Annotated in this window: 39 protein-coding genes and 1 pseudogene; 18 read left to right on the top strand and 22 right to left on the bottom strand. The window is 59.6% G+C overall.

Translation table 11 applies throughout. The features are described from left to right. Nucleotides 1-184: zinc ribbon domain-containing protein (locus NW870_RS06150; protein ID WP_414374473.1), on the top strand; the 184-nt coding region annotated here is incomplete at its 5' end. A 216-nt stretch (nt 185-400) separates the two neighbouring features. On the opposite strand, the gene NW870_RS06145 is transcribed toward NW870_RS06150, so the two are convergent. Further along, on the bottom strand, nt 401-1453 hold the full coding sequence (locus NW870_RS06145; protein WP_414374471.1) for a Fe(3+) ABC transporter substrate-binding protein: 1053 nt from the start codon (nt 1451-1453) through the stop codon (nt 401-403). 451 nt (nt 1454-1904) lie between these two features. Between NW870_RS06145 and NW870_RS06140 the strand changes: the two genes are divergently transcribed. After that, nucleotides 1905-4085: an NAD-binding protein gene (locus NW870_RS06140; protein WP_414330871.1), complete on the top strand. Its 2181-nt coding sequence runs from the start codon at nt 1905-1907 to the stop codon at nt 4083-4085. Nucleotides 4086-4160: 75 nt separating this feature from the next. Here the strand turns inward: NW870_RS06140 and NW870_RS06135 are convergent, their stop codons facing one another. From NW870_RS06135 to accD, 3 genes are all read right to left on the bottom strand, one after another. Beyond that, nucleotides 4161-4865, bottom strand: a complete 705-nt coding sequence (locus NW870_RS06135; protein WP_414332510.1) for a class I SAM-dependent methyltransferase — start codon at nt 4863-4865, stop codon at nt 4161-4163. 82 nt (nt 4866-4947) lie between these two features. Next, the gene (locus tag NW870_RS06130; RefSeq protein ID WP_414374470.1) at nt 4948-5343 is read right to left on the bottom strand and encodes an STAS domain-containing protein; all 396 of its coding nucleotides are present in this window, start codon (nt 5341-5343) and stop codon (nt 4948-4950) included. Nucleotides 5344-5582: 239 nt separating this feature from the next. Next, nucleotides 5583-6527, bottom strand: coding sequence for an acetyl-CoA carboxylase, carboxyltransferase subunit beta (gene accD, locus NW870_RS06125; RefSeq protein ID WP_414374468.1), 945 nt, complete (start codon nt 6525-6527; stop codon nt 5583-5585). Nucleotides 6528-6651: 124 nt separating this feature from the next. On the opposite strand from accD, the gene NW870_RS06120 reads away from it, so the two are divergent. From NW870_RS06120 to NW870_RS06100, 5 genes are all read left to right on the top strand, one after another. Further along, the gene (locus tag NW870_RS06120) at nt 6652-7518 is read left to right on the top strand and encodes a tRNA (5-methylaminomethyl-2-thiouridine)(34)-methyltransferase MnmD (RefSeq protein WP_414374467.1); all 867 of its coding nucleotides are present in this window, start codon (nt 6652-6654) and stop codon (nt 7516-7518) included. 153 nt (nt 7519-7671) lie between these two features. Next, nucleotides 7672-8280 (top strand): hemerythrin domain-containing protein, encoded by a 609-nt coding sequence (locus NW870_RS06115; RefSeq protein WP_414374465.1) that lies wholly within the window; start codon nt 7672-7674, stop codon nt 8278-8280. 93 nt (nt 8281-8373) lie between these two features. Then, nucleotides 8374-8562 (top strand): DUF4089 domain-containing protein, encoded by a 189-nt coding sequence (locus NW870_RS06110; RefSeq protein ID WP_414328765.1) that lies wholly within the window; start codon nt 8374-8376, stop codon nt 8560-8562. After that, nucleotides 8559-9959 carry an AtzE family amidohydrolase gene (locus tag NW870_RS06105; RefSeq protein ID WP_414374464.1) on the top strand — a complete coding sequence of 467 codons (1401 nt, stop codon included), beginning with the start codon at nt 8559-8561 and terminating at the stop codon, nt 9957-9959. The genes NW870_RS06110 and NW870_RS06105 overlap by 4 nt, the downstream gene beginning before the upstream one ends. A 338-nt stretch (nt 9960-10297) precedes the next feature. After that, nucleotides 10298-11203, top strand: coding sequence for a hypothetical protein (locus NW870_RS06100; protein ID WP_414355472.1), 906 nt, complete (start codon nt 10298-10300; stop codon nt 11201-11203). A 23-nt stretch (nt 11204-11226) separates the two neighbouring features. Here the strand turns inward: NW870_RS06100 and thrC are convergent, their stop codons facing one another. Further along, entirely contained in the window at nt 11227-12306 is a 1080-nt protein-coding gene (thrC, locus tag NW870_RS06095) for a threonine synthase (protein ID WP_414355507.1), read from the bottom strand. Nucleotides 12307-12455: 149 nt separating this feature from the next. Next, a complete protein-coding gene (locus tag NW870_RS06090) occupies nt 12456-14102 on the bottom strand; it encodes an isochorismate synthase (RefSeq protein ID WP_414355473.1) in 1647 nt (548 codons plus the stop codon). Between the two features lie 271 nt (nt 14103-14373). Here NW870_RS06090 and menA point away from each other — a divergent pair, with 271 nt between their 5' ends. From menA to NW870_RS06070, 4 genes are all read left to right on the top strand, one after another. Beyond that, nucleotides 14374-15315 carry a 2-carboxy-1,4-naphthoquinone phytyltransferase gene (gene menA, locus NW870_RS06085; RefSeq protein WP_414374463.1) on the top strand — a complete coding sequence of 314 codons (942 nt, stop codon included), beginning with the start codon at nt 14374-14376 and terminating at the stop codon, nt 15313-15315. A 154-nt stretch (nt 15316-15469) separates the two neighbouring features. Beyond that, nucleotides 15470-17263, top strand: a complete 1794-nt coding sequence (locus NW870_RS06080; protein WP_414374461.1) for an LptA/OstA family protein — start codon at nt 15470-15472, stop codon at nt 17261-17263. A 77-nt stretch (nt 17264-17340) separates the two neighbouring features. After that, nucleotides 17341-18519, top strand: coding sequence for an LptF/LptG family permease (locus tag NW870_RS06075; protein ID WP_414351333.1), 1179 nt, complete (start codon nt 17341-17343; stop codon nt 18517-18519). Next, nucleotides 18501-21968, top strand: a complete 3468-nt coding sequence (locus NW870_RS06070) for a hypothetical protein (RefSeq protein ID WP_414374459.1) — start codon at nt 18501-18503, stop codon at nt 21966-21968. Before NW870_RS06075 ends, NW870_RS06070 begins: the two co-directional genes overlap by 19 nt. Before the next feature lie 44 nt (nt 21969-22012). Here NW870_RS06070 and NW870_RS06065 read toward each other — a convergent pair whose 3' ends face one another. The 3 genes from NW870_RS06065 to NW870_RS06055 form a co-directional block, all read right to left on the bottom strand. Then, complete coding sequence (locus NW870_RS06065; protein ID WP_414374458.1) at nt 22013-23644, bottom strand: alpha-D-glucose phosphate-specific phosphoglucomutase; 1632 nt, start codon at nt 23642-23644, stop codon at nt 22013-22015. A 139-nt stretch (nt 23645-23783) separates the two neighbouring features. Then, the gene (arsJ, locus tag NW870_RS06060) at nt 23784-25070 is read right to left on the bottom strand and encodes an organoarsenical effux MFS transporter ArsJ (protein WP_414374456.1); all 1287 of its coding nucleotides are present in this window, start codon (nt 25068-25070) and stop codon (nt 23784-23786) included. A gap of 19 nt (nt 25071-25089) precedes the next feature. Continuing rightward, a complete protein-coding gene (locus NW870_RS06055; protein WP_414374455.1) occupies nt 25090-26100 on the bottom strand; it encodes an ArsJ-associated glyceraldehyde-3-phosphate dehydrogenase in 1011 nt (336 codons plus the stop codon). Between the two features lie 225 nt (nt 26101-26325). Here NW870_RS06055 and NW870_RS06050 point away from each other — a divergent pair, with 225 nt between their 5' ends. Beyond that, a complete protein-coding gene (locus tag NW870_RS06050) occupies nt 26326-27009 on the top strand; it encodes a DUF2232 domain-containing protein (protein ID WP_011433876.1) in 684 nt (227 codons plus the stop codon). A gap of 242 nt (nt 27010-27251) precedes the next feature. Then, nucleotides 27252-27491 carry a DNA-directed RNA polymerase subunit omega gene (locus NW870_RS06045; protein WP_011433877.1) on the top strand — a complete coding sequence of 80 codons (240 nt, stop codon included), beginning with the start codon at nt 27252-27254 and terminating at the stop codon, nt 27489-27491. A 96-nt stretch (nt 27492-27587) separates the two neighbouring features. On the opposite strand, the gene NW870_RS06040 is transcribed toward NW870_RS06045, so the two are convergent. From NW870_RS06040 to coaBC, 4 genes are all read right to left on the bottom strand, one after another. Continuing rightward, nucleotides 27588-29462, bottom strand: a complete 1875-nt coding sequence (locus tag NW870_RS06040; RefSeq protein ID WP_414374454.1) for a mechanosensitive ion channel family protein — start codon at nt 29460-29462, stop codon at nt 27588-27590. A gap of 38 nt (nt 29463-29500) precedes the next feature. After that, nucleotides 29501-30619 carry a calcium/proton exchanger gene (gene cax / locus NW870_RS06035; protein ID WP_414374452.1) on the bottom strand — a complete coding sequence of 373 codons (1119 nt, stop codon included), beginning with the start codon at nt 30617-30619 and terminating at the stop codon, nt 29501-29503. Between the two features lie 210 nt (nt 30620-30829). Continuing rightward, nucleotides 30830-31600: a hypothetical protein gene (locus NW870_RS06030; protein ID WP_414374451.1), complete on the bottom strand. Its 771-nt coding sequence runs from the start codon at nt 31598-31600 to the stop codon at nt 30830-30832. Between the two features lie 68 nt (nt 31601-31668). Further along, on the bottom strand, nt 31669-32898 hold the full coding sequence (gene coaBC / locus NW870_RS06025) for a bifunctional phosphopantothenoylcysteine decarboxylase/phosphopantothenate--cysteine ligase CoaBC (protein ID WP_414374474.1): 1230 nt from the start codon (nt 32896-32898) through the stop codon (nt 31669-31671). A gap of 328 nt (nt 32899-33226) precedes the next feature. Between coaBC and NW870_RS06020 the strand changes: the two genes are divergently transcribed. From NW870_RS06020 to NW870_RS06010, 3 genes are all read left to right on the top strand, one after another. Next, nucleotides 33227-33595: an AbrB family transcriptional regulator gene (locus NW870_RS06020; protein ID WP_011432615.1), complete on the top strand. Its 369-nt coding sequence runs from the start codon at nt 33227-33229 to the stop codon at nt 33593-33595. 256 nt (nt 33596-33851) lie between these two features. Continuing rightward, entirely contained in the window at nt 33852-34655 is an 804-nt protein-coding gene (locus tag NW870_RS06015) for an Ig-like domain-containing protein (RefSeq protein ID WP_414374449.1), read from the top strand. 30 nt (nt 34656-34685) lie between these two features. Beyond that, nucleotides 34686-36413: a helicase HerA domain-containing protein gene (locus tag NW870_RS06010; protein ID WP_414374447.1), complete on the top strand. Its 1728-nt coding sequence runs from the start codon at nt 34686-34688 to the stop codon at nt 36411-36413. Here NW870_RS06010 and NW870_RS06005 read toward each other — a convergent pair. Together NW870_RS06005 and NW870_RS06000 are read right to left on the bottom strand one after the other, a co-directional pair. Then, a complete protein-coding gene (locus NW870_RS06005; protein ID WP_414355484.1) occupies nt 36350-37354 on the bottom strand; it encodes a methyltransferase domain-containing protein in 1005 nt (334 codons plus the stop codon). The genes NW870_RS06010 and NW870_RS06005 overlap by 64 nt on opposite strands. Before the next feature lie 262 nt (nt 37355-37616). After that, on the bottom strand, nt 37617-38660 hold the full coding sequence (locus NW870_RS06000; RefSeq protein ID WP_414374446.1) for a glucokinase: 1044 nt from the start codon (nt 38658-38660) through the stop codon (nt 37617-37619). 180 nt (nt 38661-38840) lie between these two features. Here NW870_RS06000 and NW870_RS05995 point away from each other — a divergent pair, with 180 nt between their 5' ends. Beyond that, complete coding sequence (locus NW870_RS05995) at nt 38841-39581, top strand: DUF3120 domain-containing protein (RefSeq protein WP_414374444.1); 741 nt, start codon at nt 38841-38843, stop codon at nt 39579-39581. 25 nt (nt 39582-39606) lie between these two features. On the opposite strand, the gene NW870_RS05990 is transcribed toward NW870_RS05995, so the two are convergent. The 5 genes from NW870_RS05990 to NW870_RS05970 form a co-directional block, all read right to left on the bottom strand. Continuing rightward, complete coding sequence (locus NW870_RS05990) at nt 39607-40221, bottom strand: hypothetical protein (RefSeq protein WP_414374442.1); 615 nt, start codon at nt 40219-40221, stop codon at nt 39607-39609. Between the two features lie 53 nt (nt 40222-40274). Further along, entirely contained in the window at nt 40275-40799 is a 525-nt protein-coding gene (gene ilvN / locus NW870_RS05985) for an acetolactate synthase small subunit (RefSeq protein WP_414374441.1), read from the bottom strand. A gap of 164 nt (nt 40800-40963) precedes the next feature. After that, a complete protein-coding gene (locus NW870_RS05980) occupies nt 40964-43462 on the bottom strand; it encodes a peptidase U32 family protein (protein ID WP_414374440.1) in 2499 nt (832 codons plus the stop codon). 237 nt (nt 43463-43699) lie between these two features. Beyond that, complete coding sequence (locus NW870_RS05975; protein ID WP_414355488.1) at nt 43700-44833, bottom strand: histidine kinase; 1134 nt, start codon at nt 44831-44833, stop codon at nt 43700-43702. Between the two features lie 228 nt (nt 44834-45061). Beyond that, nucleotides 45062-45244, bottom strand: a complete 183-nt coding sequence (locus NW870_RS05970) for a DUF3285 domain-containing protein (RefSeq protein WP_414352125.1) — start codon at nt 45242-45244, stop codon at nt 45062-45064. 168 nt (nt 45245-45412) lie between these two features. Between NW870_RS05970 and NW870_RS05965 the strand changes: the two genes are divergently transcribed. Beyond that, on the top strand, nt 45413-46063 hold the full coding sequence (locus NW870_RS05965) for an ABC transporter ATP-binding protein (protein WP_414374439.1): 651 nt from the start codon (nt 45413-45415) through the stop codon (nt 46061-46063). Here the strand turns inward: NW870_RS05965 and NW870_RS05960 are convergent. Next, nucleotides 46054-47187, bottom strand: coding sequence for a murein hydrolase activator EnvC family protein (locus NW870_RS05960; RefSeq protein ID WP_414374438.1), 1134 nt, complete (start codon nt 47185-47187; stop codon nt 46054-46056). The two genes, NW870_RS05965 and NW870_RS05960, sit on opposite strands and share 10 nt — an antisense overlap. Before the next feature lie 260 nt (nt 47188-47447). Beyond that, a pseudogene (locus NW870_RS05955) lies at nt 47448-47549 on the bottom strand (IS5/IS1182 family transposase); the annotation flags it as partial.

Raw genomic sequence — 47549 nt, 5'->3', positions numbered from 1 at the left:
TCCGCCTGCCTATACATCCCAAACTTGCCACCGGTGTCTGCACATCCATCCCGACCCTGCGCGATCCTATCGCAGTGAGAAGAAGTTTGAGTGTGAGCATTGTGGATGGGAAGGGAATGCGGACTTGAATGGGGCAAATATGATCGCGCTTTTGGGGGCTGCTGTAAACCAGCCCAGAGGCTAAGCCTACGGCTGGCTTCGCGAACGTGGTTGGCTTGCCAACTACAGGGCTACCGAAAGCCCGCTCTCTATCTATACGTCAGCATGAGTGCGGGAGTATGTCACGTCTCAAGACCAAAATCTGAGGCTTGGCTTTGATCTATGGCCGAGCCATAAGCCATGCCGGGGAGCCAATGAAGAAGACTCTCGGCCACCCCGGCGCTCTGGGCGATCCCAACCCCTATCGCCAACCTGCCCGATCCATGACTCTTAACGCATCAGGGGTGACGCGGCCAATGCTGGCGGCGTTGATCGTATCTTCCTTAAAGGTGCCAAAGCTGGCCACCACCGAGTCGATCTCAGCCCCGGGCAGTACCGGGTACTCATTGTTGCTCTGGGCAAAAATGGCCTGCGCCTCTGGCCCGGAGAGAAACTCCAAAAATTGGATGGCCGCGTCTTTGTTGGGAGCTGTTTTCAGAATGCCGGCCCCGCTGATGTTGACGTGGGTGCCGCGATCCTGCTGGTTGGGGAAGAAGACGCCGATTTTCTCGGCTACGGCGCGCTCTTCTGGATTGTCGGATTTGATCAAACGCGGCAAATAGTAGGTGTTGGCCAAAGCCACGTCTCCCACCCCGGCGGCCACGGCCTTGATCTGATCCGTGTCTCCCCCTTCCGGCGGACGGGCAAAGTTGGCCACCAAGCCCCGGGCCCATTGCTCCGTTTCCGGGATCCCGTGGGCCAAGATGATCGAAGCCGTCAAGGATTGGCTGTAAACGTTGCTGGAGGAGCGGGTGAGCACCTTGCCCCGCCATTTGGGGTTTGCCAAGTCCTCATAGGTGGACAACTCCTTGGGATCCACCTTGTCTTTGTTGTACATGATCACCCGCGCCCGCTTGGTGAGGCCAAACCAGTACCCCTCTGGATCCCGCAGATACTCGGGAATATTTTTGGAGAGCGTCTCGGACTGGATGGGCTGAAACAGGCCCTCGTTCTGAGCCCGCCACAGCCGGGCAATATCCACCGTCATGAAGATGTCGGCGGGGCTGTTGGATCCCTCGCTGCGGATGCGCTGGACGATCTCATCGGCGTTGCCCTGCACCCAATTCACGGTAATGCCCGTTTTCTGCTGGAAAAGTTCGTACAATTTCTCGTCTGTGCCGTAGTGCCGCGAGGTGTAGAGGTTCACTTCCCGATTGGCGCCATGGGCCGGACGCAGAAGAGACCCTGCTGCCAGAGCCGCAGAACCTAGCGTGGCTCCACTGACAAATTGCCGTCGCGATAAGCGCATACCCAACTCCTAAGTTCAAAAACATCTCAAGAGACACAGCTCCACCGGCCAGGCTCTCTCTGAGAAAGCACTGGAAAGCCAAGCCCAAAGGACAAAGACAGTCCCCGCAAGCCTCACTCTGTTGGCTCTTATCTTGGGCCAACCTTATTGAGACTTTTATTCAAGAACTTTGCCTTGAGGAAATGATAGGAGATCTCAAGTACCAGGTCAAGCTCTTGGGAGTTGTTCTCACTTCTCACCCTTTGGGATGAAACTGGGTGGCTTCCCCTTGTCCTCGACAGCGCCTGAGATGGCCAGCAACGCAGCCGGTCTTGTTGAGCAACGGGTCTCTACCCAGGGCTTTGCGGTCAGCGGTATTGACAGCACTCGCGAAAGCTGAAGAGGCTTCGGGTATAAAGGGAGCAGGGTAGATGACAGAGCTATGGTGAGCTCCCTTTCGAGATCGCCTCATGCACAGGTGCAAGAGAATAGCAGGGATCCAGGTGTCTCTATCCTGGTCTGCGGCTACAACGATTTGGTGGAGCTCACTCTCCAAGCCCTAGAAGCTTTTGGACATCGCGCTGTAGTAGTTGCTCCCGATCTGCCCCCTCATTTGGAAGAGCAGTGGCAATACCTACAGGCGGATCCCCGCCAGCCGGGGGTGTTGCAGCGGGCTGGGATCGAGCGGATTAGGGTGGCGCTGCTCCTGGAGGACAGCGACCAAGCCAATTTCGAGCTGGCTTTGCTGATTCGAGATCTCAATCCACAGGTGCGTGTCGTCTCCCGTCTGTTCAACCACAGCCTTGCCCGCTATCTCGACTCGGCTTTGCCGCAGCATTTTTCCCTATCGGTGGCGGCTTTGGCTGCCCCGGCTTTTGCCCTTAAGGCTGTTTCCGACGAATTTGTTGGCTACTTTGAGCTGCCCCAGCTGGAAGCCCAGCCGGCCACGCTTCCGCCAGAGCTGGCAGATCCGGCTTACTTTGTCTCAGACCGAGAGACCACCCTCTGGAACGTGGTAGAGCTGACCATCGGATACAACTCCCGCCTGCTGCATATGCCCCTCTCGGAGCTGGAGGAAACTTTTGGGGCGCGGGTGCTGTTTCATTACCCGGTGGATGGGCTTTCTAACTTTTCCAAACAGCGAGTTTTCGACGACTTTGACCACGAGGCAGAGCTGCTGGAGGGGGATCGCGTTTTGGTCATTTGCGATCCCAGAGCCTACCTGCAACTGTTGGAACGCAACGGGCGACGGGGCTCCTCACGGGCACAGCGCTGGGCCAGCGGCCAGATGCAGGACAAGCGACAACAACGGCAAGGCAGGTCGTTGGGGCGGGGATCCCTTGGGTCTTGGCTGCGCAGAGGAGTGCAGGGACTCCTACAGGTCAAGCCCATCGTGCGCACCCTCACCTTCACCTTGGGGGCCATGCTGGTGCTGGGGGTGATCAACTTCAGGATGATCGGCAAACCCCTCATCGAGGGGCTTTTGCTGACGATCGTGGTGCTGACAGGGGGCTACGGGGATATTGAGGCTTTTCAACAGCCGGAAACACCGCTGGGGGTGAAGGTGCTGGCGGTGATGATGACCTTGGTGGGGGCTGCCCTGGTGGGGTTGATTTACGGCTTGGTGACCGACAAATTGGTGAGCAGTCGCTTTGGCTTGGGTCGGGCTGCCCGTATGCCCAAAGAGGATCATGTGGTGATCGCAGGGTTGGGACGGCTGAGCTATTTGGTGCTGCAGTTGTTGCGGCAGATGGGCTACGAGGTGGTGGTGGTGGATCCCAATAGCGAGAACCCTCTCTTGGAGGCAGCGGAACGGGAGGGAGCGGTGGTGGTTCGTGGGGATTATGCCCTGGCAAGCACGCTGCAGCAGGCTCGCATTCAAGGCAGCCGCTGCCTGATCTGCACCACCCCTGACGATCTTACCAACCTGGAGACGGCCCTGACGGCCCACAGCCTGCAGCCGGGGATCCGCACCATTTTGCGGGTTACCGATCCCGAATTGGCGGCTCGCATGCAGCGCCACATGCAGACGCTGGGGATCAGCTACAGTGCTACCGGGTTGGGGGCACGGGCTTTTGCCACAGCAGCACTGGTGGGATCCGTCTACGGCACCCTGGCTTGGCAGGGGGAAACTCTGCTGGTGACGCTGCTGGAGGTCTCGGCCGATTGCCACTACCTGGGGCTATCCTTGCGCCAACTGGCCCAGGACTATGACCTGGTGATCTTGCTGCATCGCTCCCGACCGGGGAAACCCTGTGTTTTTCCCAAGATCTGGCAAAAAGAGGGCAAGACCCTGTTGAAAGAAGGCGATCAACTCTATGTGATGGGAACGGTGGAATCCCTGATTCGCCTGACCCAAGGACGGCCTCTTCCCCCAGAGCTGTATCAGGTGCGCCTCCTAGAGTATCGCAACCCCTATTTTGAAGAGGAGATCCTCTCGGCTTTATCGTTCTACGCACGCCTGCCCAAAACGGCCCTGAAACCCCTATTGGGCTGTCTGCCGGCGGTGGTGAGCCCACCCCTTCCCCGCGACAAGGCAATCAAGTTAGCCCGCCAACTGCGCAAGATGAGCACTGAAGTGCAGGTGTTTGCCCAGGCGCAGCCTGCCCATTGGATCCCTGCAGCCATGAACGAAAACAGCGAGAGTAATCTGAATTGATTTGGACACTGTTCTGTTTATTGGTCTATTCTGCACTCCGTAGTCCAAAACATCTCGTTATGGGCAGTTGGACATTCAGGAGATAGGCTTTTCGGCTGCAAGTCGCACAAAGCGATTTTGGTTGTAGAGCTGCTGAGCCACCACTGCGAAACCCACCTTCTCCAGCAACCACACCAGGTCTTCGGCGCTGAAGCGATTGTGCTCGTAGAAGTGGGTAAACTGATCCAACAGCGTTTCCAAAGGCGTGTCCGACTGGAAGAGTTGGGCCTCTGTATCGGCATCGAAGTAGAGGCTGAGCGGGGCGCGCACCCAATCCACCAGCAAAAATCGCCCCCCCGGCTTGAGTAGACGCAACACCTCCTGCAACAAGCGCAAGGGCTGCACCATCTCGTGCAACACCACCACTGCCTGAGCTGCATCGATGCTGTTGGCCGCAAGCGGCAAGTGAGGGTCGTGCAGGTCGGCCTGCAGCAAATGGACTCCAGGGATCCCTTTCAAATCTGCCGCCGCTCGCTCCAACATGTAGGGCATCACATCCACCCCGATGAAGTGTCCTCCGGGATAGCGTTGCGCCCACTGACCCAGAGCAAACCCCGGCCCGGTTCCCAGATCCAACAAGCGCGGTGCAGGAGGCAGACAGGGCTCAATGTGCATCTGCCAGAACTGCCAAAACGCCTCGTTAAAGCGCCCAGGAGCTGTTGCCAGCATGCGCTCGCAGAAGCTGGGGCCACGGTGGTGCTGGTAGAGAAGCTGAAAGGTATCGAGGCCGGTCTGCGGCATGGCCGAAGATTGTCAAACAAAAGATGGTCAAGGGACTGCGAAGAGCGACAAGGGATCCCCAGAAGAAAGCTCGAATGTTGGCCTAACGAGCAGTGGGAGCGCTGGAAAAGTTGGCAATGCCGGTCTCCAGGTCGCTAAAGCAGGTCAGTACCTTTTCCATGGAGGTGAGGTTGAGGACGAGGGCCACACTTTCCGGCACGCAACAAAGGCTAATGTTGCCCCCGGCAGCACGGCACTTGCGCAAAGCCGAGATCAACACCCCCAGCCCAGAGCTGTCCATAAAAGTGACCGATGACATGTCGATCAACATATTGGGATAACCGAAATCTAAAACCTGCTGGAGCAATTGCCGAACTTCTGAGGCGGCCTTGGCATCAAAACGACCCTCCAGCGGCACAATCGCCAGTTTTTGCCCTTGTGGAGTCTCAGCAGTACGGATGCGCAGCTTGAAATCCATCGTTTCCAGTGAAGACCTCATGCCCCACCTTAACACCATCCGCTACCGCCCACCAGGAAATCTTGTGAAGATCCCCAGGGACAGCGCGGCTCCCTCCAAAAACATCTGCCCTCTCGCCCCCAGCTCCTCTCCCAACAAGCCAGAGGGAAGCCGTGTAAACCCATGAAGTAAGAGCCGCCCCAGAGCTTAGCAGGAACTCCATCCCCCGCAGGGAAGGGATCCGGCCTCGGCCACAAATTCCGCATCTTAGGCGGATCTACCTACAGCATAGGTTGCAGGGTTAAAGCCTCCGAGTCTATGGAGGGAAGGGACATGTGCAAACGGGGACGGTGCATGGAGAGCAACTGGGCCAGCCGCTTGCGCAACTCGGTGCGGGGCACAATCGCGTCGATGAGCCCTTGGGCCAGCAGGTACTCGGCGGTTTGGAAGCCTTCTGGCAGCTTGCCCTTGCCGATGGTTTGCTCGATTACGTTGGGCCCGGCAAACCCCACCTGCGCGCCCGGCTCGGCCAGGATCAAATCTCCCAGCATGGCAAAGCTGGCAGTTACCCCGCCATAGGTGGGATGGGTGAGCACGGAGATGAACAATTGTCTGGCGTCGCGGTGCCTTTGTAGGGCGGCTGAGGTCTTGGCCATCTGCATCAGGCTGAGGATCCCTTCCTGCATGCGGGCCCCCCCCGAAGCCGAAAAGAGGATCAAGGGCAGGTGATCGCAGGTGGCCCGTTCCGTGAGGCGGGCGATCTTCTCGCCTACCACCGAGCCCATGCTGCCGCCCATGAAGCGAAAGTCCATCACTCCAATCGCCACCGGGATCCCTTCCAGACTCCCCAGCCCTGTGGCGATGGCATCCTTGAGCTGAGTGCGCTCCTGATAAGAGGCCAGGCGCTCGGAGTAGGGCTTTTGGTCGAAAAAGTGCAGGGGATCCGTGGGAGCCAGGTGTTCGTCCAGGGGCTGCCAGGATCCGGGATCCAAAAGCTGTTCCAGTCGCTCTGGAGCTGTAATGCGGTGGTGATGCCCACAGCTGGGGCAAACTTGCCAGTTTTGCTGCAGATCCTTGGTGTAGGTCAGGGTGTCACAGGCAGGACACTTTTGCCAGAGGCCATCGGCAATTTCTCTCACCTGACGCTCTTTGTCGAAGGGGCTGCTACCTGTCAGGTTCAGAGAGGTTTGTCTGCGCCGCTCCGCAAACCAATCCAGTAGAGACATAGCTGTTGAAATATCCTCCCTACTCAGGGATGTCGAGAGCCCTGCCGGTGAGCTGCGAAACACATCTCAACGTTCTCAAGCTATCAAAGAATCGCCCGACTGAAAATAGAGACAACAGCAAGCGATGGAGACTCGGTGGCAGGTGCTGACCACAGGGGATGGATCCCTGACCTTTTTCTCGGAAGAGTTTGGACAGGCTTTTCACAACGTCAGTGGTGCCGCCCAGGAGGCTTTGGAGAAGTTTGTCCGCCCTTGCCGGCTGGATCGGCTGCCGTTGGAACGGGATCCCGCCCAGCCCATTCGCCTTTTGGATATTTGCTTTGGCCTGGGCTACAACTCTGGCCTTGCCCTAGAAACCATTTGGCAAATCCGGCCCCACTGTTCTGTAGAAGTAATCGGCCTAGAGCGATCCCCGGAAGTGCCTCGCCAGGCTTGGCAGGCGGGGGTGGGATCCGACTGGAGCTTTGGGCAAGAATGGCAACACTGGATTGAACAGGGATCCTGGCAATCGGAGCGCTGGCGCGGAACGCTGCTGTGGGGCGATGCCCGGCAAACGGTGTTGCAGGTGCCGCTGGGGTGGGCAGATGCGGTGTTTTTGGATCCCTTCTCGCCTTCTGTTTGCCCAGAGCTGTGGACGGTGGATTTCCTGCGGGCCGTGGCTGAACGGATGCGACCAACCGGCATTTTGGCCACCTATTCCTGTGCAGCGGCGGTGCGAGCGGCTCTGTTGGAAGCAGGGCTTTTCATCGGCTCTACCCCCCCGGTAGGTCGTCCTTGGCCGGGGACAGTGGCCTCGCCCCAACCTGACCACCTGCCGCCTCTTTCCCCCATGGAGTGGGAGCACCTGAAAACTCGCGCTGCCGTGCCCTACCGGGATCCCACCTTGAAAGGAGATAGAGCGCAAATCCGTCTGCAACGCCAACGGGAACAGCAGGGATCCCCTTTGGAGCCCACTTCTGCTTGGAAACGCCGCTGGCCTGTGCAAGCCTAGAGAGTGGCGTTGCCGGAGTTCAGATCTGGACAACTTTTCCCAGGATTGCTGCCCGAGTGTATCCAAGACACCTGCGCTATTCCCGTACCCTTACGCAGGCCATCATTTCTTGACAAAGTTAAGCTAGGATGAAACTTTTCTGCTGTGAATGCCATGTCCTCTTCAGCCTCTGCCGGTACGCTGGTTGCCCTTTGTGCTGAACAGCACCGCGTCATCCTGCAGTTTTTGACTCGCCTGTCTCGAGCGCCGGAGTTGGATCTGGAGCAGCGACGCCTCTGTGTACAAAGGTTGCGACAGCGCCTCTCCCGCCACATTCAACTGGAGCGCCATGTTCTCTACCCCCTGCTCAGGTCGGCTCTCCAGGCGGATCCCCACCTTAGCGCCCAAACTGAGCGGCTGGAGCAACATCTGCGGGATCAGATTCCAGAGCTGACGCGCTTTTTGCACCAATCAGAGCGCACTCCCCAGCAGGTGGATCCCTCTGCTGCCCTTCACTTCTATCGGAAACTGCGGGCCCAGTTTGATCAGGAGGAGAAAATCTTGCATCCCCTCTTTGCCCAGCATGTTTCTCCCGAAGCAGAGCAGCAGCAGTTGCGTCTGTTCCGCAAACGCCTGCAAGCCAGCGCTGCCGCCAATAGCTCTGCAAGTAGCCGCCGCGTCGCTCTGGAGGAGCTGGAACGGCAAGCGGTAACCCGTCCTGTCTTGCCCAACGAGCGCTTCTGGTCGCTGCAGGGCAACGCTGTGCAGATGGCCGCTCCCTAGCCAACGACGGTCTTGTTGTTGGAGGCTGCCTGGTGGTGTTCGCAGGCGAGCTTGTGGTATCTTTGCCGCAACCGGCCTGCTGACCCTAGAACCATGCAACCCTGGGATCCGGAAACCTACGTCGACCAGATGGCCCAACTGCTGCAACTGCCCCTGCATCCCGACCACCGAGCAGGGGTGATCGAAAATTTTGCCCGCTTTCTGCCCATTGCTCAACAGGTGCTGGAGTTCCCGTTGCCGCCGATAGTTGAGCCAGATCCCACCTTTGACCCTCAGCCATGACCGGGGATCCCCACCTTCTCGGCAGCGCTGACGCGGTCTCTATTGCCAGGGCTGTCCGCCAGGGATCCGTGAGCGCCCAAGCGGTGGTGGCCGCCTGTCTGGAGCGGATTCGCCGGCGGGATCCCCAGCTCAATGCCTTTACAGCTGTCTTGGAGGAATCGGCCTTACAAGCGGCGGAGCAGGTGGATCGACAGGTGGCTCAAGGGATCCCTGTAGGCCCGTTGGCAGGGGTGCCTTTTGCCGTCAAGAACTTATTTGACGTGGCCGGCCTCACCACCCTGGCTGGCTCGGCGATCAACCGCGAGAATCCCCCGGCCATCCAAGATGCAACGGTGGTGGCTCGTCTCAAGCAGGCAGGGGCAATCTTGGTGGGCACCCTCAACATGGACGAGTACGCCTACGGCTTCGTCACCGAAAACAGCCACTACGGCCCCACCCACAACCCCCACGATCTCAGCCGCAGTGCGGGGGGATCCTCCGGCGGCTCGGCAGCAGCGGTGGCAGGAGGTTTGGTGCCTCTCGCCCTGGGCAGCGACACCAACGGCTCGATTCGGGTACCGGCCTCTTTGTGTGGCGTCTACGGCCTCAAGCCCACCTATGGCCGTCTATCGCGGGCAGGAGCGGCTCTGTTTGCCGCCAGCTTTGACCACGTGGGCCCCTTGGCCCGTTCGGTGGCCGATATTGCCCTCAGCTTCGATGTCATGCAAGGGCCGGATCCCCAAGATCCCGTCTGTACCCGGCGTCCTGTAGATCCCACCTTTGGGCAATTGGGGCAGGGGATCGAGGGCTTGCGCATCGCGGTGGCGGATGATTACTTTGCCCGAGGGGCAGAGCCCCCCATCTTGGCCGGGGTAGAAAAGGTGGCCCAAGCCTTGGGGGTCGGCCAGACTGTGCGGATCCCGGAAGCCCAGCGCGCCCGTGCCGCCGCCTTCCTGATCACGGCTGCTGAGGGAGCCAACCTGCACTTGCCCAACCTGCGAACTCGCCCCCACGACTTCGATCCGGCCACCCGGGATCGCTTTTTGGCCGGAGCCCTGTTGCCTGCCAGTTGGATCTTGCAGGCGCAGCGCTTTCGCCGCTGGTACCGCCAGCAGGTGCAGGCCATTTTTCAGGAGATCGATCTGTTCATCGCCCCCGCCACCCCCTGCTTTGCCCCCTTGCTCGGCCAAGAGAAGATGGTGATCGATGGGGTAGAGGTTCTCACTCGGCCCAACCTCGGCCTCTACACTCAGCCCCTCTCGTTTATCGGCCTGCCGGTGCTTTCAGTGCCGTTGCGCGAGAGCGGATCCCTGCCCTTTGGCGTACAACTGGTGGCCGCCCCCTATCAAGAAGCCAAACTGCTGCGGGCAGCCGCCTATTTGGAGAAGCTAGGGATCCCCAATGCGCAGCCGGTTTGAGCCATGAAGAGCCCTACTTTTGCAGCACATCTAGCGCTAGAGCTCGTGGGCATCTTCTCATGAACACTAAATATGTAGATGAACCGGTTGTGTGGTCAAGACAAGATTTCAATTGCTTTTGAGGAGCTGCTTTAGTCTCTGTGTAGCCTGTGGGTAACGTCTGAAGCTGTATTGGGGCAGAATCTTTGGCCTTGGCTCGCAAGAGAGATTGGGGCACCGGATATTAAAGTAAAATTAAGCCCCCAGTTGTTGTATCAAATGCCTCCTTCTCCAGGCTTGGCCAATAGAATGAACAGCATAAAATAGACACGGCACCCCCACCTGGACTCTATAACCCTATGGATCATCCTGATTCTGTGGCTCGGCGCTACATGAAACTGTGCGAGGCCTATCTCTCTCTCAACGAAGCCTTCGACAAATTGGATCAGTCCCACAGCCACCTACAGCGCCACTTCAAACGACTCCTTGGCTATTTCAGTGCTGCCCAACAAGCTCTGGTTCAACTGCCGCTCTTGCAACAGCGGATTGAGCAGAGCGACCGCTGGATGAACTCCTTGCGAGAAGAACTGCAAGCCAAAGAAGCCCGGCTTGGCGAGCTAATCGCCAACTACGATCAAGTCTGTGGCGAGCTGGACTCCACCAAAGCAGAACTGTTGAGCGCTCAAGCGCTGATTGAGAAACTTGAAGCGGAAAATGCTCAGGTTTTGGAACGCTTGAGTCGGCTTACCAACGTGGAAGAGGAAATGGCAAACTTGGCGGAACAGCTAGCCCAAGCGAACGAAGCTCGTCAGCAGATGGAAGTTCGAAATCGCGAGCTAGAGCGAGCTTTGGGAGACCGGGATCAGCACATTTACAGCCTGCAGGAGCGATTGGCCCAATTGGAGCAAGAGATGGCCTTCTTGAAAGCTCAGCGGGATGAGGCCCAGCAGGCTGCACAACTGGCTATGTCTCGCGCGGAGCAGGCGGAAGTCGGGCTGAAGGCGCAAACCGAACAAGTTCAGACTTTACGAAATAAGCTCCATCAAGCCGAACAGCAACTGGCCATGGTAACCCTGAACGAGCTGGAGCTCCTGCTCGGCCATGACTCGATGAACCTCTTGCAAGAAGCGGAGCAGGCTGCGGAAGTAGATGCCCAGGTGCTGGCAAGCGTACCGGCCTCTCTGGCCGAGGCAGAACGCATCCTGCTGGAGATCGACCAGTTCATTTTGGCCTGCTCGGAGCCCATGAAGTCGCAGGCTGCCTGACCGGTATCGACTTATCGACTCTCCTAAAAACCCATCAGACGGGCAACAGCGGACAGCTCAGGGACAACGCCGGTGTGGATGGGGGTGGATCCCTGGTGGGTAGCCGTGTCGGGATCCTTGAGGCCATGGCCCGTCAGCACACACACCACCTGTGCCCCGGCAGGCACCTGCTCTCGCCATTTCAGCAATCCTGCCACCGAGGCTGCACTGGCCGGCTCGCAAAAGATCCCTTCCTCTGCGGCCAGGAGACGATAGGCCGCCAGAATTTCCTCATCGGTGACGCTATCCACCTGGCCGCCGCTCACCTGCACTGCCGCCTTGGCCTTCACCCAACTGGCAGGGTTGCCGATGCGAATGGCTGTGGCCACCGTCTCTGGGTGTTCCACCACCCGGTTTAACACCATGGGAGCAGCACCGGCAGCCTCGAAGCCGTAGAGACGAGGGCGACGGGTAGCCTTGCCCTGCTGGCGATACTGGCAAAACCCCATCCAGTAGGCGGTGATGTTGCCCGCGTTGCCCACCGGGATACAGAGCCAATCGGGGGCATCCCCCAAAGCATCCACCACCTCGAAGGCGGCGGTTTTTTGCCCTTCTAAGCGGAAGCGGTTAACCGAGTTCACCAAAGCCACTGGGTAGGTTTCCGCCAGTTGCCGCACCATGGCCAGCGCTTGGTCGAAGTTGCCCTGAATGGCGATGATCTCCGCCCCATACATCAGGGTTTGGGCCAGTTTGCCCTTGGCCACATAGCCATCTGGGATCAGCACATAGGCCCGCAGACCCCCTTTGGCTGCAAAGGCAGCGGCAGCCGCCGAGGTGTTGCCGGTACTGGCGCAGATCACGGCCTCTGCTCCGGCCTCTTTGGCCTTGGACACCGCCATCGTCATACCCCGATCCTTAAAACTACCGGTGGGGTTGAGGCCCTCCAGCTTCAGGTAAACTTGGCAGTCTCGCCCCAGCCGTTGGCTCAAAGCCGGGGAAGGCACCAGGGGCGTGTTGCCCTCATGTAGCGTGACCACAGGCGTGCTAGCGCTGACGGGGAGCCATTCCCGATAGTGCTGGATCAGGCCGGGCCAAAGCCCCACTTGCGCGCGGGATCCGGCCATACGAGGGGGATGGGTGGGATTTAGGGTCGCCATGCCGCAGAGAACACCGAGGCCAATCTAAAGACCAGCTTTCTCACTGTAGCGGTTCGTGGAGCGGTTCGTATCAACCTCGCGCAGTGGCGGCAGAAACACCCTCTCGATCCCCTCTCTCAGAGGCTTGGGAGCGGGAGAGCCGCAGGGCGTAGGGCCAGAGCCTGCACCAGAGAGCGCAGCTTCAGACGAATCTCGGCCAGCTCCTGCTCTGGGTTGGAGTCGGCCACAATCCCGGCACCGGCATACAGACGGGCTCGATCCCCCCGAATCAGGGCGGAGCGGATCCCCACCACAAACTCGCCATTGCCCTGTAAATCTACCCAGCCCAAAGGAGCAGCATAGCTAGAGCGATCAAAGGGTTCCAACCGCTCCAGCCACTGCAGCGCCGCCTGCTGGGGATACCCTCCCACTGCCGCCGTCGGGTGGAGCTGGGCCAGCAGGTCGAACAGATGCACATCGGCGGGGAGCTCGGCCTCGATCAAAGTTTGCAGATGCTGGATGTTGGCCAAACGGAGCAGCCGAGGCTGAGGGGAAATGCAGGGATCCATCCCCAACCGACCCAGAGCCTCCTGGATCGAGCGCACCACCCACTCATGTTCTCGGCGGTCTTTGGCGCTGCAAAGCAACCTCTCGGCCAGCACCTGATCCTGGTGGCTGGTGGCTCCACGGGCTGCAGAGCCGGCTAAGGCATCGATCTGTGCCCGACCTTGCCACACAGAGAGCAGGCGCTCCGGAGTGGCCCCCAAGAAAACCTGGGGAGAGATCCCCTCTTGGGTCAGAGGGAGAGGACTGGCCGGCGAACTCCCCCGCCTGTCTGCCCCCAGGGACTCCGTCCGAGTAGCGCGAGCGGCGAAGGCAAAGATGCTGCAATCGGGATGATGCTTTTCCAGATAAGCCAGCAGAGGCGGGATCGATGGCGAGGCAGGCAAGTGCAGATCCACAGCCTCTGCCAGCACCACCTTTTCTAAGAATCCCGCCCGAATCGCCTGCAGGGCTTTTTGGATGCGCCCCAAGAGGGCAGCTTCCTCCACCTCCACCGGCACGGGAGCTTGCAATTCCCACAAGGGCAAGGGGGATCGAGAAAGGCGCTCCATTTGGGCAAAAAAGGCGGTGATCTGCCCGGCCAAAGCTGCTAGGTCACTTTCGGGAGCAATTTCCAGATTGAGCCGCGCTACCGTCAGGGATCCCCAGGAGTCTGGCACCTGCAACAGTTGCCAACGTGGCAGCACCAGCGCTGCCCCCCCTTTGCTCCTGGGGCTGAAACTGAGGCGACAGAAACACAGAGGGCGTTCCTGCCGGCTGCCTGGGGATCCCCCCACCTCAGAGGGCTCCATTCTGCCGACGCAAGCGGTATGGACATGGGGCTGCAGCTCTTCCACAAAAATCCGCGCCGCCTGCAAGCCCCCTTCTCCCGAGAGATCGACCCGCCGCAGGGATCCCCACCCCAGCACCCGCACCCTTTCCCCGCGGGCCTTGTGGGAGAAATAACAGTAGCTCGGGAATCGGTTCGTGGGGAGAGAACCCAGCTTCTGGGCCAGCACCGCCAGCGGATCCAGCTCTGGGATGGGCTGGGACAAGCTGAGGATTTGGGGCACGCCCCGCGCCCGCGCCATCTGTTGGCAGGCGGTTAGGAAGGGATCCCAGTGGCGCCGATCCCTCGCCTCGTCCGTCCAGGTAGAAGTGCGAGTCGGCGGCCATGCTCTCGGCCACTCCAGGCACTCAAGCGTACCGTGGGCATTCCAAGGGGAAAGAGAAGAGGTCATGCGCAAGAAAAAGAAGACGATCCCACCTTGGCCGAAAACAGGACACCTGTCGATGGAGACCGGCAGAAGATGACTTTAGGATAAGAGATTAGGAGAAGGGCCGGCAGCCTGAGCTTCTGGGGGCCAGATCTGAGGAGCTTCTTCACGGACTGCAAAGTTTCTTAGCATCCTGGGGGATGCTTTCTCAGGCGCTCTACCCTACAGAGCAGATGGTTGTAGACAGATCCAGAGACAGGCCCCAGAGCAGGCTTGCTTCCCAAGGAGAACTCCCATGAATCCAGATGTCGGCCAAGTGCAGCCACCAGCAGAGGTCGCATGGAGTGACCCCTCCCGCCGGCAATTGTGGATGGCTGCCCTCAAGCCCCCCATGTACAGTGTGGCGATCATGCCCATCTGGGTGGGATCCGCCATTGCCTATGCCCAGTCAGGGGTGCTGGACTTGGGGGTTTTGGGGGTGTTTTGGGGAGCCGCCATCTGCATCTTGGCCTGGGTCAACATCAGCAACGACGTGTTCGATGCCCAGACAGGGGTGGACAAAAACAAACTCCACTCCCTGGTTAACCTGACAGGCAAGCCGGGGCGGGTGTTTTGGGTGGGGAATGCCTTTTTGGCTCTGGGGCTGCTGGGGATCCTGTGGCTGAGCTGGCGGCAATGGGATCCGACGGTGCTGCTGTTGGTGCTGGTGGCCTGTGGGCTGGGCTATGCCTACCAAGGGCCGCCCCTGCGCCTGGGCTACCAGGGCCTGGGGGAGATCCTCTGCTTTTTCAGCTTTGGGCCGCTGGCGGTCTCGGCTGCCCACTACAGCCAAAGCCAGACCTGGTCGCTGCCGGGGTTGGCAGCCTCACTGGTGGTGGGGATGGCGACCAGCTTGATCTTGTTTTGTTCCCATTTCCATCAAGTGCAGGATGACTTAGCCTGTGGCAAGCGCTCGCCGGTGGCCCGCCTGGGAACCTTGCGCTCGGCCCGCCTCATCCCCTGGCTCTGCGGCAGCCTTTTTGCCTTGATGCTGCTGTTTGTGGGGCTGGGGATCTTTCCGGCTTGGACACTGCTGAGTTTGGCGGGGATCCCGTTTGCAGTGCGGCTTTCCCGCCTGCTGGGTACCTATCACGATCAGCCGCAGCGGATTAGCCACTCCAAGTTCATCGCCGTCAGTCTCCATTTTTGGCTGGGGCTGTTTCTGGGGCTAGGGTTCATCCTCAGCCGCTATGGCTGAAGGCTGAAAAGTCGGCTTAAGGCTAGGTGTGCGCGGGATCCCTCCGGTGCAGCCGGCAAAATGGGATAAGCTACAGCCTAGAGTGCTAGCTCAGAGCGTTGGCTCCAAGGGGAGTGGTCAGTTCGGGTCGAGGTGAGGCGGCAGCAAGAATAGGATGGGGCGATTCTTCAATTCCAACCTGGGAGTGGCGCTGTTGGGGAGCAGCATCTTGGCTGCTTTGGTGGGCTGGGCCTTGTCGATCGACATCGAGGAAGTGAAGGTGGAGTCTCCTTCCCCCGATCAGCCCCTCTCGGTCAGCCGCAGGGTAGACATCTTGGGTCGTCGGGGAGGCCATCAGCGTTGGCGGTTGATTGCCGAGCAGGTGGATCTGGCAGCTGGGCAACAGGTATTTGAACAGGGGGCACACGGCTACTTCTACGGAGAAGGTGCCGACCGGCAAAAAGGGGTGCCGGATCCCTTTTTTGATAGCAGCGAGCAGATGACTTGGCGGGCCAAGCGAGCCCGCTACAATGCCACCGCCGATGAGCTGTATTTGGATGAGGAGGTGGAGGTGAGGAGCGGCGACGGCAGCCTGCTCTTGACCAGCGCCTTGAGAGTCACCCCTGAAGAGCGCATCGAGGTGCCGGCGGAGTTCACCCTCAAAGGCCGGGAAATGGTGCTGCAGGGCCGCTCCGGTTCGTTTAACTTTCAGTTTGCCCTTCTCAGGGCCGAGCAGGGCAAGCTGATAGTGTTGCCCCCAAACGGCTCGGCACCCACCTCCACCACCATCACCGCCGACCAGATCACCTACGACCGCACCAACCAGGTGGCCGAGGGGAAAGGGAACCTGCGCATTCGCGAACGCGGCATCGAGATTCGCGCTCCCCAAGGCACCTACCTGCGCCAGCAGGCCCAAAGCATTCTCTCCGGCGGTGTGGTGTTGCAAGAGGTGGCCGGCGACAGCAGCCGGGATCCCTTATTGGCCGATCTGCGCTTGGCCCAGGCCTCTCCCGGCCCGGAGGCGACCCCAGACCAACAGGATCAAGAAGTCACCATCATTGCCGACCGCCTCACGTACGACCGCAACACACAAATTGCCCAAGGGGAAGGCAACCTGGAGATCCGCCAGGGGGAAACCATCATCCAGGCGGCCCAGGGCACCTACCGCCGCCGCGAATCCCAAAGTCTGTTGACGGGAGGAGTTACCCTGGAAGAACCCGGACGGGTGCTCACCTCCGCCCGCCTGGAGGGCAACCACCGCGACAAGATCTTCCTCTTTGAAGACAACGTCCTCTACCGGCAGATGGCTACCTCCACTCCGGCGCCCAGCGAGGGATCCCTGACGGAAGAACTGCGCCAAGCCGAAACCGAAGTGCGGGCTGCCCGCCTGGTTTACAACTCCCGCACCGGTACTTCCGAGTTTAGCGATGCCGTCGAGTTTATCCAGCGGGGACGTAGGGCCAAGGCCAACCAGGCCACCATCACCCCTGAGAAAGTGGAGCTGCGGGGAGAGGTGGTGATCGAGCAGATCGAGGGGGAGTGGCTGGCGCGGCGGCTACAAAACCCGGAGACCCAGGCCGATGTGGATCAGCCGACGGTGATCTACGCCGACCGGGTGGAGATCGACCAAGCCAGCGGCGATGCCCGCTTCTTTGGCAATGTGGTTATTGTGCAGGCCAACCGCGCCATCGAAGGGGATCGCGCCGATTACTTTGACCGAGAACAAATTTTCAAAATCAGCGCCGAACAGGCTCCTGTGGTGCTCTGCGATCGGGGAGAGGTCAACCGCCTTCCCGGAGAGAGCACCCAAGCTCTGCCGGGCCGCAACGCGCTGGATCAGATGTGCCGGGGCGCCAATCGCCTCAGTGGCAAGCTGGTTACCCTGAACATAAAACAAGATGAATACACCGTCGAAGGGGACGGGCAACAGCAGGGCATGTTTCAGTTTCGCATCACCGACGCCCTCTGATGGGATCCCCCCTCGGGGAGCCATCTGTGGTTTTTGATCGTCCAGGTTTGGCTGAGGTTGTGATCCGAGGTGATGTCATGACGGCTCCACTCGCCGAGGGCAAACTGCGCAGAACCCCTGCTCAAGCGGGCAGCTTTTGGGGATCCCTGAGATTGGGAGCTGCCTTTTTGGAGTTTTATCTCTTCAAAGAGATGATCCGCCCCTTCTTTCTGGGGGTGGCCGGGGGCACGGTGATGATGCTGGGCAACCAGCTGTTTATCTACACCGATCTGCTGGTGAAAAAGGGCGCCCCTCCCCTGACCATTTTGCACATTCTCCTCCTCAATTTGCCCGCCATTTTGGTGGTCACCTTTCCCATTGCCGGCCTCTTTGCCACCTTGCTCACCCTGGGCAAAATGGGAGCCGACAGCGAGATCACCGCCCTGCGTGCTGCTGGGATCCCCTATCGCAAAGTGTTTATCCCCGTGCTCTGTATTGGCCTGCTGATCAGCGGCTTGGCGCTGTTGACCAATGAAGTGATTGTGCCGGAAACCAACCAAAAGGTGAAAATCCTGAACAAGAACCTCATCTTGGCTCAAGATGCTCTTTTGTTTAATCCAGAAGAGATCGTGCGGGTGGATGATGATCTCTGGTTTCATGTCGGATCGATTGACCCGAAGACCGGCTTGATGCAGGATTTGTTGATCCTGGATCGCAAAGCTGAGACCGGCCACCTGCGCTATCCGCAGGTGATCTCCGCTCAAACCGCGCAGCAGGTGGGCCAATCGTGGCAACTGCGAGATGTGGTGATCCGCCGTTATGACGAGCAGGGGCGCACCTACTATGAAGGCCAGGTGGAAGAAATGCAGCTCAACATCGTCAACAAACTGGTGGGCCTGGTGTACGCGGAAAAAGTGCCCCAAGAGCAACGGGCGGGGGAGCTGTGGGAGCAGTGCCAGCGATATCGAGCGGAGCAACGCCCTTCTGCCGATGTGGCCCGCTGCCTGACAGAATACCACCTCAAGTTCGCCATTCCTTTGGCCAGCTTCTTCGCCATCTTGGTGGCTGCCCCCTTGGGCCTGCAAACGGTGCGGCAAACTGGGCGCTACGGCGGCGTGGCGCTAGCGATCGTTCTGGTGTTTATTTACTATGTACTGATGAGCCTGGGACGAGCGATGGGTCGAGTGGAGCATATCGATCCCTGGCTGGCTGCCTGGTTGCCGAATATGATTTTCGGTGGGGTGGGCTTCTCTTTACTGTGGCGGTTTTTACGGTGAAATCCTGCAACTTCCCCCATGACTTCAGCCCTTGGGCAAAGTGGTTGGCCCTTTGCTGGGGCGGCTCCCTGTGGTTGGGGACGGGGGAGGCCGTCTTCGCCCAGTTGGACCCCCTGCCCACTGTTGGCGTCGGCGGGACGGAGTTCTCTCTGGAGGGCTACCAGCGCTTTCGGTCAGCGCAAACACTTGCTCAGCGCCTGCAACTGGCCCGCCGGGCTTCCAGCCCAGAACCGATGGCTGCCGCCGATGAGGAGCCCATCACCTTGGCCGAGGCGCAATCTTCTCTGCCTGCTACAGCCTTGACTGCGGCAACCCCACCCCCTACGGCCCCGGTTTCAGACTTTGGATCCCCTCCCCTTGCCAACTCTCCTGAAAAGCCCCTCACGCCAGAAGAACTGAACCGACAGCGGCTACAACGGCTGTTGGCCGAAGGGGCAGCAGCCCATGCTCGGCGACAGGCGCAGCAGGCCCAGGCAACACCTTCTCCCCAACCCCCTTCACCGGCGACGCCCACCGCGGCAGTTCCCAGCCTGAACTCCCTTCGGCTTTCCCAGCCCATGACTTCTCAGGCTGAAGCCCTGCAGGTGGAAGAGCAACCCTGGCTGCGCCCCACCAACACTGTGCAGTTGCCTGCTCCCACCTCGGCACCCAATGCCGAGAACCCGGCTACGGCCCAACTGCAAGGTGAAGCTGGTTCAGAGGCAAGGTTGCACCGGATCCCAGCTTCGACGGTTCCTCCCTTGATCTCCCAAGCCGGTGGGAGCTTGGATTTGGGCGGTGTCCTGTTGGCAGAGGCCACCCCTGGGTCGGGGCTGACGGGATCCCCCATGGCCACTCAAAGGGGCAGGGAAGCCTTTGTCCCCACTGCGGGCTCACCCCTGGCTCCTCAACTGCTGGAGCAGTTCCCCCTTTTGCGGGATCTGGGCACCGGGGCAGATGCCGTCTCGGCGACAGGGAACGTTAGCCAGGGATCCCAGATTCGCCAGCAACTCTCGGCCACCGCGCAGCGGCAAATCCCCCTCGACCCGGATCAAATCAACGTGAGTGGGGATGTGCTCAGCTACATCGCCGAACAAGACCTGGGCATTGCCGAGGGGAACGCCTTGATCCAACTGGCTGACGGCACCCGCATCACCGGCGACCGGCTGCTGTTTTATCGGCGGGAGCGACGCCTGCGCAGCGAGGGCCCTTTTCGCATGGAGCAGCCCCCTGGCCCCCAAGGGCGCGGGATCCGGCAAATCGAAGGGCGAAATTTGGATCTGGATATCCCCGGTCGCACCGCCCAATTTGAGAGCTCGCTGGTCATTCTGCCGGGGGAGGAGCCGGGCACCAAGGTTTTTGTGCGCAGCCAAGAGACCACCGCCATTTTGGGGGATCAGATCTTTTTCGAGAAAGCCACCGTCACCACCTCGCCAGAGCCGCCCATCACCCACTACGTGCAAGGGGATCGGGTGGAGGTGTTTCCCGATGACCGGGTGATCGTCTACGACGCCCGCGTGTTTGCCGGCGGCGAGCTGACAGAAGCAGGGGATCTGCGGGCGGGCCTGCAGATTGCCTATTTCCCCCTGTTCATCTACAGCCTGCGAGATCACCAATGGGTGCTGCCGGGGCGCAGCGAGACAGAGGGGGTGTTTGTCAAATCCAGTTGGGCCTACCGCTTCGACGAATACAACTTCGGCGGCCTGCGGCTGGATGCCATCCAGAAAAAAGGGGTGGGCATTGGTTTCTTGCATGACTACATCCTGCCCATCCCGGACAGCGTCAACTACGGGCGAGCCCAGTTTTACTTGGTTACCGAAGCCGACCAACAGCGCTTCTCCAGCCGTTTCCGCATCGACCACAACTTCGACTTTTACGCTGCCAACCTCTTTGGGCAGGAAGGCCAACTGCGGGGGCAGCTCAACCTCAACCTGGACAACACCTACCGTCCTGCCGGCGGGCGCAACGACAACGCCGATCTGCGTCTCAACGCCACCTTTCAGGGGGATCTCTCCACCACCACCCTCAACATCAGCCGCACCGGATCCCAGGAGCGGGGCATCTACAGCTTCCCCCTCACCCTCAGCCACACTCAGCGCTACGGGGGCGTGCATTGGCTGCAATCGGATCTGCGCTTGGACTACAACCAGCGGGTGAGCGTCAAAGATGGCCCCGACTTTGCCGATGCGCGGTTGACGCTGGGCACTCAACTGACCCCACCCGGTTGGGGAGGTACCTATCGCCTGGCCTACCGTGCCTACAGCAGTTCCAATGGCGACAACGAGCCGCGTCGCAACTTCGAGCTGGCCTTTAACCCCGACCTCATTCGCATCACGCCCGATATTGCCCTCAGCAGCGCCCTCACCCTGACTCAAGAGCAACAGCCGGATCAAGAGGTGGGGGCAGGTCTCCACTTTTTCAATCGCTACGAGCTGCGCTCCAGCCTCCAGTTCAACGATATTCAACCGGCTCCCTGGATCACCTTCATGCCGGGTTCTATCGATTACACCCAAGTCCTCTACTCCACTCCTGACCAGGAGTCTACCGTCAGCCTCAACCCTCGCCTCAGTCTCAGACCTGCCGACTGGAATACCATCGACCTGCGCTACAGCCGCACCTTCTACGGCAACAATTCTGTGCCCTTCCAAACCCTCTCCACCAGCCCTAAAGATGTGGATCGCATCAATGCCAACATCAGCTTCTTTACGCCCCGCGATCCCCTACCCGATGTGCCCCCAGGCTACATTGCCTTTGAAGATGACCTGCCCGGCGAGCTGCCGATAGCCCTGACCTTCCCCGATGATACCCCGGAGGATTTGGCAGCGATTGCCTCCCGCAACTTGCAGGAGCTGCAGGCAGAGGTGAAAAACCTGGTACGCCTGGACACCAGCCTTGGCTACGACTTCATCACCCAGAAGTGGGATACCCTCAACGCCAACTTCACCTGGAGCACCGCCCCTGATCTGTTCAACATTCAGTTGCAGACGGCCTACGACCTGAACCAGGGACAGCTCCAACCCGTTCGTCTGGAGTATCGGGGACGCAGCAGCACCACATTTAACCGGGATCAACGCTCTGGCCTGGATGTGTATGAGCCGGGGATCAGCTATGCGCTGCAGGCGGTTTACGATCCCCGGTTGGGCCAGATCTCTACCTATGGTCTGGAGCTGGATGCCACCCTCGGCACGCGATGGCAAAATCACTGGCGGCTGCGCTTGGGCCTGACGGAAGAAGGGATCCGCCGCGTGGAAGTCCGCCGCGACCTGCGGGATTTTGAGCTGCGCCTGGCCTACGATCCGGTAGCCGAGTCGCTGCGCCTGGAAGGGATTCTGGTGGCCTTTCCCAGTCGCCCGGTGGGCCTCACCCAAGAGCGGGGAGATTTTCAACTGACCTCTCCCATCACCTCTCCTATCGGCACCTTTTTGCTCCGCGACGCCGACGCGACCGGCTGGGATGGCCTCAGGCCCTGATCCCCGCTTCCCTGGGAAGGCTCCCTGTCCACTGTTGCGACGGGCTAGGTGATGACGTCTGGCTGCTGCCGACCGGTGCGGGCGCGAATCTGGGCAAGGTGATCGGCCAGTTGAATCTGTTCGGCCAAGGCCACTTGGGGATCCAGGCCATGCCGGGCGGGATCCAGCTCCAATCGCTCCAGGTACACCCGCAGGGTGGCTCCGTGGGTGCCGGTTCCCGAAAGCCGGTAGATGATGCGGGATCCATCCTCAAAGCCAATGCGGATCCCTTGGTGGCTGGTGGTGCTGCCGTCCACGGGATCGGTGTAGCTGAAGTCATCGGCATAAGCCACTGTGTGGGATCCCAAGCGCTGGCCCACCCACCCAGGCAGGGAGCGTCGCAAGTCTTCCATCAGCGCCTCGGCCACCTCCACCGGCAGTCCCTCGTAGTCGTGACGGGAGTAGACGTTGCGCCCATAAGTGCGCCAGTGTTCTTCCACGATCTGCCGCACCGGCTGCCGTCGAGCGGCCAAAATGTTCAGCCAAAACAGGACGGCCCAGAGCCCGTCTTTTTCCCGGATGTGGTGAGATCCGGTGCCGAAGCTCTCTTCCCCGCAGAGGGTGACCTTGCCGGCATCCAGCAGGTTGCCGAAGAATTTCCAGCCGGTGGGGGTCTCGTAGCAAGGGATCCCCAGCTTGGCCGCCACCCGATCCGCTGCCTGGCTGGTGGGCATGGAGCGGGCAATTCCCGCCAGACCTTCTCGGTAGCCGGGTACCAGGTGGGCATTGGCAGCCAAGACTGCCAAGCTGTCGCTGGGGGTCACGTAAAATTGGCGGCCCAGGATCAGATTGCGATCCCCATCCCCATCGGAAGCGGCACCAAAGTCCGGCCCATCTTCCCGAAACAACAGTTCCACCAACGAGCGGGCATGCACCAGGTTAGGATCCGGGTGTCCGCCGCCAAAATCCGGCAGGGGCTGCCCGTTGAGCACACTGCCCTCTGGCGCTCCCAGGGATCCCTGGAAAATGGCGTGGGCATAGGGGCCGGTGACGGCGTGCATGGCGTCGAAGGCAATGCGGATCCCGGAAGCCAGGTAGTCGCGGATGGCCTCGAAATCGAACAGACGCTGCATCAGGCCCAAGTAATCGGCCACCGGGTCGATGACGGACACCGTGAGGGACCCCAGCCGTTGCTCGCCCAAGCGATCCAGATCGACATCGGGAGCTTCCCAGATGCGGTACTCCTGGATCCGCTGGGTGCGGGCGTAAATGGCCTCAGTCACCTTCTCCGGGGCAGGGCCGCCGTTGCCGATGTTGTACTTAATGCCAAAATCCCCCTGGGGGCCACCGGGGTTGTGGCTGGCAGAGAAGATGATCCCCCCGTAGGCGCCGTACTTGCGGATGAGACAGGAGACCGCCGGCGTGGAGAGGATCCCTCCCTGCCCCACTAGGACTCGCCCGATGCCGTTGGCCGCCGCCATCTTGAGCAGGATCTGAATGGCCTCGCGGTTGTAGTAGCGGCCATCTCCCCCCACCACCAGGGTTTGGCCGGCGGATCCCTCTAGGACATCAAAAATGGATTGGACGAAGTTTTCCAGGTAGTGGGGCTGCTGAAATACCGATACCGGCTTGCGCAGGCCAGAGGTGCCGGGTCTCTGGCCAGGGAAGGGCGTCGTGGGAACAATGCGCAGGCTCATAGGCTGCCGGAAAAGCTGCTTGCTCCTCTACTATCTCATCGTTGGGCCTCTCGTTTGTGCTGAGCAGAGTTCTTTCCCCTCCACCCATTTGTGGATGGGTTGAATGGATGCATCGATCTCCGCTGGTAGCCCTCCATCCTCAATCCCCTGGCTTAACCACCCACTCCACCGGGGTTTTGCTGGGATCCGGCAATTTCAACGAGAACAGCCCCGCCGCCAAGATCAAAAGGGTGGAAAACCAAAGGCAGCCCTCCAACCCGTAGAACTGGAAGAGGATGCCAGAAGTTACCGTCCCCAACAGCCGCCCGCCGGAATTAGCCATGTAATAAAAGCCCACATTGAGGGCTACGTCGTCGTCTTCCGTGTAGGCCAGCACCAGGTAGGAATGCACCGCCGAATTGAAGGCAAAGACGATCCCGAACAGGATCAAGCCGCCGGTGATCACCAGCTCCGGTGCCAGCCCGGCCATGAAGGCTGTGGCAATGATCGCCGGCACCGCCGTCAGCACGAAGGTCCAAATCTGGATGGTGCGGGCCTTGGGAGCACGGCCAGGGCGACCCCCACCCAGCAGTTGCGGCGCTACAAACTGAATGAACCCATAGCCAATCACCCAGATGGCCATGTAACTGCCCACCTGCATAAAAGTCCAGCCCAGCTCGTCGTAGAGAAACACCGGCAGGGCCACCACAAACCACACATCCCGCGACCCAAACAGGAAAAAGCGAGCTGCCGAGAGGATGTTGATCTCTCTGCTCTTGGAAAACAGCCGCTTGAAGGGGATCTTGGCCTTGATTTTGCCCATGTCTGCAGGCAGCAGCGCCCCCGAACAGAAGATCAAAGCCAACGCCCCCGCCTGGACAAAGTTGGCCATGCGGAAGCCCATGGGATCCCCGTAGATTTCGGTGAAGATCTGCAGCAGGGCCGCTCCCACAAAGAACCCCACCCCCTTGAGGGCGTTTTTGGATCCGGTGAGCATAGCCACCCAACGAAACAGGCGGGATTCCGCTTCTTTGGGCACCACCAGGCGGATGGCGCTTTTGGAGCTCATCTTGGTGAGGTCTTTGGCGATCCCGGCCAGAGCTTGGGCCGTCATCACGTAGGCCACCTGGCCCCAGACCGGCCACTGCAGGTTGATCACCCCCAGCATCACCAGGCCAAAGATCTGAATGGCAATGCCGCCGTAGAGGGTCAGCCGCAGGCCAAAGAGGGATCCAATCCAGCCGCCCAGGAAGTTGGTGATCACCCCGAAGATCTCGTAGAAGAGGAACAGCATGGCAATCTGAATCGGGGTGAAGCCCAACTTGTGGAAGTGGAGCAGCACCAACATGCGGATGGCGCCGTCGGTGATGGTAAAACCCCAGTAGGCAGCGGTTACCAGGGCGTAGTTGCGCACAGCAGCAGCTTGGGCGCTTGAGGCAGCAGTCATGGGCAGGTCTCCAAAGGACTTACAGACTAAGGGCCACCTTGCGGGCCAATTCCGCCATGCGGTTGGCGTAGCCCCATTCGTTGTCGTACCAGGCCAGAACCTTTACCTGGGTGCCGTCCACCACCATCGTCGAGGGCGCATCCACAATGCTGGAACGGGGATCCCCTTTGAAATCCACCGAGACCAGGGGCAGCTCCTCGTAGCCGAGGATCCCCTTGAGTTCGCCCTCGGCTGCAGTTTTTAAGAGGTGATTGACTTCTTCCACGGTGGTGGGCCGCCTGACTTCGAACACCGCATCGGTCAGGGAAGCGTTCAAGAGAGGAACACGCACCGCAATGCCATTTAATTTGCCGTTGAGTTCGGGGTAAATCAGACCAATGGCCGTAGCCGAGCCGGTGGTGGTGGGCACCAGAGACAGCAGAGCGGAGCGGGCCCGCCGCAGGTCTTTGTGGGGGGCATCCACCATGGTTTGGGTATTGGTGACGTCATGGATGGTGGTGATCACCCCGTGAACAATGCCGATCCCCTCGTGGATGACCTTCACCAAGGGAGCCAGACAGTTGGTGGTGCAGGAAGCTGCCGTCAGCAAATGGTGCCGGGCCGGGTCGTACAGGTGATCGTTGACACCCATGACGATGTTGAGGGCTGTCTTGTCTTGGACGGGAGCAGCCACAATCACCTTGCGCACCCCCGCCTTAAAATAGGGATCCAGCTCTGCTGCCTTGACAAACTTGCCCGAGCATTCCAACACCAGCTCGATCCCCAACTCTGCCCAGGGCACTTCACCAGGAGACTTGTGTTCGCTAAAGGTGAGGGTTTTGTCCTGAATGCGCAGCCGGTTATCGGATCCCTCAATGTCGATAGCCCAGCGGCCCTGCACCGAGTCAAACTTCAACAGGTGGGCCGCCGTCGCAGCTCCCCCTTTGATCTCGTTGATGTGGGCGAATTCCAGCTCTTCCCAGCCCCAAGCAGCCCGCAACACCAGCCGTCCGATGCGGCCAAAACCGTTGATGCCCACCCGCACTGCCATAGCATTGACCCTAGACTTGTCCAGAAGGGACCCGCTCTCTCAGGGCAAATCCCGCCTCAACTTTATCAGAACGCCCTAGTCGTTTCAAGACAAGTTGATGGGTAGGGTCAGGAGAGACTGGCCGATGGGGGTCGGTTTGCAGTCCAAATCCACACCTCCAAGCAACAATTGCGCCCAGCCCGGCAACCGGTGGCCTAAGCTGGGAAAAGTTGTGCTTTTCTGGATGTGCCCCCGCCGCCTCAGCCTTCTGTGCAGGATGACTTTCCTCCCTTACCCCCCCCACCTCCCCGTTCTCCGGCTTTGAGGGTGGTGGAAACGGCTTTTTTGGCCAGTACCGCGGCCTTGATCTGGATCCTGAGCTACACGCCGCTGGCCCCCTTTATACGTCTGTTTTTCCCCATTCCGGTGGCGCTGGCGGTGATGCGCTGGGATCCCCGCACAGGGGCAATGGCCCTGGTGGTCTCCGGCCTGTTGCTGACGGTGCTGATAGGGCCCACGCGCAGCATTCTCTATGTCATTCCCTATGGTCTGCTGGGCTATTGGTGTGCCCGCCTGTGGCAGCAGCGTCTTTCCTGGTACGTCTCGGTGGTGAGCGGGGCTGTGCTCAGCGCCCTGGGCTTGATCTTTCAGTTGGTGCTTTCCTCCCTACTGGTGGGGGAAAACCTCTGGATCTACGTAACCATTCAACTTACCGGCCTAACCAACTGGCTCCTGGATGTGTCCCTCAGCCGATGGGGCGTCTACTGGGTGGCAGAACCCTGGATGGTTCAGGTGGTGGTGGTGGGATTTATTGCCTTCAATTCCCTCATCTACGTATTCACGGTGCATTTGGTGGCCGCCCTGGTGATGGAGCACTTTCGTTGCCCGCTGCCACCCCCGCCGAAGTGGGTACAGTTTTTGCTGGATTAGCAGCCCCTGTGAGTTGTACAAGAGCAGAGCAAGCTGCTCTACAAATGAGTTCTTGACAAATCTTGACAAATGAGTTCTTGGCAAAAGTCCCACCCTATTGCCATGCAACGCTACAGGAATGCAAGAACTGGAAGGTTCTCTGCTAGGATCGCGGTAGCGGGACGGAGTCCTTTCGCGGTAGCGGGACGGAGTCTCGTTGAGATCCTGGTGGCAACAAGATATCAAGATTTAAGACTGCGATTATGGCTTCCCGCAAGAATCAACTGGCTATTGACAATGACGAGCTGATGCGTCGGGTAGAGGCTCTGATCAACGCTTCCAAAAATCGCTATCGCATCACGGTACAGGTGGCCAACCGCGCCAAGCGCCGCCGCTACGAGGATCCGGATGATATAGAAGATGGCTGGATGAAGCCAATCCGCCGCGCTGTCATCGAAATGTCGGATGAACTGACTGAGCCGGAAATCATCGGCGATGAGTAGTCACTAGACTTGCGGCCTGCTGGCGCGACCGCCCTGTTGAAACTGCTAGCCGGCTGAGCGGCTAAGGGTAGAAGCTTTCGGCAGCCGCCTATTTTGTCAATTTGTCAAGTCGTTTGCAACGGGATCCCTTTCCCGCAGGCGAGCCTCGAGCCGCGATTCCATCAGGTGCAGCAAGCGGTGGGTCTCCTCTGGGCTGAGACCCTGGATGCGCATTTCCAAGGGGCTGTGGAACCAGAGGGTCTGCTGCGGGAAAGGAATCTGGATCCCTGCTTGGTCGAAGGCGTGCTTGAGGCGACGGCGGTATTCCCGCGCCACCCTCCACTGCTGCAGGGGCTGCACCTTGATCCAAATGCGCAACGTGATCCCCCGCTCCCCCAGATCATCGACACCGTGCATTTCGGGGGGCTCGAGAATTTGTTCCCGCCAAGCCGGCTCCCGGTACATCTGCAGAGCCACCTGCTCGGTGATGCGTATTGCCTGTTCCAGATCGTTTTCATAGGCGATCACAATCCCCAGATCCACCCGTGACCAGCCGTTGGAGAGGTTCTCCACCACCCGGATGGCACTGTTGGGGATAGAGATCAAGCTGCCTTCGGTGTTGCGCAACTGGGTTAGCCGCAGATCCATGTGTTCCACAAGGCCGCCCCGCCCGTCCACCACGATCACATCCCCTTCGGCAAATTGATCTTCAATTAAAATCAACAGCCCATTGATCACATCTTTAATCAGATCCTGAGCAGCCAAGGAAATCCCCAGCCCAATAAAGCCCAGGCTGGCCACCAAGGGGCCGATGTCTACCCCCACTGAGGCCAGTCCGGCCAGGGATCCAAGCAAAACCAGGGTCGTGGCTGCAGCTCCTTTAGAGACGCTGGCAAAGGTGCTGAGGCGTTTGCTGAGGCGATAGGTGGGGGCATTTTGCTCTTGGCGCAGGGCAGCAAAGAGGTTATCCAGTACCAGTCCACTCAGCCAGACACTGCCATAGGTGGCCAGACCCACCCCTACCAACCGCAACAGAGGGCCGCGCAGGGAAACCAGGAAAAACCTTTGCAGGGGTCGCGTTTGTGGGAAAAGGCCCAAGCTCACCCCGACTCCGCCCACCCACAGGCTAATTTGCACCAGGCGTAGCAGGCGAATTTGCAGCTCCAAGTAGGATTCCTGCCGTTTGCGTCCGGCCTGTTGTTCGACTAAGACGGGATCCACACCCGACTGCTCTTCCCCCGCTAGGCGCTCCTGAATCTCTGCTTGGATGGTCTGGTATTCCGTCTGCAGGGCATCGCGTTTTTGCTGCAGCCGTCGCCGTTTTCGCTGGCAGAGCTGGCTCAGGCTCCCTACCACAGCCAGGATGCCGAGGGCAATCACCGCTTGGCGGCGCAAAAATTGAGGCTGCCGCTCCCGTTGCGAGGTGCGCAGCGCTTCCTCGACAATGCCGGCTACTTGCTCAGCCCAGTCCATGGGTTGGGCGCCCTGGAATTGGGCATCGAGGGAGGTGATGGTCAGCAAATGTCGCCCATTCACCCGGATAACAGGCTGGTTGGTCTGGCCGTCTAGGGTGACTTCAACCTGCAGCGCCTCTGGATCGAATCCGGCGCTGGCCAACTGGTGCAGAGTTTGTTCAATGGAGCGTACCCGCTGCAACACCGGCGGCAGGCTGCCGGGATCCCCCTGCGGTGCGGTAACCACGAACAAACGCCGCCCATCCAGCGTCACGGCCTCCGCCTGGATAGAAGAGGTGGGGAGGCTAAGCGCTTGCCGCAGCTCTTCTAGGGCATCCAAACGGTTGAGCAAAGGCAGGTTGGGGGCGGTGCCGTTGTTTTCAGCAGTTTCCTGCCCCCATGCGGGCCCGCCTATGGGGGATAGGGCAAAAGATGCACCGAAAAGGAGAGGCCACAACAGGGATCCCGTTTTCCTCGGCTTCGGCCTGCCTACCGTTCCCGTCAGCGGTGCGGGGCACCATTCGCAGCTTCGCAGCATGAGCCGTTTGCGTCAGCGGTGCAGAACACTTTAACGCCTCACTCCAGAAAGAAGAAGGCAATCCCAAGGATGGCGTAGGTGGCCAAGAGCAGTAGCCCTTCCAGCCAGTTGGATCGCCCATCGCTGCTAACGGAATTGATCAGCAGCACCGAGACTGCAATGGCCACCAACTCCACCATGCCGAAGTTAAAGTTCATGGGCTGATGCAGCACATCCCCGGCCAGCACCAGCAGAGGTGCCACAAACAGGGCAATTTGCATCGTCGAGCCCAGCGCCACCGAGAAGGAGAGATCCATCTTGTCTTTCATGGCCACCGTGATCGCCGTCGCATGCTCTGCCGCGTTGCCGATGATCGGCAACAAAATCACCCCCATAAACAGCGGCGTCATGTGAAAGTGTTCCAGCGTATCCTCTAGAGTGCTCACCAACAGTTCCGACTCCAGCGCCACCAGCACCGTCAACCCCAAGAGGATCAGCACCCAAAACCCCAAACCGGCTCCCTCGGGCGGAGCCGTCAACACCTGGGGAATGGATCCCTCCGCCTGCAAAACCGGATTGGGGGCCAGGCGATTGGCCGCCTCATCTTCTGCGGCTTCTGCTTCGTGAAGGGCGTAGAGGTAGCTGTGGGTTTTGAGGGAAAACAGCAAAGTAAGACCGTAAACTCCGATCAGCACCAGGGCTACCGCCGTGGATAGCTCTTGGATGGAGATCTCCCCCAAGTTGGCATCGGCATAGGTGACCACGCTGGGCAAGATCAAGGCCACCACCGCCAGGTTCATCACCGAGGCATTCATGCGGGCCACCTCGGGTCGAAAGCTCTGCTCTCGAAACTTGATCCCGCCCAAAAACATGGCCAAGCCGGCCACCAAGAGCAGGTTGCTGATGATCGCGCCGGTGATGGAGGCTTTCACCACATCCACCAACCCCGCCCGCAGTGCCACCAAGCCGATGATCAACTCCGCTGCATTGCCAAAGGTGGCGTTGATCAGCCCCCCGACTGTCGGCCCTGTCAAGGCCGCGATCTCTTCCGTGGCCTGACCCATAAACTTCGCCAAGGCCACCACCGCCAAAGCCGCACAGAGGAAGACCAGGTTGGGATCCCAGCTCCGGAAGTGCCCCACCCAAGATAGGGGAACCCCCAACAGCAGCAGGAACATTATGCTGTTCAGACCTCTCTGCCAACCTGCCGCAGAGCGATCCGGGGAAATCAAAGGATTTGCATTAGCCAGGGTCATGGTTCACAAGGGGAGAAAAGGTAGCGACGATGGAGGCTGTTTGGGTTTCGGGGAGCCAGATCCCCCATGGCCAGGAGTGACCATCTCCAAGAGTCTAACGGCTGCGAGGGGAGGTTGGATAGGTGCTGCTGGCTAGAGGGAGATAACCCGGTTGCGCTGCAACTGCCGGGCGATCTCGGCTCCCAATTGATCGGACAGATGCTGGGGATCGGCGATTTTCAAAAAACTGCTGCCCTCTACCTCAAAGGGAAAGGATCCCTCGATGCCGTCGCGGGGGAGTTGTACCAGCAGCAATTGTTCGGGGCGCTTCGATTGCAGGGCATAGCCCAACTCCAGACAGACCTGGGAGCTGGGTAGGGGACGCCCCCGACCATTCACCTGCACAGGGGTTACATCGGCCACCACCAGCAGCGCGTGCTTGAGCTTGCGAATCAAGGCCGCATCGATGAGCAGGGTCTCAGCCTCAGCGGGAAGGGATCCCTGCAGCTGCAGGGGCACGACCGGTCTGTGGTCGCGATTGAGAGCCTCCACCACGGCTTGCAATGCCCGGTACAGAGTGGCGCTGGAGTTGGGGTAATCCGATTGGCCGCAGAAGTAGATGACGGGCTCGGTCATGTTCAGAGTGGCCCGCTTATTAAAGTAGATCTCACGGCTGATCAAATCGAGGTTGGAGATGCTGTAGGCGCCGCTGCCCTCGATGTAAAACTCCACCAGCTCTCCTTCCAGGTAGCGCTGCCACCATACGGAAGCCTTCACCTGCTCCACATCGTCGAGAAAGTCGGCCCGCATCGCCGTCTTCAAGAGGCCGGTACGGCTCAGGCGCAGGTCGGGGGCCCTCTGTTGGACTTGGGAAGCAGACAACACCGAATCCAAATACCAGGCTTTCAGGACGATGATCGCCATGGGATCCCTCTGCGCTTAGCCTCAAAGGTACCTGATCTTTGGCAAGATCGTTAGTCTTGGTGTCGAAGTCAGCCCAACTCCAAGTGCAGGGCCAGATCCAGCAGTCGGTGGGCCAGGGTTGACTTGGTCGCCAATGGGATCCGCTCTGGACTTCCCTGCTGGGGGATCCAATAGCCTTGGTTGTGGCTGCTGCCGAAGCCGCTGTCCGGCTGGTCGATGGGGTTGGCCACAATGGCATCCAAGCCCTTTTGGCGGAGCTTTTCTCTGGCCGGCGGCAAGGGATCCCCACTTTGGGCGGCAAAGCCGATGAGGCGTTGGCCAGGACGTTTGTGGCGGGCCAGAGCTGCCAGCAGGTCAGGGATCGGCTCCAACGGCAACATCTGGGGTAGATCGGCTTTGGGCAGCTTCCCCGCGTAAACCTGAGAGGGGCGCACATCCCCCACAGCAGCAGCCATCCACAAGAGATCCGCCTGGGGAAATTCCGCCTGCAAAGCCGCCTCCAGTTGGGCTGCCGTCTCCACCGGAATGGCCCGAATGGCGAAGGGCGCTGGATCAAAGGGGATCCCCAACGGCCCATGGACCAGCGTCACTGTCGCCCCCCGGCAGGCTGCCGCCACCGCCAGCGCCACTCCCATCCGACCACTGGCCGGGTTGCCGATAAAACGCACCGCGTCGATGGGCTCCCGTGTACCCCCCGCCGTCACTAACACCCGCTTGCCCTGCCAATCTTTTTTCCCCCCTGTCCAGAGCAAAGCCCGCACATACTCCTGCAGGGCCTCCGGCTCCAACATGCGCCCTTCCCCCACCGCATCACAGGCCAGGCGGCCACTGGCCGTCGGCAAGGCCCAAAAACGGGGATCCTGGTGTAGCCGCTGCCAATTCTCGGCCACCTTCTCCGCCTTCCACATCTGCGTATTCATAGCCGGTGCCACCGCCACCGGACACCGGGAAGCCAAAACCACATTGGTGAGCAAGTTATCCGCCAGCCCATGAGCCAACTTGCCCAAGGTGTTGGCCGACAAGGGTGCAATGAGGAGAGCCTCCGCCCATTCCCCCAACTCGATGTGCAGCGGTCGTCCTCGTGTTGCTTGCCAAAAGGCGGCATCCGTAAAAGCCGGCTGGCGGGACAAGGTGGCAAAAGTCAAAGGAGAAATAAAATGTTCCGCAGCTTTTGTCAAAACCACCTTGAGCTCTGCTCCCTGCTGCGCCAGAGCAGACACCAAAGCTGCCGTTTTGTAAGCAGCAATCCCCCCGCTCACCCCAATGAGGAGACGCCGCCCCGACCAAAAGGGATCCATATTGAGTGACACGCAAACAGCCTTGTTTCCAGTTTCCCTGCTTTTGCTCAATTCCGGCGGCAAAGCGGGGATCCCTCGTCCAAAGATACTTTTGACCCTGTCGAGAATAGGGCCTGAGGATCTGTCATTACCCAATTTCAGCCAAAGTCTCCCCCACAGGTTCTGGCCTTTAGAGGGAATTCCCCACTGCTGTTTTGCGCAACCAGCCCTCAGATCCCATTGCGGTCGCTGACTTATTCCCTGTAACAAGAAGGAATTGGATCAAACTCTGTTGCAATCCCTGTTTGTTTCTGGCTACACTAACAGTTGTCCCTAAAACCATCTCGATATGGCTACAACCAGTAAACCAAAACCACTCACTGGCCAAGAGCTCCTCGACAAGGTAACTTCAATGGGAAATGCGGATCGCAAGGAAAAAGCTCGCGCCTGTGGTTATGTCACCTACACCAAGAATGGTCAGGAGCGAGTGAATCTGATGCAGTTTAACAACGCCCTGTTGAAGGCCGTTGGCGTGGATCTCGGCGCTAGTGACGAAAATGGATCCCGTGGCCGCGCTCCTACCTTCCGGGTTTCGGTTCATAAGAATGGCAATCTCCTGATCGGAGCTGCCTACACCAAGAAGATGGGCCTCAAGCCCGGAGATGAGTTCGAGATCAAGCTGGGCCACCACAACATCAAGCTGGAGCGGGTCAACTGATTTGCTATCTCCCTGGATGCTTTTCCCTGCTGGTGAGTTCATCTCAGCTTGGGTAAAGCCTTTGGTATTCCTTTCGGCCTCTAGGGGCTTGGGAGCAGCGACTTCTTCCTTTCGCTCCGGTGCTCATTGTCTTTCTACTTTTCAGAACAAGGGATCCTCATGATCCGCTGGGGATCCCTGGCAGTTTGTACCTCATCAATGGCTGAAGTGTGGGCAAGCTCGCTATTCTGACAACAGTTGAATTGAGTCTGCAACAATGAACACTCCGACCGTGCCAAATGTCTTTCGCCATTGGCGGCGGTGGCGAACTTGGGCGGGGCTGTTGTTGTTGGCAGCAGCGTTCTTTGTCATCGAGTCTCATCGGCAAGTTTGGCCTCAGTCGAATGCTTCTCAAAGTCAGGCATTTTTGGAGTGGGTGTCTTCCCAGCCTACTCCCGAACAGCAGGATGTTTTTGTGGATGGAGTCATTCGGCTGCAATTCAATCGGCCACTGGATCCCAATCTACAACGTCTGGCGGTTCAGTTGGATCCGCCGGCAGCGGTTATTTTTGATGTGCAGGGAGACGAGTTGTTGCTTAAGCCTCGGGATCCCTTGCGCTTTAGCACCCGTTACACCCTCACGCTTTCTCCCCAAGAGGGGCTGCCCCTCGAGCAGGCCATTCAGCTGAGTTTTCGCACCGAACCGCAATTTACCTACGAACGGGATGTCAAACTGCTGCTAGAAGCCAGTTGTGTGGGTTGCCATCAGCCGGCAGGACGGCAGCGCACCCAGTTGCTGGACAGTTATGAGGCCACGATGGCCTATGTCAGGCCCGGGGATCCCAATAGCGAGTTGATCAATCCCCGGTGGACGAGCCGCCACGCCTACATCCTCAACGCCAATAACCCCAACCGCCCCCAAGCTCGCGGCGGATCCCCTGAGATTGCTTACATTCAGGCCCGTGGGCTGCCCCTATCCCGTCTGGGTTTTTGGACACCTGAAGAAGTGGAGATCGTTCGCACCTGGATTGTGCAGGATGGCGCCCCTCGCACCAGCGCCCGCTTACAGATGGGCAACTGACAAGGCATCTGGAACTCAAGCCCCAACGCCATGACCCCTCCTCAACCCTTGGCCACCGTGATCCAGGGATCCCTGAGTCGGGGACTGGAGGCTCGCCTCAATCCCGGCGTCTCGGTAGAAGACTTGCGGGTGGGCAAATTCGTGGTGATCCAGGGGCAGCGCAACCGCTTCTTCGGCCTGCTCACCGACGTTACCCTAGAAACCAGCAACCCCCAGATCCTGGTCAACCCCCCCCGTCCTGAAGAGACCCTGCTGCGGGAAGTGCTGGCCGGTACCGGCACCTACGGCATCATTGCCCTCACCCCGATGTTGATGTTGGTGCCGCGGGAGATGGAGGGGGAGTATCCTCCGATCCATCCTGACTTGGCAGAGACTCAAACGGCTTCCACCACCCCCAGCCGAGAACTCCGTCCCGCTTACGCGATGGAGCTGCTGCCCGTGAAAACGGTGCCCGCCCATTTTTCACAGGTGTATGAGGCACGGGAACTGGACTTTCGCACCGTCTTCGGCTGGGAAGACGACCCGGAGCGGCGCAACTTTGCCATCGGCCAGCCCCTCGACATGGCTGTGCCCATCTGTTTGGACTTGGATCGCTGGGTGGAGCGCAGCAACGGCATTTTCGGCAAATCGGGCACCGGAAAGTCCTTTCTGGCCCGCCTGATCCTGGCCGGTATCATCCGCAAACGGGCGGCGGTGAACCTGATCTTTGACATGCACTCCGAGTACGGCTGGGAGGCAGCCAGCGAAGACAAGCACGCCACTACTGTGAAAGGCTTGCGGCAGCTCTTTCCCGGTCAGGTGCAAATCTACACCCTGGATCCCGATTCCACCCGGCGGCGAGGGGTGCGGGATGCGCAGGAGCTGTTTATTGCCTACAACCAAATCGAAGTGGAGGATCTGGCCCTGTTGGCAGATGAGCTGAACCTATCGGAAGCCAGCTTGGAAAATGCCATCATCCTGCGCAACGAGTTTGGCCGCGACTGGATCAGCCGCCTCTTGAGCCTTTCCAACACCGAGATTCAAGAGTTTTGCGAACAGAAAATGGGCAACAAAGCCTCGATGATGGCCCTGCAGCGCAAGCTCACCCGCCTTGACAACCTCAAGTACATCCGCAGCACCCTGCCCCACAACTACATCGGCCAGATTTTGGATGCCCTCAGCCGCGGCATTCACGTGGTTATCGAGTTTGGATCCCAGTCCAACCTGCTCTCCTACATGTTGGCGGCCAACGTCATCACCCGCCGCATTCACCAGGCCTACGTGCACCAGACGGAGCGGTACTTGCAATCCAAAAATCCCCTCGACAAGCCCCGTCAACTATGCATCACCATTGAGGAGGCCCATCGCTTTTTGAATCCGCGGGCAGCCAAGCAGACCATTTTCGGCACCATTGCCCGCGAGATGCGCAAGTACTTTGTCACGCTGCTGGTGGTGGATCAACGCCCTTCCAGCATCGATAGCGAAGTGATGTCGCAGTTGGGCACTCGCATTACGGCACTCCTCAACGACGACCAAGATATCGAGGCGGTGTTCACAGGGGTGGCGGGCAGCCAGAACTTGAAAACGGTGCTGGCCAAGTTGGACTCCAAACAGCAAGCCCTAATTCTGGGCCATGCCGTGCCCATGCCGGTGGTGGTGCAAACCCGCCCCTACGACCAGCGGTTCTACGCCGAAATTGCCGATCCTGACTGGTCTCAGGCTGAGGATGCGGAGGTGCTCCTGGCCGCCCAACAGGCTAAGTCCGAGCTGGGGCTGTGAGCACAAGCTGCCCGCACCGCTCGGAACATGCCAAAGCGACACAGCCCTGTGCCGAAGGCCAGGCGCATGAGCAAGAAAGTGGGCACCTCCCGTAGCGACTTAATCAGGCCCACCAAGCCAAACTTCAGCAACCCTTCGGGACGGACAATGCCCTGCCAGATGGAATCCAGCCAAGAGGGAAGGGTCTCCTGAGTCCAGTCGGCGGTTTCTACCCGTCCCGCCACCAGGCCAGTAGCCTCCAACTGCTCGGCAAAGCCTTCGATGCTGGAGAAGGAAGGGTGTGACCATTGATCCAACAGTTGCCGCATCACCAGCCGCTCCCAAAAGTTCAGGGGCTTTTGCCGGTCGTCCCGCTGGTTCCAGTCGGCCACCACCAGGATCCCCCCTGGCTTCAGCACCCGCAGCATCTCTTGGGCATAGCGGGCCTTGTCCGGCATGTGAGGCCCTGCCTCAATGGACCACACCACATCGAAGCTGGCATCGGGGAAGGGCAGGTCGAGGGCATCTGCCACCTGAAACTGGACAGGCAGATCAGGGGGGGTGAGCTCCTGGGCCCGCTTCACCTGCTGAGGACTGATGGTGATACCGGTTACAACAAAGCCGTAGTCGCGGGCCAAGATGCGGCAGCTCCCACCAATGCCGCAGCCCACATCCAACACGGTTGTCCCTGCAGGCAGTCGATCCAACCCCCCCCAGCGCACCATCTCGTGGACAAAGTCGTGCTTGGCCTGCAGAAAATTTTTTCGTTGGGGAGGAGAGCCGTAGTGTCCTAGGTGAATGTGTTCGCCCCAGTAAAACTCTAGGATCCCATCCCGAGTCCACTCGTCGTAAGACTTGGCCACAGAGGCGGGAGACTCGTATTTGCGAGCAGTCAACAGATAGGCTGCCAAGCCCACGGCCAGCAGCACAGCTATGCCCAAAGCCCAAAAGATTGGATTCATCGGATCAACCATGAAGTTTCTATGAAGTCCCTCTGCGTGGTGGCAATCATTGTCGGTTGGATAGCGCAGCCCCAGGCGGAGTGCTTTCCGGTATGGGGCCAGCCAAGCAAAGGCGCAATCCCATCTTGACCCATCTGCTGGCTCAAGGAAGAAGTCTGGGATCCCGGCAAAGGGCAGCTGGGCGAGATTTTCCAGCACCCATTGGGATTGCTGCGATCGCCTGCTGGGCCGGGGCGGCAACCTCAGTAGCAGCGGCTGCTCCCTACCAAAGGTTGGCGGCGTAGCGAGCAGCTCCCCTCAGCCCCACCTGCGCATTCACCACCACCTGCACCGACAGTTGCTCCAGAAGAGGACGCATCCGCCCCTTATCCAAAAACGAGGACAAAAACTCCCCTTGATGCAGTAGGCGCAAGAGCTTGGGCGCGATCCCCCCAGCGATGAACAGGCCCCCGCGCGGCAATAGGTGTAGGGCAAAGTTCCCGACTGCAGCCCCGTACAGGCTGATGAAAAGCCGCAGACACTCCACCGCCAGAGGATCCCGTGCTTCCATGGCAGCATTGGCAATTTGGGCTGCCGGGTCAATATGCTTAGCTCCCTTTTCCCAAGCCTCAATTTGGGCCAGCAGCTGTTCTTCTCCTGAGCCCCACTGGCTATCCCGCAAAAATTGATAAATGGCAACGATCCCCTGCCCCGAGACCACCCGCTCGGTGGAGACACGTCCGTGCCGTTTTTGCAAATACCTCAAGAGCTCCCACTCCAGAGGGGTGCGCGGGGAAAAGTCCACGTGTCCTCCCTCGCTGGCATGAACCTGGTAACCCCCTTCTCCCCAGGTAAGGTAAGCCTGCCCCAAACCCGTGCCTGCTCCCATCACGCCAATCGGAGCCCGCGGTTGACGCTCACCCACTTGCAAGGTGTCCAGATCCTGGTCGCCGAGGGCAAGCACGCCATACCCCACAGCGCTGAAGTCGTTGATCAAGGCTACGCGCGGGATCCCCAGCTCTGCGGCCAATTGGCTCGACTGCAGATCCCAGGGCAAGTTGGTCACTTTGGCAGTCTGTCCCTCAGACCCTGAGCCCCTTGTTTCCATGACGGGGCCGGCCACTGCAAAACAGGCGGCAGCAGGCTGTGGATCTCGCCCCAGCTCCCGCCGAGCCTGGGCCAGAAACTCTCCCACCATTGAGGCGAGGTTGGCGTAATCTTGGCTGGCATAGCGGCAGTGGTAAAGGCTGTGCTCGGGATCCTCGGCATTGACAAGGCTGAGGCTGGTTTTGGTGCCCCCGATATCTCCTGCCAAAAGCAAGTCCATACGGTTTCCTCCGGCCAGCACCTCCTTCCCACCCTGGCATTTCTGGAGAGGGAATGCCAATTTCAGCCCCCAAGGGATCCCAGGGCTTCCTCCCTTCTGCAAACGAACATCCGCTGCCGAGAAGAAAGAAGGGCGAAAAAGTGCTATGTTAACTGATGTAAAGGTTTTTAATATTGCATTTTGTCTTCTACACCTTTTTTACCCCCTCTCCAAGATGAGCCTTGGCTGTCCTCTGAGCGTTTGGCCGGGCTGGATCCTTTCCCAGTTCAAAGGCGTTTCCGATCCCACCATGTTATTGGGGGAATGGCAGCTCTGCTGGTGTGCCTGCCGGTTTTTGTGCAAGCGCCCCTGGTGCGGTATGCCCCTTGGGTCAGCTTGGTGATGTCTTTGGGCTGGCTGGGCCTTAGCTTGCATCTCTACTCCCAGCCCCGTACCCGCCTGTGGGGAGATTTGCTGTACGGCTTTACCCTGACTTGGCTGGCAGGATCCCTGTATTGGGGATGGCTGCGCTTTGAGCCTCTTTGGCACATGCCCATGGAAGCCTTGGGGATCCCGATTGTCTGGTGGGGGACACGGCGACGGTTTGCCCGCATCGGTACCTGGTTTTATCTCGGCTCCCTGTGGGGTACGGCGGTTACAGATCTCTACATTCACTCGGTGGGGCTGCTGCCTGAGTGGCGGCAGGCGATGCAGTTTGACCGGTTGGAGCAGGCGGTTGTCCCTTTTAGGGCGGCCCTCGACAAAATGGCTACCCCCTGGGGCCTGGGTTGGGGCATCGGCTTGGGCCTTCTGTTGCTGGGTGTTGGATTGTGGAGAGTCCAGGGATCCCGCCGCTTGCACCATTGGGCATTTGCGGGAGCAGTGCTGAATACCCTGTTGGTGGATGGGCTATTTGGCTGGGGGGCAGCTCTGCTGCGGTGAGCTGGGACATCCCCATAACTCTGCTTCAGGTGGGAGTAGAAGTATTGGTAGGGCTGGGAGCTCCATCGGACTCCGTCCTGCCAACGTCGGCGGCAGCAGGTGCAGTTGCCGGCAGTGTAGGTTCTGGCCCGGCAGGAGGCAACTCCGGTGCCGGTGCGGGCTGAGGCAGAAAGTCGATGACCTCCCAAGTCTTGGAATCCGGTGAGCTGTAGGCCAGCAGCCACCGTTCGGGCGCGGTTTCAACGCGGTCGGGCTCCTGATCCCGCGAGCGCTGGGTAGCAGCAGTTCGTGGCTTTTGGTGAGCCAGGGTGATCTGGAAGGGATCCCCTTTGCGGCGATAGGGGCGGCGGGATCCCGGCGGATGCACGATTAGGGTGTAGGTACCGCTGAGGTGATGGCCTTCCAGGGTTTCTCCTGAGACTAACAGCAAAGGTTCACGGCGATCTTGGCGGATTTTCACATCCTGCAATTCCAGATGTGCCGACAACCGGTCGCTGCCCACTAAGGATCCCACCGGCCCGGACACATGAGCGATCTGATAGGCAAGGGCCTGCTGCACAATCGGTTTTGGCGGCCTGGGGCCACAGCCGACCAGCAGCCCCACCAGCACAATAGCCACAAGGCTGAGTGCGCCGCGCACAACCGATCCCTGGCCCCTCCACCCCGACTTCGGCATCGCTTCTCCTGGGGCCATCAGATGGTGACTAGGGTGGGGTGTTGCTTCAAGTATTCCGTATTCACACCGGACTCGCGGGTGAGAGCCACAAGGCCGGTACGGGCGATCTCGCGGATGCCAAAGCTGGTCAACATCTTGATGATGGCCACCATTTTGCCGGGATCCCCGGTTACCTCGAGAGTCAAAGACTCCTCTGCCACATCCACAATCCGGGCACGAAACATTTGGGCCACATCCATGATGGCGGAGCGGGTATCGGGGCTGGCGTTAACTTTGACCAGCATCAGCTCCCGTTCCACACAGGGAACATGGGTGATGTCGGTTACTTTCAGCACGTCAATGAGCTTGTAGAGCTGCTTCGTCATCTGCTCCACATCGTGTTCATCGCCCTGCACCACCATGGTGATACGAGAGATCCCCGGTCGTTCGGTGGGGCCAACGGTAAGGCTGTCGATGTTGAAGCCGCGACGGGCAAACATCCCCGCAATGCGGGTTAAAACGCCAGGCTGATCCTGCACGAGGGCGCTGAGGGTGTGTTTCACGGCAACCAGAGGATAGAGAAAAAGCTGAGAAGAGGTTGGGGAAGCACCTGGGAATAACAATACCCTGAGGAAATTTTACGCCAACTTTGCCGGAATGTTTTTCGCATTGCTCCGGTCGGAGCACAGCTGCAGAGCCGGCGCCCTAGAGAAAGACAGCGCAGCCGTTAACTCTCCAAAGACCCGCGCGTAACCCCCAATTGGCTGTGTAGCTTCAGCTCCTGCCACAGTTGGGATCCGCTGAGTTGACCTTGTAGGAGTTGCTGATAGCGGTGCAGGGTTTGTTGGATCTCGGCGGGGGATTCATGCAAAAATTCGATGCGCAGATAGCGCAGGCCCAAGGCCAATAATTTCGGCACATATTCTGCCCCCGTTTGGGCCTTGCCGTTGTAGAGGGTATTCCGACAGCCGGCATCGGCCTTCAAAATGTGCTCGACATTGGCTCTGTCCCTCAGCTTCACCTCGTGTTTTTCACATGGGCGACCACAATTGGTGTAATCCGTTCCGCTGGATAAAAAGGCGCAAAAGACGCAGTGCTCCATGTGGAACAGGGGCATGTGTTGATGAAGGGTAACCTCGTACCCACCGGCGGGGCCGGCTTGCAGCAGGGATCCCAGTTGCTCATGGTTGAGGTCATAGGAAGCCGTCAAGCGCTCTAGGTTGTAGCGGGTTTTGAGATAGTAGGCTGTGATGGGATTGGCCACATTTAACGAAAAATCCCCAATGCAGCGCTGCCCGGCAAAGAAACGGAGATGATCGTAATTTCTCACCAAGTAGCCATCGGCTCCGCCGACCAACACTTGCTTTAGGATCCAGGTTTCTCCCGGCTTGGTGATGCGGGGCGGAGCGACCCACAGTTCCACCTCGGGATGGGCGGCTTTGGTTGTGCGGATCACCTCCCGATAGCGGCGGGGATCCTCAAACTCCAGATAGATCTGCCTAATACCGCTGGCTATCGCCGCCGGCAGTTGCGCCGGATCCCGCACCAACACCACCAACTGCGGGGATCCCCTTTCGGGCTCCTCCTGAGAAGGCACCAGATCTTGCCAGCGAGCTTCGGGATTGAGTTGCCAGCGCGGGGGCTGAGCTCGCAGAGCTTGTAGGCGTTCCACCGCTTGTCGGCGCATCTGGTTGAGCAGGCTCACCGGCAGCATTACCTCCCCCTGCAAGGCATTGTGCAGGGATCCCAACTTGAAGGGAGTGGAGCCCAAACGGCCCAGTTGCTGTCGCAGTTTTTCGGTGGTGAGGGGTTGGCGGTGGGCAGCTTCCAGGGGCAGCGGCGAATTCACCTGCACCGTATGGCCTTGCTCATCCCGCAGGATCAGCGTCAGCGGGGATCCCACTTGGCCGTGAACCTCCATGTGGACAGGCCGCTGAAAGCGGGGGTGATCCCCGGCGTAGCTTTGGCGCAGGCGCTTTTCCAGTTCCGGGTCGCTGGTCTTCCAGAGGCGATCCCCCACCCGCAGACGTTTGAGATCAATGACCCCCTCTCCGAAGCTGAGCCAGGCCAGCCCCTGCTTCTCTTGCACCCGGTAAACTCGCCCCCCCTGCTCCGGCAACTCCGGCTGCCCCTGGTCAAACACCACGCCGTCCCCAGCTTTGAGGGGTGCCTCCAGCCGGATCCCCACCTGATCCTGTTGGATCCCCACCACCTGCCCCAGGTAAACCCCCCGTTTCTTGCCAAACCGCGCGTGCACCAGCTCCTGGTTGTTGATGCCCCGCAGCCAGCCCGTATAAAGCCCGCGAGAAAAGCTCATCTCCAGCTCGTAGCGTTCCTGCTGCGAAGGCTGCCACGGCTGCCCCGCTCCCAGCGCATCCAACGCCTGCCGATACACCCGCGTTACATTGGCTACATATTCTGGGGATTTCAGTCGGCCCTCAATTTTCAGACAGCGGATTCCCAGCTTCACCAGCTCCGGCAGCACCTCCAGCCCGGCCAAATCTTGAGGGCTGAGCAGATACCGCTTTTCGCCTAAGTCGCGGCGGATCCCATCTACCACCAGCTCATAGGGCATGCGGCAGGCTTGAGCACATTCGCCTCGGTTGGCCGAACGCCCCCCCAGCGCCTCGCTGGTCAGACATTGCCCCGAGTAGGCCACACACAACGCCCCATGCACGAAGACCTCCAGAGATAGAGGGGATCCCTTCTCTTCCAGATAGGCCCGGATCTGGGCGATTTCCCGCAGGGAACATTCCCGCGCCAGCACCACCACCTCACAGCCCAGCTCGGCGGCAAACTCCGCTCCCACTCCGCTGGTAATGGTCATTTGCGTAGAAGCGTGGATGGGAAAGTCGGGAGAAAGATGCCGGATCAGGCGGGCTATGCCGATATCCTGCACAATCACCGCATCCACCCCCGCCGCGATCATCGAGCGGAGGTATCCCTCGGCTTCCGTCAGCTCCCTTGGAAAAACCAGGGTATTTAAAGTAACATAGCCCCGTACCCCCCGCCGGTGCAGCCAGGCCATCAGTTCCGGCAAATCCGCTTCCGTAAAATTGCGGGCACGCATCCGGGCGTTGAAGCGCTCCAGCCCAAAATAGATGGCATCGGCCCCGTTTTCCACCGCCGCCTTGGCACACTCCCAATCCCCTGCCGGAGCCAGCAGTAGGGGCAGCTCAGCGGCACAACGACTCGTCTCTACGGGGCTCATCCCAGAAGCACTCATCGAGAAGCACTTTACTGTAGATGAATGAAGATGAAGAGGAAGAAGCCAAGGGATCCTTAACCCATTCAAACGCAAAAGACCTGAAAGACGGAACCGCTCCAACGCGGAAGCGTCGCGCAGCGCGAGCAGTAAACCCAGGACTCCGTACGTGCCTATTCTGCCGGCTGTTGGCAACTCCTTGATGCTGGAAAACCGTCAGTCTCTGAGGGCTTGCACCACTGGGGAGCCAGCTCTCGGCTAGCGCTTGCAGAGCCGATATACAGGCAAAGTGAAATGAAAGCTGCTGCCTTTGCCCAAGGAAGACTCCACCCAAATCTGGCCGTAGTGGGCACGCACAATCCGTCGGCAGAGGGAAAGGCCGATGCCATAGCCCTCCTGCTGCTGATCCCGGGACAGGCGGACGGAATCGGAGAAGATGCTCTCTTGGTCGGCTTCCGGGATCCCAGGGCCGGTATCGCTGACGGTCACCTGCACCTTTTGGCTGGTGCGATGGAGGACATCGAGGCGGATGGATCCCCCGGCGGGGGTGTACTTGATGGCGTTGTCCAGCAGGTTGAACAGAACTTGGCGGATCTTGTCGGGATCCACATGGACGGAGGGCAGATCCACGGGAATATCCGCTTGAAACTGCAGCCGCTTGCCTTGAATGCGCGGCCATAGCTCCTCGATCACCGCCTGACACAAGCCGGGCAACTGGGTTTCTACGGCTCGAATCCTCAGCTCCGAGGCAGCGCCACGGGCCGACTCCAGGATATCGGTGATCATGCTGTCCATCTTGCGCAGTTGCTGGCGCGCGTGGTCGAACAACTGCCGTTCCAGCGCTTTGTCCAGGGATCCCTCGCGCCCCTGTTGCAGGGTTTCGACCGCCAAAGCCGTGGCCGTCAGGGGGCTGCGCAAATCATGCACCAGCATGGCCAGAACGCGATCTTTGAAGTCCAACTGCTCCCGCAATTGGGCCCGCTCCTGCCGCAGCAAAAACACCTCTTCCGACATTTGCAACAGCGCCTCGGTGGTCGGAGGGGAGGTGGGATCCTGTCCTGCCCCTTCTTGATGGGAAGCCAAGGCCGCCTGGCCTTGCCAACGGGGCCACCACACTTCCAACTGCGTCGCCAAGTCTCCGCCCGCCAAAACCTGAGCAGGCAAGGGCTCAGCCTTGACCAGAGCCGGAGTCGCCACCAGCTTGTAATGCTCTGCTAGGTAGGGGTGCTCCTCCAGTGGCACCACTTCCAGTTGGGCAGGGTATTGACCGGGCAACCCCTGGATGTGCTGGCGCAGATGTTCCTCAAGTTCGGCAACGACAGCTCGACTCTTGGCAAACAACAGCAGGCGAATGACAGAACGAGCGGAGGTGAGATCTGGCGAAGTCTGCATAGGCCAAAATCCAAAAGCCAAGGGTTGGCGTTTCAGCAGCCGGGATTGCCGTACGCTCGAACCGTGGGAGCCATTGCTGCTTGTTCCTTCCTAACACCTAATCTTGGGAAAAGCTCAAGAAGCGACATGGAGTGTAACAAGGAAGACCTTTCAGGGTGTGGCTTTCCCGCCCTAGGAACAACTGCAAGAGGGTATAGCCAGGACACTCTCGCGGAACTCAGTGAAAACTCAGTGAAACAGGTAGGCCAGCCCCACCAGCAGGGCCACCAACCCCACCGCTGTCAGGGTGAAGTGAAGCAGGGAAGTCTTGCCTTTGCGCACCATGTTGCGCATGGCCAGGCGGGTGTAACTCAGCTGGGGGGGGGATCCCGCCCCAACCGAAGGAGAATCTGCAGAAGAAGGCTGCGCCATCAGGATAACCAGAGCGATAATTTACCCTACCTTCAGGCTAGCTTAATCTGCTCCTCCGGATAGAGGTGTTTCCCAAGCTTCGACCTTCCCGCTGAAGAAGGGCCATAGCTGTCGCGCGGGGATCTTCCGGTGCCAAAATAACGACAGCATCCCCCTCTTTTGCCCCCCATGTTGCAAGTTCAGCATCTTTCCTACCATCCGGCAGGCGTTTCCCAGCCCATTCTCAACGATCTTTCCTTTGAGTTGGGCCTGAACCAGTTGGGGCTGATCGTGGGCAAAAGTGGGGCGGGCAAGAGCACCCTGCTGGAGATTTTGGCTGGCTTGGCGCGGCCCACCCAAGGACGGATTACCTGGGGAGGGGCAGAACTTTCCCCCAACCGCTTGCGCAGCATGGCGGGGTTGGTGTTTCAGTTTCCAGAGCGCCACTTTTGCGGCTTGACGGTGCTGGAGGAAATGCGCTTTGGTTATCCAGAGCTACAGAGAAAAGAGATCGAAAACGCCCTCAGACAGGTGGGATTGGAAGGGATCCCTCTACATACCTCCCCAAACCGCCTCAGCGGCGGGCAACAGCGGCGCTTGGCCCTGGCCGTCCAGTTGATCCGTGGCCCGTTTTTGCTGTTGCTGGATGAGCCGACGGCAGGATTGGATTGGTCGGTGCGACGGCAGTTGATCGAGCTGTTGGCTCGGCTAAAGTCCACCTGGACGGTGCTGGTGGTTTCTCACGACCCGGAGGAGCTGTCCTCCATTGCCGATGTGCGGTGGACGTTGCAGGCGGGATCCCTGAGGCCGGTGGCGGCGGAGGCTTTGCTTCAGAGGTAGCGGCGGGGATCGACCGGTTGGCCGTTGACGCGCACTTCAAAGTGAACATGGGGCCCGGTGGAGAGGCCGGTGGAGCCGGAAGCAGCAACAACTTGCCCCCGCTGTACCTGCTGGCCTACCCCAACGGCAACGCGGCTGTTGTGGGCGTACAGGGTGGTGATGCCGCCGCCGTGATTCACAATCACCGTATAGCCGTAGCCGCCGTACCAACCGGCGTAGATGACGGTGCCCCGGTCTGAAGCTCTGACTGCGGTGCCGGTGGGCACACCAAAATCGATCCCCGCATGAAAGCGGCGACTGCGGTAGAGGGGGTGAACCCGCCAGCCAAAGCCGCTGGTGATCGGCCCGCGCACCGGAGCAATGAATCGGCCTGTCCCTTGAACGGGATCCCTGCCCCCTTGCTGTTGGGCCTGCTGGGCGATCAGTTGCTGGATCAGACTGGTGAGCTGTCGAGAATCGGCTTCCAACCGCCGTTGGGCTGCTTCATAGGCCGCGCGTTCGTTGGCCAAGCGGCCCACCAGTTGCTCTTGGGCGGCAGCCTGCTGCTGCAGTTGATTCTTCTGGGCGGCCAGCTCCTGCAAAATCAAGGAAATCTCGTTGCGCTGCATCTCCAGGGCAATGCGCTGTTGATCCACCTCTTTGGCCATTGCTTGCAGCTCTTGGATCAACTGCCGATCCGCCTCGATCAACAGTTGCAGTTGGTGGCGGCGGTCGAAAAACTCGTTCAAGTCACGGCTGGTGAGCAGCAAAGCCCACCAATGTTCGGCCCCCTGTCGCTGCATGTAGCGCAAACGGGCAGCCGTGCCCTGTTGCTGCCGTCTCAGGCGGTCTTCCAGCTCCTGTAGCTCCTTTTGAGCTTGCTCCAGGGCTTTCTGGGCTTGTTCCAGACGATACTGATTGTCGCGAAGGCTGGATTCGGTCTGTCGAAGGTTTTGCTGCAGGGATCCCATGCGGCGGCGGGCTTCTTCTTCTGCTTGGCGCAGTTCTCCCAAGCGGCGCTGAGTGCTCTGGATTTGTTGCTGGATCTGCTGCTGCCGCTGTTGCAATTGGTTGACATTCTGCGCCTGAGACGGGGCAACCCCCCCCAGTCCCCCCAACAGCAAGAGGGTGAGCAATCCAAGCATCACCCACACTTTCAGTCTGCGTGCCCCACGACTCAGACTCGTCACTCCTCACACCCTCTGCAACCGACCCATCGACCCTAAGGATACAAAGATCCCCACGGATCTGAATCGGGCCTGAGCTGGCTATTTAGGGCTACTCCGAACAGCAACAGAAGAGCCAGACAGTAGCGACTCCACCTCCGGATCCCACAGGCCTGACGGCATGCAACTCAAGCGGCAGCAACCTCAACGGACTAGAAAAACTAGGTTGTGTTGATCTTTCATTTGAGCCAAAAGAGAGCACTGACGAGATAGAGAAAACTCAAGAAGTTCCTGGCCAATTTGTCAAAACGAGAACATAGATGCCGGTACTGCTTTAACTT

Origin of the sequence: Synechococcus sp. R50.1, assembly GCF_047462115.1 — a bacterium.
Lineage (GTDB): Bacteria > Cyanobacteriota > Cyanobacteriia > Thermostichales > Thermostichaceae > Thermostichus.
This window is presented reverse-complemented; position numbering and strand designations above follow the sequence as displayed.

What these genes read in the sequence shown, in the direction of transcription:
- NW870_RS06010 (WP_414374447.1), top strand. Translation starts at nt 34,686, where the DNA reads ATGACCCCTCCTCAACCCTTGGCCACCGTGATCCAGGGATCCCTGAGT.
- NW870_RS06030 (WP_414374451.1), bottom strand. Translation starts at nt 31,600, where the DNA reads ATGGCGATCATCGTCCTGAAAGCCTGGTATTTGGATTCGGTGTTGTCT.
- NW870_RS06130 (WP_414374470.1), bottom strand. Translation starts at nt 5,343, where the DNA reads ATGAGGTCTTCACTGGAAACGATGGATTTCAAGCTGCGCATCCGTACT.
- thrC (WP_414355507.1), bottom strand. Translation starts at nt 12,306, where the DNA reads ATGGCCGGATCCCGCGCGCAAGTGGGGCTTTGGCCCGGCCTGATCCAG.
- NW870_RS06080 (WP_414374461.1), top strand. Translation starts at nt 15,470, where the DNA reads ATGGGGCGATTCTTCAATTCCAACCTGGGAGTGGCGCTGTTGGGGAGC.
- NW870_RS06105 (WP_414374464.1), top strand. Translation starts at nt 8,559, where the DNA reads ATGACCGGGGATCCCCACCTTCTCGGCAGCGCTGACGCGGTCTCTATT.
- coaBC (WP_414374474.1), bottom strand. Translation starts at nt 32,898, where the DNA reads ATGGATCCCTTTTGGTCGGGGCGGCGTCTCCTCATTGGGGTGAGCGGG.
- accD (WP_414374468.1), bottom strand. Translation starts at nt 6,527, where the DNA reads ATGTCTCTACTGGATTGGTTTGCGGAGCGGCGCAGACAAACCTCTCTG.
- NW870_RS06065 (WP_414374458.1), bottom strand. Translation starts at nt 23,644, where the DNA reads ATGAGCCTGCGCATTGTTCCCACGACGCCCTTCCCTGGCCAGAGACCC.
- NW870_RS06115 (WP_414374465.1), top strand. Translation starts at nt 7,672, where the DNA reads ATGTCCTCTTCAGCCTCTGCCGGTACGCTGGTTGCCCTTTGTGCTGAA.
- NW870_RS06120 (WP_414374467.1), top strand. Translation starts at nt 6,652, where the DNA reads ATGGAGACTCGGTGGCAGGTGCTGACCACAGGGGATGGATCCCTGACC.
- NW870_RS06100 (WP_414355472.1), top strand. Translation starts at nt 10,298, where the DNA reads ATGGATCATCCTGATTCTGTGGCTCGGCGCTACATGAAACTGTGCGAG.
- NW870_RS05980 (WP_414374440.1), bottom strand. Translation starts at nt 43,462, where the DNA reads ATGAGTGCTTCTGGGATGAGCCCCGTAGAGACGAGTCGTTGTGCCGCT.
- NW870_RS06075 (WP_414351333.1), top strand. Translation starts at nt 17,341, where the DNA reads ATGACGGCTCCACTCGCCGAGGGCAAACTGCGCAGAACCCCTGCTCAA.
- NW870_RS06020 (WP_011432615.1), top strand. Translation starts at nt 33,227, where the DNA reads ATGGCTACAACCAGTAAACCAAAACCACTCACTGGCCAAGAGCTCCTC.
- NW870_RS06090 (WP_414355473.1), bottom strand. Translation starts at nt 14,102, where the DNA reads ATGACCTCTTCTCTTTCCCCTTGGAATGCCCACGGTACGCTTGAGTGC.
- cax (WP_414374452.1), bottom strand. Translation starts at nt 30,619, where the DNA reads ATGTTCCTGCTGCTGTTGGGGGTTCCCCTATCTTGGGTGGGGCACTTC.
- NW870_RS05970 (WP_414352125.1), bottom strand. Translation starts at nt 45,244, where the DNA reads ATGGCGCAGCCTTCTTCTGCAGATTCTCCTTCGGTTGGGGCGGGATCC.
- NW870_RS06000 (WP_414374446.1), bottom strand. Translation starts at nt 38,660, where the DNA reads ATGGACTTGCTTTTGGCAGGAGATATCGGGGGCACCAAAACCAGCCTC.
- NW870_RS06040 (WP_414374454.1), bottom strand. Translation starts at nt 29,462, where the DNA reads ATGCTGCGAAGCTGCGAATGGTGCCCCGCACCGCTGACGGGAACGGTA.
- NW870_RS06110 (WP_414328765.1), top strand. Translation starts at nt 8,374, where the DNA reads ATGCAACCCTGGGATCCGGAAACCTACGTCGACCAGATGGCCCAACTG.
- NW870_RS05975 (WP_414355488.1), bottom strand. Translation starts at nt 44,833, where the DNA reads ATGCAGACTTCGCCAGATCTCACCTCCGCTCGTTCTGTCATTCGCCTG.
- NW870_RS05965 (WP_414374439.1), top strand. Translation starts at nt 45,413, where the DNA reads ATGTTGCAAGTTCAGCATCTTTCCTACCATCCGGCAGGCGTTTCCCAG.
- menA (WP_414374463.1), top strand. Translation starts at nt 14,374, where the DNA reads ATGAATCCAGATGTCGGCCAAGTGCAGCCACCAGCAGAGGTCGCATGG.
- NW870_RS06055 (WP_414374455.1), bottom strand. Translation starts at nt 26,100, where the DNA reads ATGGCAGTGCGGGTGGGCATCAACGGTTTTGGCCGCATCGGACGGCTG.
- NW870_RS05960 (WP_414374438.1), bottom strand. Translation starts at nt 47,187, where the DNA reads ATGCTTGGATTGCTCACCCTCTTGCTGTTGGGGGGACTGGGGGGGGTT.
- arsJ (WP_414374456.1), bottom strand. Translation starts at nt 25,070, where the DNA reads ATGACTGCTGCCTCAAGCGCCCAAGCTGCTGCTGTGCGCAACTACGCC.
- NW870_RS06005 (WP_414355484.1), bottom strand. Translation starts at nt 37,354, where the DNA reads ATGAATCCAATCTTTTGGGCTTTGGGCATAGCTGTGCTGCTGGCCGTG.
- NW870_RS06015 (WP_414374449.1), top strand. Translation starts at nt 33,852, where the DNA reads ATGAACACTCCGACCGTGCCAAATGTCTTTCGCCATTGGCGGCGGTGG.
- NW870_RS06045 (WP_011433877.1), top strand. Translation starts at nt 27,252, where the DNA reads ATGGCTTCCCGCAAGAATCAACTGGCTATTGACAATGACGAGCTGATG.
- NW870_RS06135 (WP_414332510.1), bottom strand. Translation starts at nt 4,865, where the DNA reads ATGCCGCAGACCGGCCTCGATACCTTTCAGCTTCTCTACCAGCACCAC.